Source organism: Acidovorax sp. AC410 (genome assembly GCF_979253235.1).
The window spans coordinates 4,076,364-4,131,784 of record NZ_CEEDCG010000001.1 but is presented as its reverse complement, the minus strand read 5'-3'; the positions used below and the strand labels follow the sequence as shown (position 1 = coordinate 4,131,784).

Genomic DNA, 55,421 nt, shown 5'->3' with positions numbered 1-55,421 from the left:
TGGCCTGGGCCGAGGTGCTGGCGCGGGTGGACCAGACGGGCGCCCCCGATGAGGACTTCGCCGCCGTCTCCCGCGTGTTCAGCGAGCGCGAGGTGGTGGACCTGACGATGGCCATCTGCCTGATGAGCGCCTTCAACCGCCTGGGCGTGGGCATGCGGCTGGTGCCCCGGGCAGCGGCACACGCCCAAGCGGCGACGGCCTGAGCGTTCAGCCCTGCACCAGCGCCATCAGCTGGGCGCAGTGCATGGCCGCCTCGTGCCCGGGCACATTGGCCACCCCCAGCACCAGGCCGGCATGGTGGGGCTGCGGGTCGGCGTACCAGGGCGACAGCGGCACCGGTGCCAGGCCGTGCTGGCGCGCCTGCAGGGCCAGCGCCACGTCGTCCGTGCCGGGCGGCAGGCGCAGCAGCACCGCCAGGCCGGCCGCGCGGCAGGTCACCGGGGCGGCCTGCTGCAAACCGGCCACGATGGCATCGCGCCGACTGGCATACAGCTGCTTCATGCGGCGCAGGTGCCGCAGCAGGTGGCCGCCCTGCAGGAATTCGGCCACGGCCTGCTGCAGCAGCGGCGCGGGGGCCGAGCCGAACAGCGCCGCCGCATCGTCGAAGCGCGCCACCTGCGCGCCCGGCACCACCAGGAAGCCCAGGCGCAGCGATGGGTTGATGGTCTTGCTGAAGGTGCCCATGTGCAGCACGCGCCCGCCAGCGTCCTGCGCGGCGAGGGCGGGCATGGCCCGGCCCTGTGGCAGCTGCAATTCGCCCAGGTAGTCGTCTTCGAGCACCCAGGCACCGGCCTGCGCCGCCCAGCCGAGCAGGGCCTGCCGGCGCTCCTCCGACAGCGTGGCCCCGAGCGGCGCCTGCTGCCCCGGCGTGACCACGGCCAGCACCGCCTGGGGAGCGGCGGCCCTGCCGGCCGCCACGTCCAGGCCTTGTGCATCCACCGGCACGGGCACGCTGGCCACGCCCAGGGCCGCCAGCGTGCGGCGCGTGAGCGGGTAGCCCGGGTCTTCGCACCAGGCCTGGCCTCCTTGCAGGCCCAGCGCCTGCACGGCCAGCGTGGTGGCCGCCGTGTGCCCGCTGGTGACGAACACCTGCGCCGCGCTGCAGGCCATGCCACGCGCCACCGCCAGGTAGGCGGCGACGGCCGTGCGCAGCACCGCCTCGCCGCGCGGGTCGGGGTAGCGCAGCGGGGCATGGGCCGATGCACGCGCCGCGCGCGTGACGGTGCGCGCCCACACCTTGGCCGGGAAGGCATCCTGCGCGGGCACGCCCATCTGGAACACGCCGCTCACGCTGCGCGGGTAGTTGGCCACCGGGTCGCGCAGCACCGCCGCGGACGGGGCCGCGGCCGGCACCGGCGGCGCAAGTGCCCCCTGGCGCGCTACAAAGGTGCCTGCCGCGCCCAGAGCCACGATGAGTTGCGCGTCGATCAAGGCCTCGTAGGCCGCCCGCACGGTGCCGCGCGCCACGCCCAGTTGCGAGGCCAGGTCGCGCCAGGACGGCAGGCGCGCGCCTGGCGCCAGCCGACCCTGCTCAATGGCCGCATGCAGCGCCTTGCGAATCTGCGCGGTGACCGGCTCGCGCGCGCTACGGTTCACCGCCACGTGCAGGGTGGCGGGTGTGGATGCGGGAGAGCCAGGAGCGGAAGATTCCATGGAACAGGGCGGTCGTTCAAAGGCGGCAGCAAAAAGCAGTCCCGTGGATCATGCCCACGATCGCCATCCCGCGCCGCAGCCAGTGAATGTGGCGGAATGCCGACGCCCATGGGCGAGACAGTGGCAAAGCGGCCACGGCCCCTTCACAATCCGCGCACCGCACAGGACGGCCCACAAGGCGTGGTCCCTGGCGTTTTTTCATCGGGCGTCCGCCTGGTTCCTTTTCTTCTCTTCCTTCCATGAAATCTGTTTCGATGCTGCGCCACCTGGCGCTGACGGCGGCGCTGTTGCTGGCCAACGCACCCGCCTGGGCCGAAGACACGCTGGCGCGCATTGCCAGCTCGGGCGAGCTGCGCCTGGGTCACCGCGAAAAGTCGCTGCCTTTCTCGTACAAGGACGCCGCGAGCGGCAAGGTGCAGGGCTACACGGTGGACATCTGCCTGCAGATCTTCGAGGAGATCAAGAAGGAACTGAAACGCCCGGACCTCAAGCTCAAGTACCTGCTGGTGGACGGCAAGAACCGCATCAGCGACGTGAAGGACAACGTGGTGGACCTGGAGTGCGGCGGCACGGCCAACACGGCGGCGCGGCAAAAGGAGATCGCATTCAGCCACCACATCTTCGTGGCGTCCTCGGCCTTCCTGGTGCGCAAGAATTCGGGCATCAAGACGCTGGACGACCTGCAGAACAAGAAGATCGCCGTACAGGGCAAGACCACCAACGAAAACCTGCTCAAGGCCAACGAGCGCACCTTCAACCGCAAGTTCAACTACGTGCCGGTCGATAGCACGCTGGACGCCGTGAACGCGCTGGCCAAGGGCGAGGCCGATGCCGCCTTTGCCGACGACGCAGGCATCTGGATCCCGCTGACGCGCCTGGGCAAGTCCATGGACGACTACCTGTTCCTGGAAAAGCGCCTCTCGGTGGAGCCCTACAGCATCGGCCTGCGCCGCGACGACCCCAGGTTCAAGGAACTGGTGGACCGCGTCACGCGCCGCATGATCCAGGGCGGTGACATGCTGACGCTCTACAAGCGCTGGTTCAGCTCGGACCAGGGCACGCTGCCGATGAGCATCTTCATGAAAGAGGCGCTGCGCAGGCCGAGCGACATCGGCGTCGAGCAGATCGCCTTTTAGAGAGAGTGCCCACGGGGATGCTCTTGCACCCCGGCATCGCGGACTTGATCTGCATCAAGCCCGCGCTCATTTCCTGACATCTGCCCAAACTCCTGTTCGCAAAAGCCTGCAGTCGCTTAGTATTCAAAGGTAATACTTTGTAGCGATGGCATGACGACGACAGATCCCCTTTTGACAACCGATGTGGGCATGGCCGACAGCCCCCACTACCTGCGCGCGCTGACGGACATGGCCGACGAGCGCACGGTGGTGGCGGGTGCCGCCATCTACACCGACAACGGGATCAAGCTGGTGGAAAAGGGCGCGCGCATCGACAGCCGCCTGTACGACCGGCTGGTGCAGCACAAGCTGCGCGAGCCCCTCGACAAGCACCTGAGCATCGAGAACCCTGTCACGGTGGAGGCCCTGGTGGCCGCCGGGCAGGAGCTGGCGGCGCAGGATGTTCTGGTCAATCTGCTGGCCGAGGCCATCGGCTCCGCCGTGCGCCTGCTGGCACCGCTGCGCACGCTGCCGCTTCCCGGGCCCGTTGCCTGCAAGCTCACGGTGATGCGCGACAAGCGGCCCGAGCTGTTCCAGCATGGCCTGCGCATGATGATGGTGGCCGTGTTCCTGGGCCTCAAAACCGGCATGCCCGAGCGCGACTGCGCCACGCTGGCCGCAGCCGCCCTGCTGCACGACCTGGGCGTGCTGCACATGGACCCGGCCTGGAACGACCCCGATTTCAAGGCGGTGGGCGTGCAACGCAAGCACCTGGTGGCGCACCCGATCACGGCCATGCTCATGGTGCGCGACACCAACGCCTATCCCAAGGCGGCCGAGACTGCCGTGCTGGAGCACCACGAGCGCATGGACGGCAGCGGCTACCCGCGCGGGCTGGCGGGCGCCGACATCTCGCCCATGGGCCGCATCCTGCTGCTGGCAGAGGTGGTGGCCGGCTTCTACGAAAAATACGAGGACATGCCGGCGCAGCGCCTGTCGCTGGTGCTGCGGCTCAACCACCGCAAGTTCCCCTCGGCCCTGGTGGTACACATCCTGCCGCTGCTGCAGGAGGAGGTGGCACGCGAGTCGGCACTGATGCCCCTGGGCGACGATGCCCCCCGCCAGGCCGAGCTGCTGGCCGAGGCCTTCATCAAATGGGACGAGCTCAAGACCGCCCTGCCCCCACCCGTGCTCAAGGCCATGGCCCCCAGCAGCGCGTTCGCATTTGCCGACGCGCGGTTGATGGCACTGCAGAAGGCCTTGGTGGAAGCCGGCTCGCACCCGCAGCACCAGGCGGAACTGATGACCCAGCTCCAAGGCGACGCCATCGGCCTGGCAGAGGTGGCCCTGGTGGGGCGCGAGGCGCTGTTTCAGCTGCAGAGCGTGCTCAATGCCTGCCACCGCCGCTGGCCCGAACTGGAGAAGCGCGCCACGCCCGGCGATGCGGCCGTGGCCAACTGGTGTGATTGGGCGGTGGAGCGGCTGTAACCCTGGCGGCCAACGCATCCCCGTCAAAAAACATAGCTGCCCGTCCTTTGTGACAGGCGAGCTACCGCCCCTACAACAACCCCCTCTGTGCCGGCACCCCGCCAGGGCATGGGACAATCGCCCCCCATGACACCGCAGCAGTACGTACAACAAAAAGCCGTCGCCTCGGGCAGCAGCTTCTACTACGCCTTCCTGTTCCTGCCGGCGCCCCGGCGCGCGGCCATCACGGCGTTCTATGCGTTTTGCCGTGAAGTGGACGACGTGGTGGACGAAGTGAGCGACCCGGGCGTGGCCCGCACCAAGCTGGCCTGGTGGCAGGCCGAGGTGGCCAAGGCCTATGCCGGCCAGCCCACCCACCCGGTGATGCAGGCGCTGATGCCGCACACGGCCGACTATGGCATCGAGCAGCGCCACCTGCAGGCCGTGATCGACGGCTGCCAGATGGACCTGGAGCAGACCCGCTACCTGGACTTTGCCGGCCTGGCCCAATACTGCCACCTGGTGGCGGGCATCGTGGGCGAGGTCACGGCGCGCATCTTCGGCCAGACGGACGAGCGCACCACGCAGTACGCCCACACCCTGGGCCGCGCCTTCCAGCTGACCAACATCATCCGCGACGTGGGCGAAGACGCGATGATGGGGCGCATCTACCTGCCGGTGTCGGAGCTGCAGCAGTTCGACGTGAAGGCGCACGAAATCCTGAAACGCCAGTACTCGGACCGCTTCACCGCGCTGATGAAGTTCCAGGCCGAGCGCGCGCACCGCACCTACGACGAGGCCCTGGCCCTGCTGCCCGACGCCGACCGCCGCGCACAGAAGCCCGGCCTGATGATGGCCAGCATCTACCGCACGCTGCTGCGCGAGATCGAGCACGACAACTTCCAGGTGCTGCACCAGCGCATTCGCCTCACGCCACTGCGCAAGTTCTGGCTGGCGTGGAAGGTGCAGGCGCTGGGGCGCATGTAGTCCACCGCCACGGGAAACCCGCCATGAACCGGTCTGTGCCCCCCTCGTCCTTCCAGCGTCTGGCGGCTGCCGCCTTGCTGGCGTTCGCCCTGGGCGCCACCGCCCTGCCCGCGCCTGCGCACGCCTTCTGGGGCCTGCTGGGCAAGGCCGCCAGCGGGGCCGGCAAGGCAGCCGGTGGCACTGCGGGCAAGGCCGCCGGGGCTGCGGGTGCGGCCGGGGCCGCCGGGGTGGCGGGCGAGGCAGCCACCGCAGCCGGTACGGCCGGCAAGGCGGCGGCTGCCGGGGCGGGTGCCGCCACGCTGGCCGATGATGCAGCCCGGGCCGGAGGCAAGGCGGCAGGCACTGCCGACGCCGCAGGCGGCGCGGCCCATGGGTTCAGCGCCGTCAACGCCGCGCTGCCGCCCGAAGTAGCCATGTACCTGGCCAAGCCCGCCGCCAGCCTGACAGGCAGCGACACGGCGGCCATGATGGGCCTGTACCAGCGCATGGTGGCGCAGGCGGGCAAGACCGGCGATTTCAGCGTGATCGAGCGCATGCCCCAGGTACATGGGGCCAAAACGCTGCCGCAGCCCACCCATCCCGTGCCGCTGCCGGTCAAGGCCGGCGCCACGGCACAGCCAGCACCGGCCGCAGCGGCCTCCTCGCCATCGGCGGCCGCCGAGATGAGCCTGGCCGGGCTGCGCCTGCTGGCGCATGCCGCATCGGCCGGCCACCGCGCAGCGCAGAAGGAATTGCGCGATCGCTGCACCGACCCCGCCGTGCTGCGCACCGCACCGGCCGATGTGCAGGCCGCCTGCAAGGCAGCGGCGACCCGCTCCACGGCCGCCCCCGCCAAGCCCCGGCCTGCGGCCACATGAAGGTCGCCGTCATAGGCGCCGGCTGGGCCGGCATGGCCGCGGCCATCGCCCACGCGCAGGCAGGCCACGCCGTCACCGTGCTGGAGGCCGCGCGCAGCGTGGGCGGCCGCGCCCGCGCCGTGCAGGCCACCCTGCCCGACGGCACGCCCGCCACGCTGGACAATGGCCAGCACATCCTCATCGGCGCCTACACCGAAAGCCTGCGCCTGATGCGCCTGGTGGGCGTGGATGCGGGTGCTGCCCTGCTGCGCCTGCCGCTCACGCTGCAGTTCCCCGACGGCACGGGCCTGGCCCTGCCCGACCTGGCCCCACCCCTGGACGCCTTGCTGGGCATCGCGCGTGCGCGCGGCTGGCGATGGCGCGACAGGCTGGCACTGCTGCGTGCGGCCAGCGGCTGGCAACTGGGTGGCTTTCGCTGCGCGCCACACACCTCGGTGGCGCAGCTGTGCGCCGGCTTGCCCCAGCGGCTGATGGCCGAGTTCATCGACCCGCTGTGCGTTTCGGCGCTGAACACCCCGGCGGCCGAGGCCAGCGGCCAGGTGTTTCTGCGCGTGCTGCAGGACAGCCTGTTCAGCGGCCGGGGTGGCTCGAACCTGCTGCTGCCGCGCGTGAACCTGGGGGCCCTGTTCCCCGAAGCCGCAGCACACTGGCTGGCAGCGCAGCACGGCGGTGCGGTGCATGCCGGGCAGCGCGTGCAGGGCATCGCACGGCTGGCCGATGGCCGCTGGGAAATGCAGGGAACGGATTTCCCGGGCCCCTACGAGCATGTCACGCTGGCCTGTCCGCCCTGGGAGGCCAGCCGCCTCATCGCCAGTACCACCGACATGCCGGCGGCGCACGATGCCGCACGGCAGCAGTGGTGTGCCGCAGCCGATGCGCTGCGCTTCGAAGCCATTACCACCGTGTACGCGCATGGCGCAGGGGCGCGCCTGGCCCAGCCCATGCTGGCGCTGCGCAATACGGCAGATCACCCCGCGCAGTTCGTGTTCGACCGCGGGCAGCTCGACGGCCTGCGCGGTGTGCTGGCCTTCGTGGTGAGCGCCAGCACCGGCGAGCGCGCGGTGGTCACCGGGCAGGTGCTGCAGCAAGCCGCCGCCCAGTTGGGCCTGCCCGCGCTGCAGCCCCTGCAAACCGTGGTCGAAAAGCGCGCCACCTTTGCCTGCACACCCGGCCTCGTGCGCCCCGGCATGCAGGTGGCGCCGGGCCTGGTGGCCTGCGGCGACTATGTGGACGGACCCTACCCCGCCACACTGGAAGGCGCCGTGCTGTGCGGCACGGCAGCGGCTGCACTGGCCCGCTGAACACCGGCTGCGGGTAAACCCCGAGACTGCAACGGCCTCAAAAGCACAGCATGGGCGCCGACTGACAGCATTCCGAAAGCCGGCCCGCGCCACCATCGGTGCAGGCCATTTTTTTCTTTCGGGCCCCCTTGCTTTCTGACGGAGACAAACCACCATGCATTCCCCCTACGACCCGATTCTGTCCCTCCACGCCACGCGCCGCCAGCTCCTGGCTGCCGGAGGCGCGCTGGGCCTGTCCGGCCTGCTGCCGGGCCTGGCCCAGGCGCAGGCCGCCTGGCCCTCCAAATCCATCCGCTTCGTGGTGCCCTTCGCGCCCGGTGGCAGCTCCGAAATCGTGGCACGCTCCACGGCGGCCGAACTCTCCAAGACGCTGGGCCAGAGCGTGTTCGTGGACAACAAGCCCGGCGCGGCAGGCAACATCGCCATGTCCGAAGTGGCGCGTGCGGAAGACCAGCACACCCTGATCCTGGGCCACATCGGCACGCTGGCGGTGAACCCGTACATCTTCGACAAGCTGCCCTACGACCCCAACAAGGACTTCAAGCCCGTGAGCCTGCTGGCCAAGGTGCCCAGCCTGTACGTGGTACACCCCGACGTGCCGGCGAAGAACCTGCGCGAGTTCGTGGCCTACGTCAAATCCAAGCCCGGCAAGCTGAGCTACGGCTCGGCCGGCAACGGCAGCGCCGGCCACCTGGCGTTCGAGTACCTCAAGATGACGGCCGACATGTTCATGCTGCACGTGCCCTACCGCGGCACCGGCCCGATGATGACCGACCTGATCTCGGGCCGCGTGGACGCCTCGGCCGTGGGCGCGGCGGCCATCCTGCCGTTCATCAAGGCCGGCAAGGTGCGCTGCATCGCCACGGGTTCGGCCAAGCGCCTGCCGCAACTGCCCGACGTGGGCACGGTGGCCGAACAGGGCTTCCCGGGCTTCGAGATGACGCAGTGGTACGGCATGCTGGCCCCGGCCAACCTGGCACCGGCCCACTTCGACAAGCTGGCCGCCGAAACCGCCAAGGCGGTGAAGGCGCCGGGCTCGCTGGAGCGCCTGAACGCCGACGCCGCCGAGGCCATTGGCGACACCCCCGCGCAGTTTGCGCAGTTCATCGCAGCCGAACAGGCGCGCTGGAAGAAGGTGTTGCTGCGCGCCAAGGTGAAACCGGACTGAGGTCCGCGCTGAGATGGCGACGCGCGGGTAGCATCCATCCCACCACCATGCGCATCCTCCTGGCCGAAGACGAACACACCCTGGGCACCTGGCTGAGCCGGGCGCTGGAGCACGCGGGCATCCAGGTGGAATGGGTGACCGACGGCCGCCTGGCCGACCGCGCGCTGCAGCAGCGCGACCATGACGCCCTGGTACTGGACCTGGGCCTGCCCGGCCTGGACGGCCACGCCGTGCTGCAGCGCCTGCGCGCGCGCGACCAGCGCCTGCCGGCGCTGATCCTGACCGCCCGCGACTCGCTCGACGAGCGCGTGCGCTCACTCAACGCCGGGGCCGACGACTTCCTGGCCAAGCCCTTCGAGCTGGCCGAGCTGGAGGCCCGCCTGCACGCCCTGGTGCGCCGCGCGCGCGGCACCGAGCACCCGCGCCTGGCCTGCGGCCCGCTGGTGTATGACGGGGCGCGCAAGCAGTTCGTGCTGCACGGCGAGCCGCTGGCCTTGTCGCCGCGGGAGCAGGCGGTGCTCAAGGTGCTGGTGCAGCGCAGTGGGGAGCCGTTTTCCAAGCAGCAGATTCTGGAGCGGGTGTTTTCGGATGAGGAGGATGTGCATCCTGAAGCCGTCGAGGTGTTTGTGCATCGGCTTCGCAAGAGGTTGGATGGGAGTGGGGTGAGGATCACGACCTTGCGGGGGTTGGGGTATGCGTTGGAGCAGGAGTGATGCCTGTACTCGTCGTTTTTCACTGCTGGAAATCGCTTTGGTGACCGGTGGTTGCTTCGGTTGTTTTGGTTCAGGGCGGAGGCCGGGTCTCGGCCCGGCGGCCGAGGTACTTGTTCTTTGCTTCGCCAAAGAAAAGTACCCCAAAGAAAGGCGACCCCGCTGCCCGTGTCCCCCTCGCCGGGGGCGAGGGGGCAGCCTGCGATGCTCGGTCCTGGGGTGCACCGCGGAACTCGCTGCGTTCTCCCTGCGGGTGACCTCCGCTCAAACAACCGCGGTGAGTCAGTTCACGATGCGCGTGTCCTTCGGCACGCGCTCACCCCAGGCCCTGCGCTTCTCGGCACGGTCAGAAGGGGGTGGGAACGGGCTCCATACGGGCCATTGCTTCGCTCGGCCCCAACTGCCTCGCTGCGCTTGGCCTGGGCAGAGCGATCGCGCCCAGCCCGTCGGCAGCGTGCAGCGCGTAACCGACCCCAGGCGCAGCTGCGCAGCAGCAGCCGTGTTTGTCCCCGCTCCCCACCCCTGCTGGCTGCGCCGAGAAGCGCAGGAGCTGGGGTGGGCGTGTGTGCCGAAGGACACACACGCTTCGTCGTCTGGCTCGTCGCTGCTGTCTGAGCGGAGTTCGAAGAACGCAGCGAGTTCAGCGACGCCCACCCCAGATCCGAGCATCGCAGGTTGCCCCCGTTCGCCCGACAGGGCGAATGGGGGACGCAGACTGGGGGTCGCCTTCTCTTTGGTGACTTTCTCTTGGCGACGCAAGAGAAAGTTACTGCGCCGCCGGGCGCACATCCCGGCTCCCGCCCTAAAAAGAAGCACAGAGCGACCACTCGCAGAGCCATCCTTCCATCCGTCAGCAGACAACTGAGATGGCTCAAGCAACACCGTCCAGCACAGCCCCCAGCAGTCCCTGGGCCAGGCTGCGCCGCACCAGCCTCTGGCGCCTCCTGGCTCTCCTCCTCCTCCCCGTCCTCGCCCTCGTCACCTGCGTGGAGCTGTGGATGACAAGGCACGACGCCCTCGAAGCCGCCAACGCCGCCTACGACCGTTCATTGCTGGGCGCCCTCAAGTCCATAGACGCCAACATCTCCACGGCGTCAGGCGGCCTCTCGGCAGAGCTCCCTTACACCATGCTCGAATTCTTCGAGCTCACGGCCAGCGGCCACGTGTACTTCCGCGTGGCCTCGTCCGACGGCCTGGTGGAGCTGGGCAACGCCGACCTGCCACTGCCCCCGGGCCCACTGGAGCCCGGCGTACCGCGCTTCTACGACGCCACCTACTTCGGTGAATCGGTGCGGCTGGCCGCCTACCGGCGCAAGGTCGATGCCAGCGACACTGCCGTACCGGCCACGGCCGACGGGCAACCCGGCAGTGTGCTCGTGCAGGTGGCCGAAAGCACGCAGTCGCGCCAGGAGTTCACGCGCCGCTTCGTGCAACGCGCCGCGCTGCGCGATGGCCTGGTGCTGGCCCTCATGGTGCTGGGGGCCGCTGCCACGCTGGCCATGGCGCTGCGCCCGCTGTCGCGCCTGGCGCGCGGCGTGCAGGAGCGCAGCCCCGACGACATGACCCCGATTGCCGACACCGACCTGCCCGCCGACATCCGCCCCCTGGTCGCGGCGGTGAACGAACAGATGGCGCGCACCCAGGCGCTGGTGGCGCAGCAGCGGCAGTTCCTCGACGATGCCTCGCACCAGTTGCGCACGCACCTGACCACGCTGCAGATGCAGATCGACTACGCCCGCCGCGAGCCCGACCCCGCGCAGGTGCAGGACGCGCTGGCCGCCATCGGCGGCGAGATTGCGCGCGCCACGCGCAGCACGCAGCAGTTGCTGGCACTGGGCCGCAGCGACACGGCGGCTGTCGAATTCGCGCCGTTCGACCTGGCCGCGCTGCTGCGCACCGTGGCGCTGGAGCTGCTGCCCCCGGCACGCGCCAAGCAGATCGACTTTGGCATCCACACACCCACGCCAGAGTTCATGGCCGTGGCCGACAGCGGCCTGCTGCGCGAGGCGCTGACCAACCTGGCCGCCAACGCCATTGCCTACACACCCGCGCACGGCACCATCACCCTGTCGGCCGCTGGCGACGCCCTGGGCTGGAGCGTGAACGTGGAGGACAACGGCCCCGGCATGGCGCCCGAGGAGCGTGCTGCGCTGGGCCAGCGCTACCGGCGCGGCTCGCAGGCGGCGGCCGGGGGCTCGGGCCTGGGCCTGGCCATCGCGCGCTCCATCGCCGAGCGGCACCGCGGCGCGCTGCGGCTGGAGGCACGGCCCAGTGGCCCGGGCCTGCTGGCGATACTCTGGTGGCCCAAGCCATGATGGTCTCCATGCCCTCCCCTGCCAACGCCCTGCACGCCTGCGCGCCCTCGCGCCGCCATGTGCTGGCGGCCCTGCTCGGCGGCATGGCCACCGGCGCACACACCACCGCGCAGGCCTCCGATGCCAGCACCGAGCCCGGCGAATGCGTGGCCCCTTCCAAGCCCGGTGGTGGCTTCGGGCTCACCTGCGGGCTGGCGGCCGAGGCCATCCAGGCCGTGCGCCCGGGCCGCACCCCGCTGCCCACCCGCTTTCTGCCAGGCGGCATTGGTGCCGTGGCCTTCGACCAGGTGGCCACGGGGCGCCTGGGCGGGCCGGGCACGCTGGTGGCGTTTTCCAGCGGCTCGCTGCTCAACATCGCGCAGGGCCGCTTCGGCCCGCACCCGGTCAGCACCGTGCGCTTCATCGCCACGTTGGGCACCGACTACGGTGTGATCGCCGTACACCGCGATGCCCGGTACCAGAACCTGGCGCAGGTGACAGCGGCGCTGCAGCGCGACTCGGCGCGCGTGGTCTTCGGCGCGGGCGGCACCATCGGCAGCCAGGACTGGATCAAGGCCGCGCAGCTGGTGCGCGCGGCGGGGCAGGACCACAAGAAGATGCGCTTTGTCGCCTTCGAGGGCGGGGGCGAGGCGCTCAAGGCCCTGAAGGGTGGGCACCTGGACATCTTCACCGGCGACGCGGCCGAAGCCATGCAGGCTGCGGCGCAGGGCCTGCCGCTGCGCATCCTGGCCGTGCTGGCGCCGCAGCGCCTGCAGGGCCAGCTCGCCGGCCTGCCCACCGCACGCGAGCAGGGCATCGACCTCACCTGGCCCACCGTGCGCGGCCTGTACATGGCCGCCAGCACCCCCGATGCCGCCGTGCGCGCCTGGACCAGCGCCTTCGAGCAGGCCCTGGCCGCACCGGGCTATGCGGCCCTGTGCAGCCGCTACGGCCTGTACCCCTTTGCGCTCACCGGGGCGGCGCTGGACAACTTCGTGCAGCGCAGCCTGCAGGACTACCGGCGCATGGCCCAGGACCTGGGGCTGCGCACCTGGCCCCGTTGATCCGTTGATCCTTTGACAGAGCTGGCGGCGTCTTGTCGTCCCACCCGTACGGGCTGCAACGCAGCCTGGCCAAAACCGCTTCGCTGAATTCTCTTTTACCTGCTCTTATTCGTCCTCCGCCTGACTGTCATCACGCAGCCGGCGATCCAGCTTGCCACGCAGCGACTCGGTGTCTTTCAGGAACTGGTCTACGGGCACGGCGGGGGCCACGCGCAGGCCTGGCGGGAACAGGCTGCTCATGTACAGCCGGTTCGACAGGCGCATGTTGTTCAGCCACTGCGCACCCAGCCACGACGGCAATCCCAATGCCACCAGCGCAGCCAGCGTCCAGGCCAGACCCACGCGGCGGCGCGGCAGCACCGTTGACAGGTGGGCATACAACGCCCCCGCCAGCGGCAGCACCACCAGCACATTGGCAAAACGCGAAAAAGATTCCAACGAGAAACTGAACGCCACAAAGTTCACCACCAGGTGCACAGCATCCACCGCCAGGGCGGCAGTGCAGGCGATGCGCACATGGCGCCAGAACCGAAGCTGGCCGCCGAACACCTTGCCGGCCACCGCCCATACGCCCGACCAGACGCCCAGGCTGGCCAGCAGGCCAAGCACCGTGCCAGGAACAGACTTCAGATACTGCGACGCGTCGCGGGCCTCCAGCCACGCGGACCCCAATGCCGCAGCCAGCACCAGCACCACGAGCGCTGCCGTGGTGGCCACCGTGCTCCACGGAAACTGGGGCAGCGCCTGTTCGTCGGCGATGGGTGCATCGGCCAGGCGCAGCGCGACGTGGGTGTGGCCCAGGTCGATGGGAGTGCCGCCCGGCCAGTCGAAGCGCTCGCCCTGGGCGTAGTGCTTGCGCTGCAGGCGCGCGCCATTGCGGGTGTGCAGGACCTCCACCTGTACCGCGCGCAGGGCATCGTCCAGGCGGTCAATGCGCAGGTGCGCCGGCGCGACGAACGGATCGTCCAGCACCAGGTCACAGTCCAGGCCCCTGCCCACCGTCACGGGCCAGCGGGTGATGGCGGCGCGTGCCAGCAGTGCGCCGTGGCGGTCAAAGGCTTCGATGAGGCCGAGGGTGGGCATCATGGTGCGGCCTCCCAGCGAAACGCCTTGAGGTAGCGGTTGGCCAGCTTCATGCCGTTGTCAAAAGCGATGCCTTGCACATCCAGGCGGCCCAGGATGCCTTGCGTGGGCTGGTTGACCGAGGCTGTCAGCACAGTCATGTTGTACAGGCCGGGCAGCTTGCGGTAGGCCGACATGCAGACCACCGCCCGCAGCGGCAGGCTGCCGGAGTCCACAAAACGTTCGCTGCATTCAACGGCGGTCTGGTGGCGGTTGCCACGCGTCTGGAAGCGCTCGTTGGCAAAGCTTTGCGAGAACACCCGGGCAAACCGCGCCGCGCCCAGGGTGGGGGCGTTGTAGGCCTCATAGGCCAGGCGCACGGTGCCGGTGCTGTAGTCGCCGGCCACGACATCGCTGTCGGCCTGGCACTGCGTACGTTCCAGGTTCAAACCCGGAAAGTTCGGGTCGCGCCCCGATCCCCAGCACCGCGCCAGCGCGTCATCGGGCACCGGCACCCGGTAGTTGCCGTGGCGTTGCTCACGAAAGGGAGCTTTCAGAAACCGCTCGGTCAGCACCTGCTGGTGCCCTGTCAGTTGCCTTGTCATCTCCGCGTACGCGGGCTGCGTGATGGGCTCTGCGCTGGCCGCGCGCTGCACCAGCACCTGCGCAAACTCGGCGGGGATCAGGAAGCTGACCTGCTCGCCATCGAGCCGCTTGGCCACGTTGACGCCCAGCACCCGCCCCGAATCGTCCACCGAGGGGCCGCCGCTCATGCCGGGGTTGAGCGTGCCGCCAAAGAAAATCCGCGGATAGAAGCTGCGCCGCACCAGCCCGTTGTAGGTGCCCTCTGTGACTGCAAAGCCGATATCCAGCGGGTTGCCCAGCGAGTAGATGCGCTCGCCCTGTGCCAGGGCCTCTGCGGCGGGCCGAAAGCTCAGCACCGGCGCCGCTGCGGTGCGGGCCTTGGCGCGCAGCACCGCCAGGTCGCGCTGCACGTCGAACACCAGCAGCTCGACCTCCCCCTCCTGCCCCTCCATCGTGACGTACACGCCGCGGTAACGCTCGGGCTCCAGCGCCAACTGGCTGGCCACATGGAAGTTGGTGACGATCAGGCCGTCCGCAGAGACAAAGAACCCTGAGCCGATCGACGCCTGGGTGTCGGCATTGCGCAGCAGCGTGCGGATCTGCACCAGCTTGTCGCGCGACAGCTCATAGATGCGCCGGGCATCGCGGGACAGGGGTGCAGCGGGCACAGCAGCGGCACCGGCCGCCGCCGCCGCCGCTGTCGCCGATACGGCCGATGCGGCCGCACTGCTGTCCACCGGCTCGACACCCGCTGCCGCGGGCGGCATCGCTCTGGATGCCGGTGCCGCAGGCAATGCCGCGCCTGTGGCGCGACTGGCGGGCGCGGTGGCGGTCGCAGCCACGGCCGTGGGGGCAGTCGCAGGGTGGGGTGCATTCTGGGCGTGGGCCACAGCACAGGCCAGCACAAGAAGGGGTACTGCGGCAAGCCGCAACGGCCAGGTCAAAAGGAAAGGCATCGCGGTATTCTATGAACGCTCTGCACCGCACCCACGCGGTACGGGCAGTTCAGGGTTGCGGCCCATCCAGGCTAACATCGATGGGGCTTTTTGACTGCCCTTACTAGTGTTCTGTCCCGCAAATAGATGCCAAAAATAAAACCGATGGATTTCGCGCCAGGGCAAGGCGCAAACCGCAGCGATAGCCGTAGCTATCGCGAGGATTTGCAACGCCGCCCTGGTGTGAAAGACGCGGTTTTATTGGCATTTATTTGCGGGACAGGACACTAGGTGCTCCCCAGCGCACCCAGCAACCTGGCGCTCACCTCGGCGGCATCGGGCGCGTCGAACTGCATGTTGTGCTGGTCCGTCAGCGGGCCGTGACCCGGCTCCATGCCTCCGGCAGCGTCGTAGCCCATGGCCTTGAACTTCCAGGTCCCACCCACTTTTTTGAGCGAGCCCACATGTGCGCCAGTGGCCGTGTGCACGGCCACCACGGCGGCGTTGACGGGCAGCAACTGCAAGGGGCCCGCCACGGGGCCGGGCGGCACGTGGAAGAAGGTGGGTTTGAAGGCAGGCGGCTGGGGCGGACTCAGGGACATGGGGTGTTTGTATCTCAAAACGCGTACCTCCCACCTGCAACCCGGGATGCCGCGCTTCAGCCGCAGATACCAGGCGCGTCCTGCCCGGCGGCATCGGCGCAGGGCCTGGGGCTGCGCGCCTGACCGCAATGGCCGATTGCCAGTTCTGGCTGTTGGTTGACAGAACGGTCGCTGCAATCACCCATTTGTGTGAACTACTGCGCACTTACCAAATAGTAAAAGTCTGCAACCGCGCGCCAAAGCGCCGATGCGTGTGGATACTGGCGTCTCCACAAAAACCGGCTCAACGACGAAGGGAGGCCAGGGCCCACAACAGGCCCCGGCTGGATCGCTCGTGATGTGCCCGACCACCATGACATCCTGGATCGCCACCCTGTGCCTGGCTGCGGCCTCGGCACTCACTGCCACGGCCGCCAGCGCCGCCACGTTCACCATTCCCGATGCGGGCGTGTCCTTCAACGCGCCGGAGGGGTTTACGCAGCTGACGGCGGAAGAGATAGGCACCAAGTACCCCTCCAACCGCGGCCCCGCCTTCGTGGTGGGCAACGCCCGGCGCACCACCACCATCGCCTTCGACCTCAAGCCCCAGGGCCTGCCCAAGGACAAGCTGCCGCAGGTCAAGGCCACATTCGAAACCCTGTTCGACCGCATCATCCCCGGCATCGACTGGAAGGAAAAGAAGCTCCTGGACATGCAGGGCCAGCAGTGGATCTACTTCGAGATGACCTCGCGCGCCATCGACACCGACATCTACAACATCATGATGGTCACCCCCCACCGGGGCAAGATGCTGGTCTTCAACTTCAACTCCACCAAGAGCGAGTTCCCTTTGGTGGAGAAGGAGCTGAGGAAGAGTGTGCAGACGATTGCGGTGGCGGGGGAATAGCCAACGCCCGATCCTGAAGGCGTGCCGAGCAGGCGGGCGTTTCTCCTACCCACGGCGACGACATATCCCGGCATAGTCGATCCTCCATCGGTCCACCGCTACCCAGGAGAGCGACCATGACGACGACGAGCAATGCCGAAACCGCCTTGAAGCCAGCAGCGCAGCTGGCTGAAAAAGCAAGGACCCCCTTCCCTGGCGCATCCGCCGAATACGAAAGCGCCCGCAAGGCCCTGCTGGCCGAGGAAATCGAATTTCGCCGCCACATGACGCGCCTGGTCGCGCAGCGCCAGTCCTTGCCTCCCGGTCCGGTGATCACCAAGGACTACCGCTTCAAGGACGAGCAGGGCTTCGATGCCAGCCTCATCGACCTGTTCGGCGACAAGGACACCCTGGTCACCTACTTCTGGATGTACGGCCCGCAGCGCCAGCGCCCCTGCCCCATGTGCACCAACTGGCTCGGCTCGGTGGAGGGCAACGCGGCCGACATCAAGCAGCGCGTGGCCCTCAAGATCCTGGGCCGCTCGCCCGTGGAACGCCAGTACGCCTTTGCCCAGGAGCGCGGCTGGCGCGACCTGAACTTCGTGCAGACGGTTGGGGACGACTACGCCAAGGACCTGGGCATCCTGATGGACGATGGCAGCGAGTACCCGGCGCTGGTTGTATTTCAACGCGATGGGGACCAGGTGCGCCTGTTCTGGGCCAGCGAAATGACCCGGGAGATGGCCGACCCGGGCCAGGACCCGCGCGATGCGCCGGACATTGCGGCGCTATGGTCGATTCTGGACCTGACGCCCGGGGGGCGGCCTGCGGACTGGTATCCGAAGTTGAAATATTGAGCGGGGTGGCTTGCCCGGGCGCTCAGTTTTTCCCGATCCCGGGAGGCGACGCGGTCAGCGCCCTGCGCTCACGCCACGCCTGCTGCACGAACGGGTCCGTCACCGCATAGGTGCCATGCCCCTTGCGCACGATGAGGTTGGCGTCGCGCAGTTCTTCCGACACACGCTGCACCTGGTCGGCGGTGACCTCGCGGCCCACGGTCGCTGTGTATTCGGCCAGGGCGTCGGTGGTGAACAGGCCGCTGGCATCGCCTTCCACGCGCGCCACGCGGTCAAAGATCGCGCCGGCGAGCACGCCCAGGTCTTCGAGCTTGCGCAGTTCCACGTCGGCCGCTGCGCCCTTGAGGGTGGAGGCGATCACCGGCAGCAGGCGGTCGGCCTCGGTGGGGTCTTCGCGCTGCAATTGGCGCAGGGCGCGGATCAGCTCTTCGGGCCGGCGGCCGAGCAGGTTGAAGGCGGCCGTGGCCACGGGCAGGCTGGGCAGCACGGGCGCGCCCTCCTCGGCAATGCCCCGCAGCACATAGGCCACGTAGTCGCCGTCGAGCGTGGGGTATTCGACCGAGGTGGCGCCGGCAAAGGCGTGCTTGCCCTGCAGCGTCATGCCCACCACCTGGGCGCGGTGCGAGCCCGTGCCGATGAAGAGGAAATGCCCCGGGGTGTCCGGCCGCGGGTTGATGGCATCGCGCGCGGCCTTGATGGCCAGCAGCATCTGCGCGCCATCGTCGCCGGCCAGGGCCTGCTGCACCTCGTCCACGATCAGGACCAGGTCGGTGCGTGCCAACTCGATCACCTCCGTGAGCGCCTGCGCCAGCGTGACCCCGCCCTTGGCCCCCACCTCGTTGAGCTGAAAGCCGAACTTGAAGCCGGCCGCCCCCACGTCCACGCCCTTGAGCCGCGCCAGGCGGCCCAGCACGCCCGAAGCAGGCGTCTGCAGGTCGGCCAGCGCACGCCGGATGGCCGCATGTACCAGGGTGGCCGGGTCGGCCTTGGTGTCGGCCCACAGGTCGACATAGATGACGATGGCGCCTTTGGCCTCCAGCGCGGGGATCAGGTCCTGGCGCAGGAAGGTGGTCTTGCCGGTGCGCCGCAGGCCCGACAGGAACAGGCCCGAGCGCAGCCCCTGGTCGAGCAGGCCGGGCTCCAGCAGCTGTTTGGCCATCTGCTCGGCCAGTGCGGGGCGGTGAAACAGGTCCATTTAGTTTATTTTAGTCAAATCCGATAATTAGTACAAATGACTAAATAAACCAAAACCAAGATATCGCCACAACGGCGACCCGATCACACCGCCTGCACTACCCGCCACACCGGCAACTCCGCCCCTGGCACCGGCTCGGGCACGATGCCATTGGCCACCACGCCGTCATCGCTCTCGGCCTCGCAGGCCACCACCGCAATGGCGCCGTAGCGCTGGCTGGTGGTCACCACACGCCAGCCTTCGGGCAGGGCCCGCTGGGTGCGCTGGTGGCTGGCCGTCCAGTGGGTGCTGGCCTGGGCTTCGAGGATGGCCGGGCCGGGCTCGGCCACGGGCTGCTGCATCACGGGCACCTCCACCTCCAGCACGGTTCCGGCCGCCACGGGCGTGGCCTGCAGGCCGTGGCCCTGCAGCCAGTCGGCCACGGCCTGGGGCATGGCATAGGCCCAGGGGCGCTGCACGGTGGCCGTGGGCACGAAGTGGGCGTAGTGCGGCACCTGCACGCTGACGGGGTCGCCCGTCAGGGTGTAGGGCTCGCGGGTGAGCACTTCCACCGTGGTGCCGGGGATCGCCTCCAGCGCGTAGCGGATGGCGATTTGCTGCGGCGGCTCGGCGCAGGCGGCAAGCAGGTCGACGATCTCCGGGCCGTTGGCGGCGGCATAGACCAGGGCTTCGCGCAGCACGGCGTAGGTCACCTCCACGCGCTCCTGGTAGCTGATGTACGAATACGCCTCCAGCAGCACGTCCAGCCGGTTGGTCAGGCCGCGGTAGTTGCAGCCGAAGCGCGGGTGGTGGGTGTAGGTGATCCAGCCCTGGCCCTGGCCGCCCTCGTCGCGCACAAAGTTGCCGTACCAGAAGGTGTCCAGGCCCTCGGTGCGCTTCACCGCGGCCTGCACAGCGGGCATCATGCGATCGCGCATGTAGGCCACGGGCTCGGCACGGCCCGTGTGCTCGGTGTGGGGAATGTCGTAGGTCAGCGCAAAGCGGTGGATGGAGCCATTGGTGGCATGGCAGTCCAGCGTGAGGTGCGGGTTCCAGGGCTGGCACACGCGCTGCTGTAGCAGGCGCATTTCGGGCGCCTGCTGGCGCATGTAGTCGCGGTTGAGGTTCACGCCCGCCGCGTTGGTGCGCGTGCCCACCAGGGCCGGGCCGTCCTGCCCGCGCAGGTGGGCGATATCCAGGGGGCGATTGTCGGCGCTCATGCGGTCGTTGCCATCGGGGTTGAACAGCGGCACCACCACCAGCACGGTGCGCGCGAGCAACTCGTCGCCATGGTCGCCGCGCAGCAGGTTGCGCACCAGCATGAGCACGCCCTCCTTGCCCTCCACCTCGCCGGCATGGATGCCGCAGATGATCAGCACCACGGGCAGGCCGCTGGCCTGCGCGGCCTCAGGCGTGTGGTGGCCCTGGGCCGACAGCACCAGCAGCGGCAGTTGCCGCCCTTCGGGCGAGGTGCCGAAGTCGCTGATGTGCAGGCGCGGATCGCCCAGCGCCGCCAGGCCCTGCACATAGGCCATCACGTCAGCGTGGGTGGATGTCTCGGTATAGGCGCTGGTTTCGGCGCGGGTGAGCAGTGGGGTGGTCGCGGATGAAGACATGGCCCGGATGTTAGAGCCAGTTGTGCCAGGCGCGCCATCACCACTTTGTCGCAAACGGTCTCACCGCTCCAGCCACCACTGGATCAAGACCTTGGCGATGAAACCGATGAAGCCCACGCCCAGCCCCAGGAACAGCACGAAAGTGCCGAAGCGCCCGGCCTTGGACTCCCAGGCCAGTTGGCCGATGATGAACAGCATGTAGGCGATGAAGGCGCCTATGCCCCAGGTGAGGAAGAAGCCCGAGATCTGCGCCTCGGTGAAGCCGAAGATCATGGCCGCTCCATCGTGTCGGCAGCATCGCGCTCCCGCAGGCCCGAGGCATCCACCAGGTCGCGGTAGGCGTGCCAGCTGGCATGGCCCAGCATGGGCAGCACCGCGATCAGCCCGAGCAGCAGCGATGCCAGGCCCAGCAAGGTGAAGCCCAGGATCAGCGCCGCCCACAGGGCCATGGGCAAGGGGTTGGCCAGCACCGCCTGCCAGCCCGTGAGCACGGCCTGGCGCAGCGTGGCGCGCCGGTCCAGCAGCAGCGGCATGGCCACCACGCTGGAGGCAAAGATGGGCGCGGCCAGCAGGCTGCCCAGCGCCAGCCACAGCGCGAACAGGCGGCTGTCGGGCGCGAGCACCACGTGGTGCATGAAATCCAGTGGTGTGAGGATGGGCACGGGCGCCAGCAGCGTGATCAGCGCCGCCGAGGTGACGACCCAGCCGGTGGCCGCCAGCGCCAGCAGCAGGCCGAACTGCACCAGGCACCAGTAGCCGTGGCCACCCCACCTGGCGGGGTGGCTGCGCTGCCAGTCGAGCCAGGTGCGGCGCACCAGGGCCAGGTTGGCGGACTCGCCACGCTCCAGCGCCCGGCTCAGCGCATACAGGCTGGTGGCCAGCACCGGCGCCACCACCAGAAACCCCGACAGCGCCCCGGCCAGCAGCCAGAAGCGGTGGTGCGCCACGGCCAGCAGAGCGCCGCCGAACAGCGCCACCGCCAGGCCGTGTGCAAAGCTGAGCCAGCCGGTGCGCACCATGTCGCGCCAGGCCAGTGCCAGCCAGGCCAGCGGCTGCATCAGACCGATGGTGCGCACGGGCGGCAGGAACGGACGGGGCTTTGGGCGCATGGTGGCCCGAGTCTCGCGTGCAGCCGCAAGCCGCGTCTTGATCTGCGACAAGGAAATGCAGGGGCGCCAGCGCACGCCGGCCAGCCGCGTTCAGGACATGAGAGCCACAGGTCTGCACCCGCCTGGCGGCGGATCAGCGGGAGAGCCTGAGCGGCGCCTTGACGACCGCAGTCCGTCCGGTCCGCTCCTTTGCCAAACCAATCGTCAACCCGTCCGCGTCTTCATGGACCGTGTCGACTCTCAGTACATCATCGCCCGTGGCAAGGTATTCGTCCTTGATCACCACGGTGCCTGACCAGCTCTGTTGAAAATCCGGCAGCCTTCTCTTCTCGAGGCCCAGGTAGTAGATGCCGTTGCTCGAAGTCCCGGAGAACAGATAGACATGGCTCCCTGCACACAGGGCGTTGTGGTGCTGGCGCGAGCCTGGATAGAAGGCTTTGTCGCCGACCATGAAGGGCCACCCTGTACCCACAGCTGCCTGGCCGGCTACGCCGTCACCATTCCAGCCGACGTTGTCCGGGCAGTTCCTGTTGCCACTCCAGAGGCGCCGCGCACCCGCCGCATCGCCCTGGGAGATAGCGCCCCTGGTCGGCTTCGGGCTGCCCGAACTGGTTGAACCCAAGCCATCGGTGTTGCTCACAATGACCGCGTTCGCCCGGTTGTCCGCAGGTCGAGTCGGGCGGGCGCCCTGCCCCTGGACATGGGCAGACCCCACATGCACCCCAAGGGCCTCGGCCACCAGCTTCCGGGGTTGCTGGCCTTCGCCAGGGAAGGCGGAGTAATCGGGGCAATACCTCGGGCCCGCCGCCTCCTGCTCCCAGACCTGGTCGAACACCGTTCGCCCCGTTGCCTGCTCCACCAGCTTCGCGCCGATCTGGCGCCGGCCTTGCACCGTGAAAACCGAAACGGACAGGATGGCAGCCGCGGGCCCCGATGCGGGAACAGAGGTCAGTATCTGGTCCTCCCCCACCTGGGCGTAGGAGTAGTCCCTGCCGGCAACGCGCACGACGGGAAGGCCCCATTGCAAAAGACTGGTGGGCCGATCGAATGGAGACGCGTCCACGGCAGACGACAGGCGCTTGAGCCGTTCGAGTGCAGGCGCGTCTGCGGCCTGCATGTCCCCAGGGAGTCTGACCTCCACCGGCCCGAGGGCGTGGCCCAGTGGCTGCAGCACGGCGGGCTCGCCGGCACCGCAAACGGGACCCCGCTTGAACACCAGGCCGGACAAACGCTCCCGCTCGGCGCTGCTGGCATGCTGGCGGTCCCGGACCGCCAGGTATCCCGCGGCCGCCAGCACGGCGATGCACAGGGCAAAGCCTATCGGGCGGGCCCACTCGTCCGCCCCCTCGGGGTCGCCAGCGTCGATGCGGGCCTCCACCCGGCCCGTCCCTGCTGCGGCGACCAGCACACACAGGGCAGCAATCCACAGCACGACGCCCCAACCATAGGCATACACCGTCGTCGCACCGCCTCCTTCGTCCGACCAGTAGTTGGACAGGCGGAAGGTGTCCAGCGAGAGCAACAGCGCAAGAAAGGCCAGGCCCGTCGCCCGCTGGTTGTTTCGCAGGCGGATGAAGGCCCAAAGGAACAGTGGGTTGGCGAACCATGCCAAGTTGCCGATGAGCAGCGACGTCCAGCCCATGGCCAGGACCGCCACACCCAGCGTCCTCTCGTCCTTGGCGTAAAAGGCAAGGCCTGTCAGCACCAGGGACGCAAGCCAGAGAGACAGCGCGGCAAACGACAGCGTTTTTTCGGAGGGCTGGGGCCGACGGGTGGGCGACGTCGACACAGCAAACCCTGATGCCTCCTCCGTCATCCCTGGACCTACGCCTTCGAAGACAGGTCTGCGGATCGATCGGCCAGCGCGGGGATGGCGGCCAGCATCTCACGAATGGCCGTGAGGCTGGCCACCGTGGCATGCGGCGGCTCGCCATGCTTGTCATGGGCCCAGGGGTTATTCGGCGTGTTGAGCCAGATGGCCTGCATGCCGGCAGCAAGGGCCCCCTGCACGTCCAGCGCGGCATCGTCGCCCACGTGCAGCACCTCGTGCGGCTGCACGTTGGCGGCACTGGCGGCGGCGTGGAAGATGCGCGCATCGGGCTTGGCGATGCCGAAGGCGGTGGCGCTGATGCTGGCCTTGAAGTAGTGGCCGATGCCGATGCGATGCACGTCGGCGTTGCCATTGGACAAAGCCACCACCGGGTAGCGCGCGGCCAGAAAGGCCAGCGTGTCGTGCGCGTCGGCGAACAGCTCCACGCGCTGGCGCTCGGCAAAGAACAGGTCGAACGCGGGTTCGGCCAGGGTGGGCTCATCGCCCGCCTGGGTGAGTGCCAGGCGGATGGACTCGCGGCGCAGCGCGCTCAGGTCGTGCAGCAGGTCGGGCCGGAGGCTCACCATCTGGTTGCGAATGGCACGCAGCGCCTGCGTGTCGGAAAACAGCGCGGCCGTGGCCGGTGCGTGGTCGGCGAGCCACTGCAGCAGCACGGCTTCTGCGCGCTCGATGGTGGGCCAGATGGGCCACAGCGTGTCGTCCAGATCGATGCTGATGGCGCGGATGCGGGAAATATCCAAGGAGAGAGCAGGCATGGCAAACCACCCAAAAGATTCACGGCCCGGAAGCCCGGGCTGCGGCCAATCGGCCGCCGCGAAGGATAACGCAGCATCCGGCAAGCGGCGCCGCGCAGCACGCCAAACCCTTACCGATCGCCAGCCCCACGCACCGCGGCCACGGACGATCCCCGCACCACCAGCTTGCCGGGCAGCAGCCGCTCCCGGGCGGGCGCCTGCAGGCCCTGCATGCGTTCGATGAGGCATTGCGCCGCACACCTGCCGATGGCATGGGTGGGCTGCGCCACCGTGGTCAGGCCCGGCCCGATCAAGGGTGCCCATTCGGGGTCGTCGAAGCCGGCAAAGCCGATATCGTTGCCAAAGGCCCAGCCCAGCCGCAACATGGCGGCCGCCACCCGCAACGTGACCACGGAATTGCCCGCCACGACAGCGCCGCGCGCCCTGCCCCCGGCCCTTTGCCGAAGCGCCCGCAGGGCGGCATCCAGCACCTCGTCCGACGCATCGACCAGTTCCAGCACCGCGCCCTGCACGCCGCCCCCGCGCTCGCGGATGCACTGAGAAAACGCGGCCGCCCGCTCCAGGCGCGAACTCACGCCCGCCAGGGGCTGGGTAACGTACAGCAGCTCGCTCCAGCCCCCATCGATCAGGTGCGTGCAGGCGGCGCGCATGGCGCCGGGGTTGTCCAGCGATACGAAGTCGGCCTCCAGGCCCGCATGCCTGCGGTCCACCAGCACGGCAGGCCGGCCGTGCAAAGAGCTGAGCTCGGCATGGCCCTCGTCCTGCCCCTGGGTGTTGAGGATGAAGCCATCCACCTGGTAGCTCGCCAGGGCGTCGATGGCCCTGCGCTCGCGCTGGCGGTCATTGCCCAGGTTGAACAGCATCACCAGGTAGCCGGCCTCCTGGCACGCCTCTTCGGCACCGCGCAGCACGGCCACCGAGAAGGGATTCGTGATGTCGGCCACCACCAGACCGATCAGGCGCGAGCGCCCGTGGCTGAGCGCCTGGGCCATGGGGCTGGGCACATAGCCGAGCTGGGCGATGGCGGCCTCGACCCGGGCCGCGATATCGGGGCTGAGCAGGCGCTCGCGGTGGTTGAAGAAGCGCGAGACGGTGGCCTTGGACACGCCAGCCGCGGCCGCCACATCGGCAATGGTGGCCCGGTCACGGCCAGCCGTATCGACCGGTGCGGCGGCAGGCGCCTTGGCGGAGGGTGCGCGCGGCTTGCTGTTCATGCGCAGATTGTCCCGTACACCGCGGTGGGCTTTTCGCCGGCCAGCGCCTGCAGCAGGTTCGTCGTCGCCAGCCGGGCCATCGCATGGCGCGTGCCATGCGTGGCCGACCCGATGTGCGGCAGCGGCGTCACGCGCGGGTGGGTGCGCAGCGGCGAAGCCAGCGGCAAGGGTTCGGTGGCAAACACATCGAGCCCCGCAGCGCGCAGCGCGCCATGGTCGAGCGCCGCCAGCAGGTCGTCTTCGACCACCGTGGCGCCGCGCCCGCCGTTGATGAAGATGGCGCCGGGCTTCATGGCCGCAAAGGCCCGCGCATCGACCAGGCCGCGCGTGCTGTCCGACAGCGGCAGCAGGGCCACCACGATGTCCGCGCGCGCCAGCAGGCCATCGAGCGGCACATGCTCGGCCCGGCCCAGCAGCGCGGGTGCCTGCAGCGCCAGGTCCACAGGGCGGCGCGCGTGGTACAGCACCGGCATGCCAAAGCCCAGTGCGGCCCGGCGCGCCACGGCCTGGCCGATGCGGCCAAAGCCCAGCAGGCCCAGCGTCTTGCCATGCACGTCGTGGCCGAACAGGTCTTCGCCGATGTTGCGGTCCCAGCGGCCCTCGCGCACCAGCTGCGACAGCTCCACCACCCGGCGGCAGGTGGCCATGAGCAACGCAAACACCGCGTCGGCCACAGTCTCGTCGAGCACACCCGGCGTATGGCACAGAAGGATGCCCCGCGATTGCAAGGCCTGCAGCGGGTAGTTGTCCACCCCCACCGAGATGCTGGAGATGGCCTGCAGCTGCGGCGCACGCGCCAGCAGCTCGGCGCTGATGGGAAAGCTGGCGCCGATGAGGCCATGGGCCTCGGCCAGAGCGGCATCGAACGCGGCGCGCCGCGCCGGCTGGCGCGGGTCGGCCACGGTCACCTCATGCACCGCCTGCAAGCGGGCCAACTGGTCCGGCGGCAAGTCGCGGAACACCAGCACGTTCTTGCGGCTCATAGGCCGGCCTGCTCCAGCTCCTGGCGCGTGGGCAGCCCTTCGGTATCGCCCAGCACCTGAACGGCCCGGGCGCCGATCCAGGCGCCGCGGCGCACCGCATCGGGCACGCTGCGGCCGGCCAGCAGCGCGCTGATGACACCCACGGCAAAGCCGTCGCCCGCACCCACGGTGTCCACCACCTCGGCCACGGGAAAGCCAGCCACGTGCCCTGTGCCCGCCACATCGCTGTCGAAGTAGGCGCCCTGCTCGCCGAGCTTGACGACCACCAGTTTGGCTCCGCGCGCACGGTAAAAGCGCGCCACGCCCTCCGGGGTGGTCTCGCCCGTGAGGAACACGCCCTCCTCCATACCCGGCAGCACCCAGTCGGCAGAGCGCGAAAGCTCGTTGATCTGGTGCCGCATCACCTCGGGCGAGGACCACAGCGTGGGCCGCAGGTTGGGGTCGAACGAGATCGTGCGGCCCGCAGCGCGCATCACCTGCAGCGTGCGCTGTGCGGCCTGCAGGCTGGTTTCAGAGATCGCCGCGAACACGCCCGTGGCATGCAGGTGGCGCGCACTGCGCAGCCAGGGTTCGTCCACATCGGCCGGGCCCATCTGGCTCGCTGCCGAGCCCTTGCGGTGGTATTCGACCTTCGGGTCGCGCCCATCGGTCACGCGCTCCTTGAACTGGAAACCCGTGCGCTGCGTGGCATCACAGGTTACGTGCGAGCAGTCGATGCCCTCGGCCTGCATGGTGGCCAGCAGCGAGCGGCCCATGGAGTCGGTGCCCAGGCGGCTCGCCCAGCCCACCTTCAGGCCCAGGCGCGCCAGGCCGATGGCCACATTCGTCTCGGCACCCGCCGTGCGCTTGTGGAAGCCCGTGGCGTGTTCCAGCGGCCCGGGCTCGTTGGCCACCAGCAGCAGCATGGCTTCGCCGAACAGCGCCACGTCGAAGGTGGTGTCTGTTGCTGCGCTCATGCCTGCCTCCGTGCATCGCGGATCACGGCCAGTTGCGCGCGCGTCACGGCCACCAGGTCGTCCCCGACCAGCGGGTACTCGATGGCGTGCGGCACATCCGCAGGCAGCGCCCGCAGGATGGCGCGCCAGGGCGCGATGGAATCGGCCAGGGGCACCGCCACCCATTTGCCGGGCAGGCGCTGCACGCCCTTGCAGTGTACGTAGCGCACGCGGTGGGCCAGGGCCTGTGCGGCCTGCAGCGGGCACTCGCCCTGCCAGTGCCAGTTGCCCATGTCAAAGGTCATGCCCAGGTCCAGCCCCGCGCGCTCCTGCGCCACGAAGAAGGCCTCCATGGCCGCCAGCGTGCCGGCCGTGGCGGTCTGGTCGTTCTCGATCACGAGTTCGACCGGCGCCTGTGCCAGCAGGTCCTTGAGGCGCACCAGTGAGCCGTGCGAGTCGGCGCCAAAGCCGCCTATCGCCATTTTCAAGCGTGGCGCCTTGAGGCTGCCCGCAGCGGACAGCCCCCGCGCCAGCGCGGCCTCGTCCAGCGCGCCATCCCGCGCCCACAACCCTTCGGGGCTGGAGTACACCGCTGCCTTGCCCGCCAGCGCGGGCAGCTCGGCTGCGGCGTCGCGCAGCATTTCGCCGCGCACCTCGACGCCGTCGGCACCGGCCTCGCGGGCCAGTTCGGTACACCACAGCTGCCCGTGGCGCCCCACTTCGGCCGCGCCGAAGGAAGAAAGGGAAAGAAGTACCTTCATTGGCTGCATTTCATGTTTCATGCCCGCGCGCCCAGAGGCGCTGCGGCGCAGTGCGTTCACCCACCGCAGCTCAATGCGCGTTGTGGGAAGAGAGTATCTGGCCCAGGAACTGGCGGGTCTTCTCGTGCCGGGGCTGGCCAAAGAACTCGGCGGGCGGCGCCTGCTCAAGAATCTTGCCGTCGGCCATGAAGATCACCCGGTCGGCCACGCTGCGCGCAAAGCCCATCTCGTGGGTCACGCAGAGCATGGTCATGCCGTCCTCGGCCAGGCCGATCATGGTGTCCAGCACTTCCTTGACCATCTCCGGGTCCAGGGCAGAAGTGGGCTCGTCGAACAGCATCACCTTGGGGGCCATGCACAGCGCGCGCGCAATGGCCACGCGCTGCTGCTGGCCGCCCGACAGCTGGCTGGGGTGCTTGTGCGCCTGCTCGGGAATGCGCACCCGCGTGAGGTACTTCATCGCCACCTCCTCGGCCTCGGCCCGGCCCATCCCGCGTGAGCGCATCGGCGCCAGCGTGCAGTTTTCCAAGATGGTCAGGTGCGGGAACAGGTTGAACTGCTGGAACACCATGCCCACCTCGGCACGCACGGCATCCACGTTCTTGCCACCGGCCGTGAGGTCGATGCCGTCCACCTCGATGCGGCCCTTCTGCACCGCCTCCAGGCGGTTGATGCAGCGGATCAGGGTGGACTTGCCCGAACCGGACGGGCCGCAGATCACGATGCGCTCGCCGGCGCGCACCGACAGGTCGATGTCGGTCAGCACCTGAAAGCTGTCGAACCATTTGTTGACCCCCTCCATGCGGATGATCGGCGGTGCGCCGGGGGTGGTCGTGACTGCGTCCGTCATGGCGAAAATCTCCCTGTCCTTGTTCTTATTGCAATTTGGGCAGGTCGGATTCGAGCCACTTGCGATACAGCTTGTTGAGCTCGCCATTGGCCGTGTTGCGCGCCACGAACTCGTCCATGGACTTGTGCAGCTCGTCCTGGCCAGGCCGCATGGCAATGCCCATGGCCTGTTGCAGCAGGTTGAACTTGTTCTCGAAGGTGTTGGCGGGCACGCGTTTGGCGATCTGGGCCGCCACGGTGACCGAGCAGCCGATGGCGTCCACCTGGCCCGAGATCAGCGCCTGCATGGCCGATGCGTCGTCGTCGAAGCGGCGGATCTCGGTGCCCTCGGGCGCGGCCTTGGTGACAGCCACGTCCTGCGTGCTGGCGCGGGCCACACCCACGCGCACGCCCTTGAGGTCGGCCGCGCTCTTGATGGTGCTGCCGGTCTTGCCGTACAGCACGATGGTGGCGGCCGCATAGGGCTGCGAGAACTGCACCTGCTTGGCGCGCTCGGGCGTGATGGCCAGGGATGCCACCAGCACATCGACCTTGTTCGTCAGCAGAAAGGGAATGCGGTTGGGGCCGGTGACGGGCACGATGTTGACCTTGACGCCCAGGTCCTTGGCCAGCAATTTGGCGACGTCGGCGTCATAGCCATCGGGCTGGTTCTGCGCGTTGGTCGTGCCATAGGGCGGAAAGTCCACCAGCATGCCGATGGTGATCTCGCCCTTTTTCTTGATGTCGGCAGTGCTCTGCGCCGAGGCGAGCGGGGCGAAGGCGGTGAGCACGGCGCCCAGGCCCAGGGCGGCCAGGGCAGCGGTGGTGGTGCGGCGATAGTGCGAAAAGGTCATCTCATGTCTCCGGTGTGGTTGGTATGGAATGCACGCTTGGGAAAAGAGGAATTCATCGCGCCAGCACCCGGGCGCGCTTGCGCTCCATGCGGGCAGCCAGCAGCGACAGCGGCCAGCAGATAACGAAGTACAGCGCCGCCACGGTGGTGAACACGTGCAAGGGCTGGAAGGTGGCGTTGTTGATGATCTGGCCCGCCCGCGTGATTTCGGTGAAACCGATGATGGCGGCCAGCGACGTGCCCTTGATGATCTGCACCACATAGCCCACGGTCGGCGGCAGCGCGATCTTGAAGGCCTGGGGCAGCACCACGAAGCGCATGCGCGAGAGGTAGTTGAGGTTCAGCGCCTGCGCGGCCTCCCACTGGCCGCGCGGAATGGCTTCGATACAGCCGCGCCAGATCTCGCCCAGGAAGGCGGCGCTGTTGAGCACCAGCGCAATGCCGGCGGCCAGCCAGGGGTTGATGTCCAGGCCCAGCACCGGGGCACCGAAGAAGATCAGGAACAGCTGCAGCAAGAGCGGCGTGCCCTGGAACACCTGGATGAACAGGGTGGAGGCCCAGCGCGCGGCGGTGTTCTCGGACGTGCGCGCCAGCGCGACCACCAGGCCCAGCAGCGAGCCGCCCACGAAGGCCATGGCCGACAGCGCCAGCGTCCACTGGGCAGCCTGCACGATGAACCAGAATTCTGAAACTCCAAAGGTGCGCATGGACTGTCCTCAGCGACGGTCGGGGTAATTGAGCAGGCGCTGGTAGACCAGCTTGAACAGCCCGGAGAACGACACGGCGAGCAGCAGGTAGATGGCCGCCACGACGATGTAGATCTCGAAACTGCGGAAGGTCTGCGACTGCAGGTTGGCGGCCACCGAGGTCAGGTCGTCGGCCGATATCACCGAGACCACGGCCGAGCTCAGCATCAGCAGGATGAACTGGCTGGTGAGCGCCGGGTAGATCGCCTTGAGCGCCGGCTTGAGCACGACGAACCGGAAGATCTCCCAGGGCTTGAGGTTCAGCGCCCGCCCGGCCTCGATCTGCCCCTTGGGGATGGACTCGATGCCCGCCCGCACGATCTCTGCCGCGTAGGCCCCCAGGTTCACCACCATCGCGGTCAATGCCGCCGTATAGGGCGACCAGCGCAGGCCGATGGACGGCAGGGCAAAGAAAAAGAAGAACAGCTGCACGATGAACGGCGTGTTGCGGATCAACTCGATGTAGGCATTGACCACGAAGCGCAGCCACACGGGCCCCGAGGTCTTGCCCCAGGCGCAGGCGATGGCCACCACCAGCCCCAGCACCGTGGCGGTGAGCGAGAGTTGCACGGTGATCCAGGTGCCCTTGAGCAGCAGGGGCCAGGCGGCAAAAACGGATTCGAACTGGAATTGGTAATTCACAGCGCAAGTCTATGAAACCGGTTTCAGACATGCACGAGGGATTTCCCGAAGACCGGCCAAAACCTTGGCGGGTGCCTGGGCCACAATGCCGCATGCGTTTTCAACCCGAACCCCCTTTCACCCACGGCCAGCCCGAACGCACCGCCATCCTGCTGTGCAACCTGGGCACACCCGACGAGGCCATGGCCCCGGCCGTGCGCCGTTACCTGGGGCAGTTCCTGTCGGACCACCGCGTGGTGGAGATCCCCAAACTGGCATGGCTGCCCATCCTGCACGGCATCATCCTGCGCACCCGCCCCGCCAAGTCGGCCGCCAAGTACGCCAGCGTGTGGACGCCCGAGGGCTCGCCCCTGGCGGTGTGGACAGCGAAACAGGCCACGCTGCTGCGCGGCTGGCTGGGCGAGGCCGGCCACCAGGTGCTGGTGCGCCACGCCATGCGCTACGGCAACCCGTCCATCGCCAGCCAGCTCGATGCCCTCAAGGCCGAGGGCGCCACGCGCATCCTCATCCTGCCGCTGTACCCGCAGTATTCGGGCACCACCACGGCCAGCGTGTTCGACGCGGTGTACACCTGGGCAGCACGCACACGCCATGTGCCCGAGCTGCGCTTCGTGAACCGCTACCACGACCACCCCGGCTACATCGACGCCCTGGCCCGCAGCATCGAGGCGCACTGGAAGGTGAATGGCCAGCCCGACAAGCTGGTGATGAGCTTCCACGGCGTGCCCGAGCGCACACGCACGCTGGGCGACCCCTACCACTGCGAGAGCCTGAAAACCGGCCGCCTGCTCGCCGAGCGCCTGGGCCTGCGCCGCGAGCGCTACGTGCTCACCTTCCAGTCGCGCTTTGGCAAAGCCAAGTGGCTCGAGCCCTACACCCAGCCCACGGTGGAAGCCCTGGGCAAGGCCGGCACGCGCCGGGTGGACGTGGTCTGCCCCGGCTTCACCAGCGACTGCCTGGAGACGCTGGAAGAGATCAACATGGAGGTGCGCGAGGCCTTCCTGCACGCGGGAGGCCAGGAGTTCCACTACATTCCCTGCCTGAACGACAGCAGCCACTGGATCACCGCACTGAGCCGCGTGGCCCAGCAGCACCTGGCGGGCTGGCCCACGCAGGTGGAGGATGCCGCCACGCAGGCCGATGCGCGCGAGCGCGCACTGGCGGGCGGAGCGCCCACAGGCCCCACCCCAGCAGGTCGTTGACCGGCACGGGCCCCGCCCGCCCCCCTCTCCCCCATTCACCCCGCACTGCTCCCCTGAATTGTTTTCCATGCCCGCATCCGCCCGCGCCCTGTCTGCACACCAATTGCGGCTGACCATCGCCCCCGCCACGCTGGGCTTTTCGAGCACCGCCGAACTCGCCGGCCAGCCCCTGCCCTGGATCGGCCAGGAGCGCGCCGAGGCCGCCGCCCGCTTCGGCCTGGCCATGCAGCAGCCCGACTACCACCTCTTCGTGCTCGGCGACGTGGGCAGCGGCCGCGCCTCGCTGCTGCACCAGGCCATGCTGGCCGAGGCCGCGCGGCGCCCCGTGCCGCCGGACCTGTGCTACCTGCACGACTTCGACGCACCGGAGCGCCCGCGCGCACTGCGCCTGCCGGCGGGCCAGGGGCGCCTGCTGCGCCAGGCCCTGGCCGACATGGGCACGCGCCTGGAAGCCGAGGTGCCGCAGCACCTGGCCAACCCCTCCTTCCTGGCCGATGCCGCGCGCGTGGAGCAGCGCTGGCAGGCGCAGGAGAACGAAGCCCTGGCCGCGCTCGACGCCTTTGCGCTGGCGCGCCAGCTGCGCCTGGTGCGCAACAACGGGCAAATGACCATCACCCCCCTGGGCCCGCGCGGCCAGCCGCTCAGCGAGGCCGAGGCGCGCGTGCTGCCGCCCGAGCGCCGCACCGCCATCGCGCGCGACGAGGATGCGCTGCGCGCCGAGATCGACCGCTTCGCCCAGGCCATGCACCCGCTGGAGCGTGAACGCGACGCCGCGCTGGCCGCCCTGCGCCGCGCCGTGGTGCAGCCGCTGGTGCAGCAGACGCTGCACGGCGCCCGCCAGATCGCCCCCCAGGCCCCACGCCTTGCCCAGTGGCTGGACCAGGTGGAACGCGCCCTGCTGGACAGCATCGACCTGCTGGAGCCCTACTACGGCGACAACGAGGCCGATGCCGAGGCCGAACGCAAGGACGACCTGGACGCCCTGCTCGCCCGCTGCCGCGTGAACCTGGCGGTGGACAACGGCGGTCGCAGCGGCGCCCCCGTGATCGTCGAGGACAACCCGCAGCAGCGCAGCCTGATGGGCAGCATCGACCACGGCGCCAATGCCGACGATGCCGACCCCGGCCAGGCCGACGTATCGGCCATCCACGCCGGCAGCCTGCTGCGCGCGCATGGCGGCTTCATCCTGCTGCACCTGCAGGACCTCGCCGCCGAGGAAGGCCTGTGGCCGCGCGTGCGCCGCTTCCTGCGCAGCCGCCGGCTGCAGATCAGCGACGATGCGGGCGGCAGCGGCGCAGGCCCCGGCGGCGGCGGCGCGCCGGCCGGCCTGCAGCCCGAACCGGTCGATGTGGACGTGAAGATCGTGCTCGTCGGCTCGGTGGATGAGTACTACGCCCTGCAGGACAACGACCCCGAGGCCGCACGCCGCTTTCGCGTGAAGGTGGACTTTGCCGACCGCTTCATCGCCACACCGGCCACGCACCAGGCCACCGCCATCTTCGTGGCGCAGTGCTGTGTGCAACGCGGCCTGGCCCATTTCGGCCCCGAGGCCGTGGCCCTGCTGATCGAGCAGAGCCACCGCGAGGCCGACGACCAGGGCCGCCAGAGCGCCCGCTTCGCCCAGGCCGAGGCGCTGGTGATCGAGAGCGCCGCCCAGTGCCGCATGCGCAACCCTGCCGACGCCACAGCCCTGGTGCAGGCCATTGATGTGCAGGCCGCCCTGGCCGCACAGCGCCTGCGCCACAACCAGACCGAAGAAGAGCTGCACCAGACCCTGGCCGAGGGCGAATGCCTCATCACCCTGCAGGGCCAGGCCGTGGGCCAGGTCAACGCCCTGTCGCAGATCGACCTCACGGACTACCGCTTCGGCTTTCCGGTGCGCATCACGGCGCGCAGCTTCGCGGGGCAGGAGGGGCTGCTCAACATCGACCGCGAGGTCCACATGTCCGGCCCCATCCACGACAAGGGCGTGCTCATCCTGCACGGCTACCTCACGGCCCTGTTCAGCCATGTGGCGCCGCTGGCGCTCAATGCCTCCATCGTGTTCGAGCAGGAGTACAGCGGCGTGGAGGGCGACTCGGCCTCCTGCGCCGAACTGTACGCACTGCTGTCCAGCCTGTCGGGCCTGCCGCTGCGCCAGGGCATCGCGGTGACCGGTGCGCTCAACCAGCACGGCGAGGTGCTGCCCGTGGGCGGCATCAACGAAAAGATCGAAGGCTGGTTCCAGGCCTGCGCCGCCGCCGGGCTCGACGGCACGCAGGGCGTGCTCATCCCGGCACGCAACCAGCGCCACCTGATGCTGTCGCGCCCCATCCTCGATGCGGTGGAGCGCGGCCTGTTCCACGTCTACACCGTGCAGCACGTGAGCGAGGGCATCGCCCTGCTGACGGGCGAGGCATCGGGCATGGGGCCAGGTGCGGAGCTGGCAACAGATGCCGCCGACGATGTAACCCAGACCGTGCTCAGCCGCGCCGAGCAGGCCCTGCGCGCCTACCGGCGTGCGTGCCAGAGTGCAGGGCACACGCGGGTGGGGCGCGCGGGGCGCAGGCCGCGGCGCGACTGAGGCCAGGCCCTGCCAGGCGCATCCGTGTCCACCGTGTGACAAAGGGCCAACCGGAGTCACCAACGTGACGCTCCAGCCGGGTCCTGCAGTGTTTTCCCCGACCCATTGTGGTGCATGCGCGCTCGATACTGGCTGCGCCGCCGGTCCATTGCGCGCACCCTGCGTGCAGCGATGGAAGGGCGCAGCACTACAACAGGAGACACGCCGATGCACCCCTTCTCCACGCCCCTCGCGCCTCCCCTCACGCGCCGCAGGGTGCTGTCATCAGCAGCGGCCACCGCTGTCGCCCTGCCCGGCTGGGCACTGGCACAGCAGACCGAGCCCTGGCGCATCGGCCAGACGGCCGCGCTCACGGGGCCGCTGGCGTTCCCCTTCGTGGAGATGAACAAGGGCATTGCCGCAGCCTTCCAGGAGGTCAACGAGCGCGGTGGCATCGACGGGCGGCGCCTGCAGTTCACCAGCGCCGACGATGGCGGCGACCCGGCCAAGGCGGGGGCCAACGCGAAGAAGCTGCTGGAAGAGGACAAGGTCTTCGCCCTGCTGTCCTGCGGCGGCACCACCAGCGTGATGGGCGCGCTGCCCGTGGCCATGGCGGCCAAGGTGCCGGTCATCGCGCCGGCCACAGGGTCGGACGCGCTGCGGCCGTTCAACCCCCTGGTGTTCCATGCGCGTGCCAGCTATTCGCAGGAGCTCCACAAGATCGTGCAGCAGCTGGGCTCCACGGGCTTCACCAAATGTGCGGTGGCCTATATCGACAACCCGTTCGGCAAGGCCACGCTGGCGGCCTTCGATGCGGCGGCCAAGGTGCACAACAACAAGGACTGGAAGGCCTTCCTCCTGCCCGAAACGCCCGACGGCGTGGCGCGCACGGTCGACGAGATCACGGCCTGGCAGCCCACGGCCCTGATCTCGCTGGCGGTGGGGGCCGTGGGCATACCGTTCTACCAGTCGCTGCGCCAGCGCGTGAAGGCGCCCGCGTTCTCGATCTCGTTCCTGGGTTCGCGTCCCCTGCTGGCGGCGCTGGGTGAATCGGCGCGCGGCATCACCGTGGCGCAGGTGGCGCCCAACCCCGACAACGTGGCCAAGCCCATCGTCAAGGCCTACCGCGATGCGCTCAAGGCCAGCGCGGCCGGCGCCGAGCCGGGCTATTCGTCTCTGGAGGGCTACCTGAGCGCGCGCCTGATGATCGAGGCCCTGCGCCGCGCCGGCCGGACTGCATCGCGCGAGAAGCTCATGGAGGCGCTGCACACCATGCGCCCCTACGACATGGGCGGCTTCGAGTTGCGCTACGGCCCGCAGGACCACAGCGGCACGGACTTCGTGGAGCTGTCATATTTCAATGGGGAGCGGTTCCGGCGCTGAGTCACCCGGCTTTCGCACTTGCCGTGAACACGGCCAACTGGTCCGCAAACGCGCGCTGGTAGGCAGGCCGCGCCTCGCCGCGTGCGATATACGCCAGCAGACTGGGCTGCTCCTGGAGCAGTGGCGACGGATCGCCCAGGCGGCGCAACACGGTCACCATCAGCAGGTCGCCGGCGCTGAAGGTGCCACCGTCCAGCCAGTCGGCCTCACCCAGGCGCTGCGCCAGCTCGGCCAGGCGCACGCGCACCCGGTCTTCGAGCATGGACTGGCGCTGGGCGTACCAGGGTTTGTCATGCTCAAGGATCTTCGCGGCCCCCCATTCGACGATGGGCGGCTCGACCGTGTTGAGCGCGGCGAACATCCACATGATGGCGCGCGAGCGCGCGTGGGCCTCGGCCGGCAGCAGGCCCGCATGGGTCTCGGCGATGTGCAGCACGATGGCGCCGGTCTCGAACAGCGCCAGGCCCTCTTGCTCATAGGTGGGTATCTGCCCGAATGGATGGAGGACCCGGTGCGCGGGCGCCTTCATCGCTGCAAAGGAGACAAGGCGCACGCCGTAGGGCTGCCCCACCTCCTCCAGTGCCCAGCGCACGCGCATGTCGCGCGCCAGGCCCCGGCCGCGGTCGGGCGAACGTTCGAAGGCGGTGATGGTGGGTTGCATCGGAGCGCTCCTGCAGAGGGACCGGGACCATTGTTCCACCCACGCGATGGCCCAGCCGTGTTGTCCACGTAGGACATCCTCTCTAGTTGGGCCCGGAACTGCCGAATTGGGCGTTTGCCTGGGTAGGATGGGGCATCGTTCATTCAGTTACACCCCATCACCACCATGCCTGCGATCGGTCTCCCCTGGCCACCCAATCTCCAAATCGACGGATCGACCTACCTGGTCCGGCCGCTGGCGCTGGCTGCGCCCTCGAACGTGCCGGAGCGGGTCTTCATCTTCGAGGAGGACGGCTCGCCCGTGCTGACCGTTCGCCGTGAGTGGGCCAGCTACCCTGAAGCGCTCTACACCGCAGAACAGAAGCTCAGGGAGCATTTGGCGCCAACGCCGATCAATGTGTTTGGCGGCTGACGGGCGCGCCCGTCGCGAAGACAGCGGGGAGGCCTCGAGGCACTGACCCTGCTGCCGCGCAGCGCTTTTCAGCGCTGCCATGTGAAAGCTATTCGTCCTCTACTGATTCGCGCATGATCCCACGCGCCACACAGCACTGGTGCAGCTCGCTGGTGGCCAGCATGCCCTGCTGCAGCGGGTAGGTGACACGTGCCACCAGGCACTCGTCGCCTGGCTGAGAGAGAATTTCCCCCGACCGGCCTGCGCCCAGCGCCGTCCAGAACTGCAGTACCCCGATGGCATCCGTGTTGGCGTGGGCGAATCTTCCGTGGGCCACCTTGCGAGCGCGGGTGAATTTGAAGGTTTCGGATTGGGTACGCATCGGCTTTACAGGGCAGAGAAACAGCGAGGACAAAAAGCCTTCGCATGGTGTACCGCCCGTGCCGAACTCTGTGTAGGCGAACACCGCAAATATCCACCGCGGGGTGGCCTTACCAGGGCAACTGCTGCCCGCCGTAGGCGTAAAAGCCGCCCGTGCATTCGGGCGTGAGCCCATCGATCACCAGCAGCATGTCGGCCGCCGCGTCCGCCGCCGGCCGGCCGATCTCGGCGCCGCGAAACGGGGCCGACAGGGCAGAGTCCACCGTGCCCGGGTGCAGCGCCACCAGCACGGCCTGCGGGTTGCCGCGCTGCACTTCGATGGCGGCGGTCTTGAGGAACATGTTCAGCGCCGCCTTCGAGGCGCGGTAGCTGTACCAGCCGCCCAGGCGGTTGTCGCCAATGCTGCCCACCTTGGCCGACAACACCGCCAGCACGCTGCGGTCCTTGGCCAGCAGCGGCGCAAAGTGCGCCATGACCAGCGCCGGGCCCATGGCATTGGTGCGCAGGCAGGTCTGCATCTGCGCATAGTGGAGCTGGCCCAGGCGCTTTTCGGGCATGCCTTCGGGGCCGTGCAGCATGCCGGTAGCGACGATGATGAGGTGAAACGGACCCTGCGGTGCCAGCGCTGCCGCCGCCTCGGACACCGTGGCTTCGTGCTCGAAATCGATGGGAGGTAGCGTGCTGCGGCCCAGCCCGGTCACCAGCGCACAGCGCGGGTCGGCCTGCAGGTGCTGCACGAAGGCACTGCCGATACCACCCGAGGCACCCAGGACGAGGGCGCGAAAGCCCTGCGGGAACGAACGCAGGTGGTCTGTCAGCATGTCAAAGGGAGGCCCATACCCCCATCATGCACCAGGGCCAAGCCATCGTTCTCAGGGCCATTGCAGCCGGGTAGGTGCCCGGTACTGCGAGCGCGGCAGCGCGCTGGCCGCAGGCCCACCCGCCGTGCGCACCAGCGCAGGCTCTGCAGACCCCGGGTCCTGCACGCCATGCACAAAGAAGCGGTCCACCAGCGCGTATTGCTCGGGCACGTTCAGGGCCGGTGCATGGCCGCAGCCGGGCACCTCGATCACACGCGCCTGGCCGCGCGCTCCAGGACCGCGCGTGAGCATCTCGATGGTCGTCTCGCGCAGCACCAGGTCGGAGTCTTCACCACGCAGGCACAGCACGGGGATGTCGAGCGCGTCGTAGTGGTCCCAGATCAGGTAGTCGTTGGCGTGGTGCGTGAACTGCTGCACCATGGCCGGGTCGTAGTGCGGGGTCACCCGGCCGTCGGGCAGGCGGCGGGTGCTGGTCTCGGTCAGGCGGCGCCACTGCGCATCGCTGAGCCAGCCATAGGGCTGGTAGACCTGGCGGAAGAAGGCCTCCAGCTCGGCCACGGTATCGAACGCGGGCGGCTGGCCCGCATAGGCCTTGATGCGCCCGAGCGCATCGTCGGCCAGGCGCGGCGCGTTGTCGTTGAGCAGCAGGCTGCGGATGCGGCCCTTGAGCCCCGGCTCGAACAGGCCGGACGCACACACCGTGCCGATGGCCCCGCCCATGGAAGTGCCCACCCAGTGCGCCTGCTCGATGCCCAGTGCGTCGAACAGCCCGGCCGCGATGCGGGCATAGAAGCGCAGTTGGTACTCCTGGGCCGGCTCGCGCGCCCACTGGCTCAGGCCCCGGCCGATGGTGTCCGGGCAGATCACGCGAAAGCGCGGCGCCAGGTGGGCGGCCAGGTCGTCCATGTCGCGGCCGGTGCGGGCCAGGCCGTGCCAGGCCACCACCACCGGTGCATCGGGCGCGCCCCATTCGGTGTAGTGGATTTCATAGCCGGCGCAGGTGGCATAGCGCGATAACGGGGTCATGGTGGACAACCTTGTGAGTCAGTGGATTGGGGGAGCGGACGGTGGTCCGCCCTACTTCATTAATCGGCCGTTGCTGCCGATGACGGTGACTTCTACATACCGCGAGCCGATGCGGTTGGTGGGGGAATAGCCCAGGCTGATGCCGCCCAGGTCGTAGTTCTGCAGCGATTCAAGCGCCTTGACCACCTTGGCGCGCGTGGGCGCGGGGCCGGCGCGGCGCAAGGCCTCGACCAGCACCTTGGCACCCAGGAACTGCTCAAAGCTGGTGTAGTTGACCTCGGCCTCGGGCGCATACTTCTTGAGCAGGGCCTGGTACTCGCGCACCACGGGCAGTTGCGGGCGGAAGGGGTAGGGCACCACCTGGCTGATGCCCAGGCCGTGCGCGTTCTTGAGGCCGGCGAGCTTCACGAGCTCGGTCGGGTCCACCACCGAGATGTTGTACAGCTGCGCGCCGCCGCCCTGCTCGCGGTAGCGCTGGATGAAGGCGGCCGCGGGCTTGTTGATGGCGATCATGATCACGGCATGCACGTCGGCGGCCTTGATGGCCTTGACGGCATCGTCCACCTTGTCGGTGTTGCGCTCATAGCCGGCCGAGACGACGAGTTTCAGGTTGCGCCGCGCCAGCGCCGCCTCCACGCCCGCCAGGCCGGCCTGGCCGAAACCGTCGTCCTGGTACATCACGGCCACGCGGTTCATGCCCAGCGTGGTCAGCTGCTGCACCATGTGCTCGGCCTCGTCGCCATAGCCCGCGCGCACATGAAAGATCCAGGGGTTGAACGGGCTGCGCAGCGACTCGCCCCCCGTGTAGGGCGCCACCAGCGCAGCGCCGCCCTGCTCCAGCACGCCGTCCGTCAGCAACTGCGTGACGTTGGCCGTGCCGGCAAAGCCGTAGAGCGCCACCACCTCGGGTTTTGCCAGCATCTCGCGCGTCAGGCGCACGGTGTCGGGCACCTTGTAGCCGTCGTCCACCACCCACTGGCGGATGGTGGCGCCATGCACGCCGCCCTGGGCGTTGATGGCGTCGAAGTAGATCTTGCCGCCCAGCACCATCTGCGTGCCCGTGCTGGCCAGCACGCCCGACAGCGGCGCCACCTGGCCCACCACCAGCTCGGAGGCGCGCACGGGCACTGCCATCAGCGCCAGCAGCCCCGTCAGTCCGAGTATCCCCAGGGCCGCGCGCATGCAGCGGCCCCATGTGTTCCATGTGTTCATGTCCGTCCTTTGTGCCACTGGGTGCGGCAACGCGCCCGGCAGCTTTGTTGTTGTAGGGTCGTTATTCGGGGATCGCAATGGCTCCGGCTGCCGTCACGGCGATGGCGTTGCCCGCGGTGGGCACGTCGGCCAGCGGCGGCACGTTGGCGGCGGTGATGGCCGGGGCGCTGCCGGGTGTGCCGCCACGCGGCACGGTGCGTACCACCTGGCTGGCGGGCAACGCCTTGCCGGTGGCCAGGTGCTCGTACACGGCGTCGAGCGCGCGGTTCAGGTACACATGCAGCGGCACATAGCGCGTGTCGTAGCCGGGCAGCACCGTGGGCAGGCCGATGAAACTGTCGAAGTGCTGGGCGTTGGCCACCTCCACATAGCTCAGCTTGCTGGCCGCGCCCTCCACGCGCTTGTTGAGCGCGGTGTAGGGGCGCGAGGTGTGGCTCACGGGGAGCAGCGCATCGGCGCGGCCGTGCACGATGATGGCCGGCTTGCCGCGCAGGTTGCCATTGCGGCGCGTTTCATCGACACCGGCCTGCAGCTTGCGCGCCGCAGCATCGCTGCCGGTGACCAGGTTGCGCAGGCACACGGCACCCTCGGTGTTCCAGTCGAAAGCGCCGCTGTCGGCCACCGACAGGAAGTCACGCGCCGGCCCCTGCTTGGCGCGGTTGTTGATGAGCTGCACGCCGCCCGCTGGTGGCACGCCGTTGCCGGTGGCGAACATGCCAGCCAGCGCGGCGGGGGGCGCCAGCGGGGTGACGGCACCGGCGGTCGTGGCCCCTGCATAGCTGAAGCCGCACAGGTGGTCCTGCACGCTGGCGCGCGAGAGCGAGTTGGCAAAAGTCACCGCGACCGCAGGCGCGACCTCGAAGGCCGCGAGCGAGGCATGCAGGTCGTTGGACTCGGGCTCCCAGCCGTAGGCGCGCAGCTTCTGCAGCGACTCCTCGGCCTGGGCCGCCGTGCTGTCGGCCGTGAGCAGGCCGCGCGCGCGCAGGGCCGCACAGCGCCCCGGTGCGATGGGCAGGGCCGCACCGGCAAAGCCAGCGGCGAAGGCCGCGGCATACGGGCTGGCGCTGACCGAGGGCGCGAGCGATGCGCAGGCCTGGTACAGGTTGGCCTGCGTGGTGTAGTCGATCAGCGGGCGGCCCGTGACGGCGATGGCGGTGCCGCCGCGCTGCACGGTGACACCTGGGTTGGCCGGCAGTTCCACCGCAGGCTCGGACACGGCCACGCCGCTGATCAGGCCCTGGGTATCGAGCTCGGCCGCCGCGATGGCCGCCCCGCCGCCGTTGGAAATGCTGGACGCGATGACGATGGTGTTGCCCGGCGTGAGCGACTTGATGCGCTGGCCCGAGACGGTGAGCGAGCCGTAGCGCTCGTTGAGCACGTAGTAGCCGAACTCCACCGCCTGCAGCGTGGTCGTGCCCCAGTCCTTCTCGGCGTTCTGGCCCGAGTGCGCGTGCTTGAAGGCAAAGCGGTTGGGCGTGGCGGCGTTGAAGGCCGCCAGTTGCGCGGGGGCCAGGTTGGCGTTGAAGGCCGCGTTCTTGCCGGCCGCTGCGGCCGTGGTGCGCGTGCCGTCGATCAGCGGCACGGTGTCGTTCTGCAGGTCGTGCGGGGCGGCGCCCGTGCCCTTGTCGGAGTACGCCACGGCGCAGCCGCGCTTGAGGCCCCATTCGCCGGTGGAGATGCCGCCGTAGACGCCGCGCGAGCCCGAGGCGGTGGCCGTGATCATGCAGGGCCGTGCGGGGTTGAAGCTGTCGGGCACCTGCACCATCAGGGTCACGTTCTGGCGGCCGCTGCCGTCGTCGGCATAGGCGATGTACTCGGTGCCGGGCACCTTGCCCTCGCCCGTGGCCACACGGCCCTGGGCGTCCACGTTGGGACCATACAGCGTGCCGTAGCCACCGGCGGCCGTCATGTCGAGCATGGCGCGGTAGTTGTTGTAGATGGCGGCGCGGCGCAGTTCGGCACCGGTGGGCTTGAGTGCATCGGCATAGGCGGGTGGCGTGGCCGAAGCCAGGCCGCTCGCACCCAGGCCGGCGGTCAGCAGGTCGTTGCTGCTGCCGTCGTAGCGGGACTCGGTGATGGTGCCAAGGTAGGCGGGCCGCGTGTTCACCCCGCCCGTGCTGTCACTGCCCCCACCGCCACCGCAGGCTGCGAGCACTGCGGCGGACACGGCCATCATCGCGGTTCTTTGCGTCGTCTTTTTCTTCAGGCATTTCATTGCGTTTGTCTCCGAGTTGTGTTTTTCTGAACTTCTGGAACGCAGCTTCACCCCGGCCAGGTTGCGGGCCTGGCCCTCACGCCACCTTGCGCGCTGCTGCCGCGCGCAGGCGCCCCACCACACCGGTGGGGAAGTAGTACACCGACAAGACGAAAAGCACGCCCAGCCACAGCAGCCAGCGGTCCGGCGAGAGCAGTGCCGACAGCCAGGGCAGGCCCGAGGCGGCCTCGCTGCCCAGGCGCAGCAGATCCTGCAGGTAGCTTTGCGCCACCAGGAACAGCACGGCGCCGATGGCCGAGCCGTAGATGGTGCCCATGCCACCGATGACGACGATGAGCAGGCAGTCCATCATGATTTCGAACGACAGCGAGGTGTCCGGCCCGTTGTAGCGCAGCCAGAGCGCGAGCATGGCGCCCGCGCAGCAGGCGAACAGGGCCGACAGCACGCTCGACGTGGTGCGGTACACCACCACGCGGTAGCCGATGGCCTCGGCGCGGAACTCGTTCTCACGGATCGCCTGCAGCACACGGCCGAAGGGCGAGTTCACGATGCGCAGCAGCGCCAGCACCAGTGCCACGGCCACCACGAACAGCAGGTAGTAGCACAGCAACCGCCCGTCGAGCGTGACACCCAGGAAGGGCTCATCGAAGGGCTCGAAGCTGGGCGACAGGATCTCGGGCACCTTGAAGGTCAGGCCGTCCTCACCGCCCGTGATGTCCGACAGCTGCGAGGCCAGCGTCTGGAACGCTGCCGCCACGGCCAGCGTGATCATGGCAAAGAAGATGGCGCGCACGCGCAGCGAAAAGAGCCCCACTGCGAGCGACAGCAGCAGCGAGAGCACCAGGGCCCCACCCAGGCCCACTGCCAGCGCCGACCAGGTGGGCCCCATGCGCGTGGTGGCCACCGCGATGCCATAGGCCCCGATGCCGAAGAACATGGTGTGCGCAAAGCTCACGATGCCGGTGTAGCCCAAGAGCAGATCGAAGCTGGCGACCAGCACCACGAAGATCAGCACCTTGGCCGCCACAGAGAGGGCCTTGACGCCAGGGAACAGGAAGGGCGCGAACGCCAGCCCGAGGAAGATGGCCACGAGGATCACCGCCAGCACCTTGCTGCGCGGGTAGTCGCCGGAGAGAAGTCGGTTCAGCATGTCTTTGGGCTCCTCTTCAGCGGTTGGCGACCGGATAGACGCCCTGTGGACGCCACAGCAGGATCGCGACCATGAGGGCGATGTTGGAGAACAGCGCCACCTTGGGCACCAGGAAGCCGGTGTAGTTGGCCATCAGCCCCACCAGCAGCGCGCCGATGAGCGCACCGCCCGTGGACCCCAGGCCGCCGATGATGATCACGATGAAGATCAGCACGTTGACCTGCGCGCCCATCTGCGGCACCACGTTCTGCTGGTACAGGCCCCACATCACCCCGCCCAGGCCGGCCAGGGCCGAGCCCACGACGAACACGCCGATGAACAGGCGGCGGATGCGGTAGCCCAGCGACTCGACCATCTCGCGGTCCTGCACGCCGGCGCGGATGAGCAGGCCGACCTTGGTGCGCGACAGCGTCCAGGCCAGCACAGCAAAGACCAGGAGGCCCACGGCCACCGCCACCAGGCGGTACTTTTCGATGGCCGCATCGCCGATCAGCAGCGCGCCGCGCATGCCCTGGGGCAGCGGCAGCGGGATTTGCTGCGGGCCCCAGATGACCTTGATCAGCTCTTCGCCGATGATCATGCCGCCCATGGTGATGAGGATCTGCTTCAAGTGCTGGCCATACACGGGTCGCACGATGAAGCGCTCGAACGCCAGGCCCACGGCGCCCGCCACGGCCATGGCCACCAGCATGGCCGGCAGCACCGCCACCATGTTGCGCCACAGCTGGTCGGAGCCGGTCCAGTCGCCCATGGCACCCAGCACGCTGGTGGCCACGAAGGCACCGAGCGCGATGAACACACCGTGGCCGAAGTTGAGCACGTCCATCAGGCCGAACACCAGCGTCAGGCCCGAGGCGATGATGAAGATGATCATGCCCATGGCCAGGCCCGCCACGGTGAGCGTGAGCCAGGTGCTGGGCGAGCCGATGAAGGGCAGCACCAGCAGCGCCAGGGCCGGCACCAGGGCCAGCGGCTTCCAGTCGAAGTCGCGCAGCATGGCCTTGGTGGCCGCGGCGGAAGTGGTGGTCGTTGTCGTTGCGGTGCTCATAGTGCCAACCCCAGCAGCGATCGCTGCAATGCCTCGTCTGCGGCCAGTGCGGCCATGCTGCCCGCATGCACCACCTGGCCGTTGTCCATCACGGCCACGGTGTCACCGAGCCGCTTGGCGAAATTGATGTTCTGCTCGACCAGCAGGATGGTCACGCCGCTCTTCTTGAGCTGATCGAACGCCTCGATCATGTTGTTGATGATGGCCGGCGCCAGGCCCTTGCTGGGCTCGTCCACGATCAGCAGGTCGCGCGGCTCGACGATGGCGCGGCTCACGGCCACCATCTGCTTTTGCCCGCCCGAGAGCTTGCCGGCAGGGTGGTTCCAGAACTTCTCCACCGCAGGGAAGAGCTTGAAGATCCATTCCAGCCGCGCGCTGTCCATCTGCGCGGCGTTCTTGGCGTTGCGCGCGGCCAGCAGCATGTTCTCCTTGACCGTGAGGTCGGCGAAAATGCCCATGTTCTCGGGCACGTAGGCGATGTTCATGCCCGCGATCTGCGGGGTGTTGAGCGCCGTGATGTCGCGGCCTGCGAAGTGGATGCTGCCCTGCGACGCATGCCACAGGCCCATGATGGTGCGCAGCGTGGTGGTCTTGCCGGCGCCGTTGCGGCCCAGCAGCATGGTGAGCTGGCCCTTGGGCACCGCCAGATCCACACCGTGCAGAATGTGGTACGCCCCGATGTGGGTGTGTACGCCCTTGAGTTCGAGCAGATTGTTGGTAGTGGTGGTCATGCAGTGGCCTCCTTGGTCACACCCAGGTAGGCTTCCTGCACCACGGGCGAGGCGATCACCTCGGCCGGTGCGCCGTCGGCCACCAGGGTGCCGTTGGTCAGCACGATGATGCGGTCGGCCAGCTCGCGCACCACGTCCATCTTGTGCTCCACCAGCAGGATGATCTTGGTCTTGTCCTTCTTGAGTTCGCGGATCAGGTTCAGGATCACGGGCGCCTCGTCGTGGCTCATGCCAGCCGTGGGCTCGTCGAACATGTAGACCTGCGGCTCCAGCGCCATGAGCAGTGCCACTTCGAGCTTGCGCTGGTCGCCGTGCGGCAGGCTGGCCACGGGCGTGTCCTGCCGGTCCAGCATGGCCACCGCCTGCAGGATGGCGCGCGCGCGCTCCGTCAGGTCGCGGTGGTCGCTCCAGATGCTCCACAGGTTCAGCCCCCGGCGGTGCTTGCCCTCTTGCGTGGCCTGCACGGCCAGGCGCACGTTCTCCAGCACGCTGAGGTTGGGGAACAGGTTGGTGAGCTGAAAGGCACGGCCCAGGCCCGCATGCGTGCGCGCCGAGACCGACTGGCCCGTGAGGTCTTGCCCGCCCAGGGTCACGCTGCCCGCGCTGGCGCGCAGCTGCCCCGAGATGAGGTTGAAGTACGTGGTCTTGCCCGCGCCGTTGGGGCCCACGATGGCGGTCAGCGTGCCCGGCTCGAAGGAGCAGGTCACGGCGTTGACCGCCACGTGGCCGCCGAAGCGGATGGTCAAGTCCTTGGTGGCCAAGGTGCTCATGGGAGGTGCTTCACTTTCACGGTCGTCGTCTTTCAGGGATGCCGGGCGCCCTGCCCTTTGCGGTGCCAGGACGCGCGGCGTTCAGCGCATTGTCAAGGGCAGGTGCCGATGACGTAGTAGTTGGGGCTGGTCTGCTTGAGGGTGGTGGTCACGAACACGTTCCACAGGCCCATGTTCTGGTTGGAGCCCTTGGCATAGGTGTAGCCACCCGTCTGCGTGGCGCGGCCGGCCTGCACATGTGCATAGTTGCTCGCCGTGGTGCAGGTGGCGCCGCCGCCAGGGGCCGCCAGCGTAGTGCCCGAAGCGGCTGCCGATGCGGCACCCTCGGCCCCGTTGCCATCGGCGGCGCGCACCGTCCAGCTGTAGCTGGTGGAGGCGGCCAGGCCGGTGTCGGTATAGCTCGTGGCGCTCACCGGCAGGGCGTTGACCTTGTTGGCATTGCGGTACACGTTGTAGCTGGCCGCGCCCGAGACAGCACCCCAGCCCACCACCATGGAGCTGGCCGTGGCGCCCGAGGTGTTCACGCCCGTGGGGGCGGGCAGCGCGGGGTTGGTGGGCGGGTTGGTGGTGCCGCCGCCGCTTGCGACCTGGTCCACCATGGCCTTGATGGCGGCCATCTGCGGGCCGGACTTCTTGGCGTAGTTGGCGTTGTCGTAGCCCCACCAGTCAAAGCAGCTGTTGGTGGCCGCCAGGCTGGTCTGCGGGTAAAGCATGACGATGTTGTTGGTGTCGGCCCAGCGGTTGTAGCCGGTGTTGCGCACGTACTGCTGCTGCACGTCGCTCACGTTCTGCTTGCAGCCGTGCAGCACCACATGCAGTCGGCAGGTGGCGCTGCCGCCGGCCTGGCAGGCTTGCGGGATGTAGGCCCAGCCGGTGGTGGCCATGCCATGGTTGGTGATGAACTGGTTCTGGTTGAACTCGACGTAGTTGCCTGCGGGCAGCGTGGCGTTGTTGCGCGCGTTGAGCGTGCCGTACAGGTGCTGCAGCATGGCGCCGGCCAGGTCGAAGTTGCAGTCGCTGATATAGGGGGCGCCCTTGGTCGAGCAGCCGTTGCCGTAATCGTCCGTGATCATCGCGTGCTCGGCCGCAATGTCCTTCTTGTAGACCACGTTGGCGGCCGGCACGAAGCTGTTGTAGTAGGTGCGCAGCGCGTCCATGGATCCGGTCTTGACCACGCTGTCGAGCGTGCCCGAGAACAGGTAGACCTTGGACGCCTGCAGGTTGGCCACGGGGTCGATCAGGCCCTGGCTGGCCCAGGTGTTGGTGGTGTTCACCAGCGTGCTGGTGGGGATGCTGGCGGGGGTGACCATGCAGCGCCCGGTGGCGTTGACGATGGAGCCTTCGGCACAGTAGAACGGCCCGCCCGCGACCACACCGGCGCCCTTGGCAAAGGTGGCCGAGTAGGCCACGTGCAACTGCACGGCCATGAAGCCGCCAGCCGACAGGCCCGACACGGTGGTTTGCGTCTTGTCGATCTTGAGTGCGGGGAGATTGACGGCAGCAGATGCACTGCCGGTTGCGCACAGCGCGATGGCAGCACCTGCTGCGGCCGCCCGGATGAAATTGAAAGCCATGTTGTCTTGTCTCCAAATAATTTTGAGAAAAACCGACCCAGCCCCCGTGTCAACCCGGGGGTTCATGCATCAATTCACTGGAAAAAAAGGGGCGGCCGCCCCCGCGGGATGAACCCTGGAGTGCGGCACCTGCGTACCGCGCGCTCCAGGCCACGCAAACCGTATCCGGTTGCGCTTATCGCTTGTTGCGAATCGGCACGTTCATTTCTTCAGGCTTGATCTCGCGCACCAGCTCGGGCACGCCCCAGGCGAAGGCCGGGTCCACCTTGATCTTGAAGTGGTACATGCTCTGCATGGCCTGGTGGTCTTCCTTGCGGAAGGTCATCTTGCCCTTGGGCGTCTCGAAGCTCATGCCCTCCATGGTCTTGATGAGCTTGTTGGTGTTGGTGTCGCCACCCGTGGCCTTGAGGGCCGTGACCAGCGCCATGGCCGAGCTGAAGCCACCGGCGGTGAAGAAGTCCGGCGGGGTCTTGAACTCCTTGTAGTGCGCGGCCACCAGGGCTTCGTTCACCGGGTTCTTGGGGATGCCGAAGTAGTAGTAGGTGGCGCCTTCCATGCCCGGGAAGTTCTTGTACGCAGCCATGGCCGGCAGAATGTTGCCGCCCGTGGCGATCTCGATGCCGTAGCGCTTGAGGTCCATGTCGGCGATCTTGAAGGGGTTGCCCGCGCCGGCCCAGATGATGAAGATGACCTTGCGGCCGGGCACGTCCTTGAGCTTGTCGATCAGGCGCTGGGCACCGGCGGTGAAGTCGGTGGTGGTCGTGGGCAGGTACTCCTCGTGGGCCAGCTTGGCGTTCTTGAGCGCGTCCTTGAAGGCCTTCACTCCGTCGCGGCCAAAGGCATAGTCCTGCGCCAGCGTGGCCACGGTCACGCCGGCCTTGTCGATGGCCACGGCGTTGGAGATGGCGTCCTGGCTGCTGTTGCGGCCGGTGCGAAAGATGTACTTGTTCCACTTGTCGCCCGTGATGGCGTCGGCCACGGCGGGCTCCACCAGCAGGATCTTCTTGTACTCTTCGGCCACGGGCAGCAGGGCCAGCGCCACGCCCGACGAGGTGGGGCCGACGGCGATGTCGGCCTTGTCGTCGGAGTAGGCCGATGCCAGCAGGCTCTTGCCCAGGTCGGGCTTGCCCTGGTCGTCCTTCTCGATCACGACGAGCTTCTTGCCATTGACGGTCATGCTGCCGCCGGTGGCGTAGTTCAGGCCCATCAGCAGGCCGGTCTGGGTCTGCTTGCCGTAGGCCTCGAGCGGGCCGGTCTTGCTGTAGATGTGGGCGATGCGGATCTCGCCGGACTGGGCGAACGCGGGTGCGGAAAGCGTGGCGGCTGCGGTAACGGCGGCGGTGGCGAGTGCGACCAGGGTGCGACGGTGCATGGCGATGTCTCCTTTGTAGTGATGCCTGAACATTGCACAGTTCGTGCCAATGCACAAGCCGTTGATTTCTATGAAACTTTTGCTGACACCTCGCATGAGATGTCCAAATTCAATACAGTCATTTTGTCTGAATTTCAGACAATTGCCTGAAATTTATTCAGGGTTTTCCAGACGTCCATAGAGCGTGGCACGTGAGATGCCCAGCTGCCGCGCGGTGGCCAGCTTGTTGCCGCCATGGGCCTTCATGGCGGCGTGGATGGCGCGCTGCTCGAGCTCGGCCACCTGCTCGGCCAGGGGGCGAAGGTAGCGCGATGCGTCCTCGGCCTCGACCACCACGGCGGTGGTGTCCTGCACCGGCGCCGCGGGCTCCACGCCCGCCTCGCGCAGGATGCGCTCGAGCTGCGCGGCGTCGATGGACTGGCCTTCGCTGCGCATCACGGCCTGCTCGATCACGTTGCGCAGCTCGCGGATGTTGCCGCGCCAGGGCTGGCCGGCCAGCAGGGCCATGGCATCGGGCAGCAGCTCGGGCGGCGGCGTGCCATTGCGCAGCGCCAGGTCGTCGCCCAGCGACTCGACCAGCGCCGGGATGTCGCTGCGCCGCGCACGCAGCGGCGGCACGCGCACGGGCAGCACGTGCAGGCGGTAGAACAGGTCTTCTCGAAAGCGCCCTTCGCGCACCTGGGCCGCCAGGTCACGCGAGGTGGCCGCCAGGATGCGCACGTTGAACGGCACCAGCTTGTTGGAGCCCAGGGGCTCGATCTCGCCCTCCTGCAGCGCACGCAGCAGCTTGGCCTGCAGGCTCTGCGGCATGTCACCGATCTCGTCGAGGAACAGCGTGCCACCATCGGCCAGCTTGAACTTGCCATCGCGCCCCTTGGCCGATGCGCCGGTGTAGGCACCGGGCGCCACGCCAAAGAACTCGGCCTCCAGCAGCGTATCGGGCACGGCGGCGATGTTCACGCTCACGAAGGGGCCGCTGGCGCGGCTCGACGCGGCGTGGATGGCATGGGCCAGCAGTTCCTTGCCGGTGCCCGTCTCGCCCAGCAGCAGCACCGGGCTGCTGGACTGCGCGGCACGCCGCGCCTGGCGCTTGACCTCGGCCGCGGCCGGGCTCGACCCGATGAAGCTGGCAAAGGTGTATTTGGAGCGCCGCTCGCCGTCGCCCGCCACCGCCAGGCTGCGCCGGCGCTGGCTGGCCAGTTCGCGCCGCGCATCGTCGAGGTCGCGCTGCAGCAGCGCGAACTTGCTGATCAGCGGCTGCAGCGTGGTCTCAGGGTGGTCGAAGAGCACGATGCCGATGGCACCGATGACGCTGCCCGCATCGTCGCGCAGCGGGATGCGGCTGACCACGAAGGTGCCCGCCTTGTTGGTGAGCAGATCGATCAGCACCGGGTTGCCCGTCTCCAGCACGCGGCGCATGCCGGTGTTGGGGATCACCTCCTCCACCATGCGGCCCACGAACTGGTCCACCGACGAGAAACCCAGATCGGGCAAAAAGCGCTGGTAGCCTTCGTTGACCCAGACGATGCGCCCGCTCAGGTCCACCAGGAACATGCCCTGGCTGACGCTGGAGAACAGGTGGAACATGGACCGCGCTGCCAGTTCGAGAATGCCCTGGGCATCCAGCGGCAGTGCGGGGGCGTCGTCGGTAAGCGGGGGCATGTGCGGATGGTAGCGCGTGCCACCGCGCCATCCGACGCCACACCCCTGGGCGCACGGTCATTCGGGCAGGGTCGCGGCCTCCGCGGCCTGCAGGCCGCTGACCGCGCGCATGCCGCGCGCCATGCGCAGCACCACCACGGGCTGGGCCTTCTCTGCAGGGCCGGCACCCAGCGGTTGGTCCACCAGGATGCAGGGCTTGCCGGTGCGCCGGCAATGGTCCTGCACGCGCCAGTACTCGTCGTGGCTGATGCAGCCGGTCTGGCAGATCACGAGGTCGGCGGCCGCCAGGCTGGAATCGAGGGCGGGCGATGCCGGGGCCAGGGCCTCGGGGGCGGCCTGCGCCTGTTGCTCCACCTGTGCCGCAGCCACGGCCTGCAGGCGCCAGCGCAGGCACTCGCGCGAGAGGCTGGTGATGCGCTCGGCCAGCGCCGCGATGTGGCGCGCCATGTCGCGCCGGCGCTTCAAGCCTGGCTGCGCGGCCTGCAGTTGCTGCAGATCGTCCTGCGCCACGGCCAGCCGCGTATCGCGCACCACCACGGCCGCGCGCAGACGCACCACCTCGGCCCGCAACTGCTCAAGCTCGCTCGCCTGCCGGGCCAGCGCGTCGCTGCAACGCGTCTGCGCTTCCCCCAGCTGGCGGCACAGCACCAGGAACTCTTCGGACAGGGTATGCATGCACCATCCTCGATAATAAGAATGATTCGCATTTTATGGTATGATTTGCCCGTCTGAGCAAGCTACCTGGTGGGGGATATTCGAGGAGGAGAGTCCTCGGTATCTGGCTTGCGAAGTTTGCTGGGCGGGCAAGGTCGGGGCGTACCCAGGACCATCCAGGTACGCCAGGGCCTGCCCGCCACCCCTGCAAACCATGGACGACAGCAGCCCCGCCGCCGTGCACAGGATCATCCGCTGGCCTGCCCTGCCGAGCGCAGGGCGATGCAGTTGCCCTCCAGATCCCCGACTTCCGCGACGCATCCAAAGCTGCCGACCTCGGTCACGGGGTACAGCACCACGCCCCCTGCCTCCACAGCCCGGGACAGCGCGGCATGGATGTCCGGCACATTGAAATAGATGCGGGCGCCCGCGCGGCCGGGCACGTAGCTCTCCCCTCGGGCCAGCGCACCGCTCGCGCCGCCGCCCTCCTCGGCATGGGGAAAGAACGCCATCTCGTTGCCGTCCACGCTCGCCTGTTCGAACTCGCACCCCAAGAGAGCCCGATAAAAGCCCATGGCCCGCGCCAGGTCGTGCACCGGGATCTCGAAGTAGGACACGGGATTCATCAGGCGGCTCCATCGTTGCGCTCAAAGCAGGCAGCGGACCGCGCCTGCGCAGGCGCCGGCGGCAAAGGCCCCACGCTGCGAGCATAGCGCCCTGGTGATTGGGGCCTCGGGCCTGCGGGATCAGGGGTTGCTGCGGTTGATGAAGTTGTCGGGGCCACGGCCACCCAGCTTGGGCAGCAGCCTGCTGGGGGCGTGGGGAAACTCCGGCGGCTTGCGCGCCACGATGAAGAGCCGGATGTCCTTGCCCCGGGTGCCGTGCCGTTCCATGGAAAGGATGTCCAGGCCCTGGCGGGCCATGGCCGCATGCAGGCCCTCCCCCTCGAAGCTCAGCACGTGGGGTGCCTTGCCGATGGCACGCATCAGCGGTAGCGCGAGCCAGGGAATGAGCGGGTTCATCTCGGCGATGCAGGGCGTCTTCGAGATCAACAGGCCGCCGGGCCGCAGCGCCTGCACCGCCTGTTGCAGCGTGTGGTCGAGATCGCTCACCAGGTGCAGCATGCTGAAGGCCAGCACCACGTCGTAGGCGCCTTGCCCCAGGCCCGGCGCGTCGGCGTCGGCCACCGCGAAGCTCAGTTGCGGCACCGGCTGGGCCGCCAGCTTGCCCTGGGCAATGGCGATCATGCCGGCCGAGACGTCGGTTGCCAGCAGGCGCCGGGTGAAGGGTGCCAGGCGCAGCGCGGTGGTCCCCGTGCCACAGCCGATCTCCAGCACCTCCTTGTCGGTCGACAGCAGGGCCTGCACCCGCTGCAGCGTGGCCTCGTAGCCCGGCATGTCGGCAATCGGATCGGCCGCGTACTTGGGCGCGATGCGGTCCCAGAACAAGGCCTTGCGGGCCATGGCAGCACTGGCCTGGGGGAGTGGCGACGCGTCGGCGGGTGCTGCGGTGGTGGTGGTCGGCATGGAGTGGGAGGTAGTCTGTGCTAGGTCAGCAACGGATGCTATCCATGCACCGTCCCCCAGGGAACTGCCAGAATTCGCAGTAGCCATATACATTTATGCATGGATAAACTCGACTGGAACCAGCTCCGGGCGTTTCTGGAAACCGCCGAAACCGGCTCGCTCTCGGCCGCCGCGCGCAAGCTCGGCCTGACCCAGCCTACCCTGAGCCGCCAGGTCGCTGCCATCGAGCAGCGCATGGGCGTGACCCTGTTCGAGCGCGTGGGCAAGGCCATGGCACTCACCACCACCGGGCTGGACCTGCTGGAGCACGCGCGTGCCATGGGCGCAGCCGCCGACGCCCTGGGCTTGGCAGCCACCGGCCGCTCGCAGGCCGTGGGCGGTGTGGTGTCGGTTTCGGCCACGGATGCCGTGGCCTCGTACCTGCTGCCTCCGCTGGTGCGGCGCCTGCGCGAACAGGAGCCAGGCATCCTCATCGAGGTGATCCCGTCCAATGCGTTCAGCGATCTGCTGCGCCGCGAGGCCGACATCGCCATCCGCCATGCCAAGCCCGAGCAGCCGGAGCTGATCGCCCGCCTGATCCGCGATGCATCGGCCTGCTTCTATGCGTCCGAGGACTGGGTGCAGATCCATGGCCACCCGCGCAGCGCCGAGGATGCGGCCCACCTGCCCTTCGTGGGCTCGGACCGCTCGGGCCAGTACCTGGGCTACCTGCGCCAGCACGGCCTGCCCCTGAGCGAAGCCAATTTCAGCTGCTACGCCGACCACACGGTGGCCCACTGGGCGCTGGTGCGCCAGGGCATGGGCATCGGCGCCATGATGGAAGAGATCGCCCACGCCACCCCGGGCATCGTGCGCGTGCTCGACGACGTGCCGCCCGTGATCTTCCCGATCTGGCTGGTCACCCACCGCGAACTGCGCACGGCGCGCAGGATAAGGGTGGTCTTCGAGGCGCTGGCGCAGGGCCTGGCATAGGGCGCTAAGCCCGCGCCCTGGCGCTGGTGCCTGGTACGCCCGTGGCCCAAAACGCCAGCGCAAACAGCAACCCAAGAACCAGATCCACTCCCGCAGCCATGGCCATGGCCGCATCGGCGCGCCCCTGCAGGCACAGCACCAGCGCGGGAACACCAAAGGCCAGCTTCTCGGCCACGGCGGGCAGCATGAAGAGGCGGTAGCGCACCACGTCGCTCGCAATCAGCAAGAAGGCGAGTTGCCACGCCAGCGCCACGCCCACGAAGCCGTAGTGCGTGAGTGCGGCCGCAGCGTGGCTGCCGGCCTGCGGGCCCATGAAATACTGGGGCACGAGCGCGATCAGCCCATACGCACCCGCCCCCAGAAACAGCCGGCGGGCCATGCGCAGGGCGCGGCCCTGGTGGATGAGCAGGCCCGCCTGCACGACGGCACCGGCCGGCGCATCATGCCGTGGCATCGCCATGCCCCTGCAGGCGCCACATCTCGAACACCTGCTCGCGCGCGATCAACCCGCCACGCATGGTGAAGTGGTGCACGATGCGCAGCGCCACGCGCGAGCCGATGGGCAGGGGCGCATTGTCCATACCGGGGCCCACCAGGTGCATATGCACCAGCATGTCGTCGACCACGCGATGCTGCGTGGCAAAGCGGTCCAGCGGGGTGATGCGCACATCGGCCATGGCGGGCCACATCGCCAGGTAATTGGCGCGCACGGCGTCGCGCCCCTCGAAGCGCAGGCCGCGCCCCGGGATCTCGAGAACGATGTCATCGGTATAGAGGCCGAGGATCGAGTCGACGTCGCGCGCCTCGCCCTGGATGTGCCGGTCGACGACGTCCAGATTGTGTTCGATGGTGTTCATGGGTTTCTTTGGATTCACTCGGTGGATTGCAGATGCACATTCGCATTTAGACAGAATGTCTGTCAATGATAGACAGTCATTCTGTCTTTTGCAATACACTGCGTGCCATGACGACGAACCGACCATTGACCGAGAGCAACGCCAGCCTGGGTGCCCTGCTGCGCCAGCCCTACGAGCAGATGTCCACTTGGCTGTACGCCGAGTTGGCCCGGCGCGGCCACGACGACGTGCGACCTGCCTACAGCGCCGTGCTGCGCAACCTGCCGGCCGAAGGGGCGCGCGTGAGCGAGTTGGCCCAGCGCG

Annotated in this window: 54 protein-coding genes (2 of these 54 cut by a window edge); 18 read left to right on the top strand and 36 right to left on the bottom strand. The window is 68.5% G+C overall.

From position 1 onward, the window contains the following. Positions 1 to 203 carry the 3' portion of a carboxymuconolactone decarboxylase family protein gene (locus AC0IZS_RS19175; RefSeq protein WP_471637063.1) on the top strand. The gene continues 268 nt to the left of window position 1, outside the view, so only the last 203 of its 471 coding nucleotides appear in the window; its start codon lies beyond the left edge, outside the window; the stop codon is at positions 201 to 203. A 4-nt stretch (positions 204 to 207) separates the two neighbouring features. Here the strand turns inward: AC0IZS_RS19175 and pdxR are convergent, their stop codons facing one another. Next, complete coding sequence (gene pdxR / locus AC0IZS_RS19170; protein WP_471637062.1) at positions 208 to 1,653, bottom strand: MocR-like pyridoxine biosynthesis transcription factor PdxR; 1,446 nt, start codon at positions 1,651 to 1,653, stop codon at positions 208 to 210. A 239-nt stretch (positions 1,654 to 1,892) separates the two neighbouring features. Between pdxR and AC0IZS_RS19165 the strand changes: the two genes are divergently transcribed. The 9 genes from AC0IZS_RS19165 to AC0IZS_RS19125 all read left to right on the top strand — a co-directional run bounded on the left by AC0IZS_RS19165 (position 1,893) and on the right by AC0IZS_RS19125 (position 12,616). Continuing rightward, positions 1,893 to 2,789 carry an amino acid ABC transporter substrate-binding protein gene (locus AC0IZS_RS19165; protein WP_471637061.1) on the top strand — a complete coding sequence of 299 codons (897 nt, stop codon included), beginning with the start codon at positions 1,893 to 1,895 and terminating at the stop codon, positions 2,787 to 2,789. Between the two features lie 189 nt (positions 2,790 to 2,978). Beyond that, positions 2,979 to 4,256 carry an HD-GYP domain-containing protein gene (locus AC0IZS_RS19160; protein ID WP_471637060.1) on the top strand — a complete coding sequence of 426 codons (1,278 nt, stop codon included), beginning with the start codon at positions 2,979 to 2,981 and terminating at the stop codon, positions 4,254 to 4,256. Positions 4,257 to 4,382: 126 nt separating this feature from the next. Further along, entirely contained in the window at positions 4,383 to 5,222 is an 840-nt protein-coding gene (gene hpnD, locus AC0IZS_RS19155) for a presqualene diphosphate synthase HpnD (protein ID WP_471637059.1), read from the top strand. Between the two features lie 23 nt (positions 5,223 to 5,245). Next, positions 5,246 to 6,079, top strand: a complete 834-nt coding sequence (locus AC0IZS_RS19150; protein WP_471637058.1) for a hypothetical protein — start codon at positions 5,246 to 5,248, stop codon at positions 6,077 to 6,079. Next, a complete protein-coding gene (hpnE, locus tag AC0IZS_RS19145) occupies positions 6,076 to 7,380 on the top strand; it encodes a hydroxysqualene dehydroxylase HpnE (protein WP_471637057.1) in 1,305 nt (434 codons plus the stop codon). The genes AC0IZS_RS19150 and hpnE overlap by 4 nt, the downstream gene beginning before the upstream one ends. Positions 7,381 to 7,534: 154 nt before the next feature. Then, complete coding sequence (locus tag AC0IZS_RS19140) at positions 7,535 to 8,548, top strand: Bug family tripartite tricarboxylate transporter substrate binding protein (RefSeq protein ID WP_471637056.1); 1,014 nt, start codon at positions 7,535 to 7,537, stop codon at positions 8,546 to 8,548. 47 nt (positions 8,549 to 8,595) lie between these two features. Then, complete coding sequence (locus AC0IZS_RS19135) at positions 8,596 to 9,261, top strand: response regulator (RefSeq protein ID WP_471637055.1); 666 nt, start codon at positions 8,596 to 8,598, stop codon at positions 9,259 to 9,261. A gap of 863 nt (positions 9,262 to 10,124) precedes the next feature. Continuing rightward, complete coding sequence (locus AC0IZS_RS19130) at positions 10,125 to 11,573, top strand: sensor histidine kinase (protein WP_471637054.1); 1,449 nt, start codon at positions 10,125 to 10,127, stop codon at positions 11,571 to 11,573. Between the two features lie 8 nt (positions 11,574 to 11,581). After that, positions 11,582 to 12,616: a Bug family tripartite tricarboxylate transporter substrate binding protein gene (locus AC0IZS_RS19125; protein WP_471637053.1), complete on the top strand. Its 1,035-nt coding sequence runs from the start codon at positions 11,582 to 11,584 to the stop codon at positions 12,614 to 12,616. A 105-nt stretch (positions 12,617 to 12,721) separates the two neighbouring features. Here AC0IZS_RS19125 and AC0IZS_RS19120 read toward each other — a convergent pair whose 3' ends face one another. The 3 genes from AC0IZS_RS19120 to AC0IZS_RS19110 form a co-directional block, all read right to left on the bottom strand. Beyond that, positions 12,722 to 13,702, bottom strand: a complete 981-nt coding sequence (locus tag AC0IZS_RS19120; RefSeq protein WP_471637052.1) for an FHA domain-containing protein — start codon at positions 13,700 to 13,702, stop codon at positions 12,722 to 12,724. After that, positions 13,699 to 15,105: a S1 family peptidase gene (locus AC0IZS_RS19115; protein WP_471637051.1), complete on the bottom strand. Its 1,407-nt coding sequence runs from the start codon at positions 15,103 to 15,105 to the stop codon at positions 13,699 to 13,701. The genes AC0IZS_RS19120 and AC0IZS_RS19115 overlap by 4 nt, the downstream gene beginning before the upstream one ends. 380 nt (positions 15,106 to 15,485) lie before the next feature. Further along, a complete protein-coding gene (locus AC0IZS_RS19110; protein ID WP_471637050.1) occupies positions 15,486 to 15,800 on the bottom strand; it encodes a hypothetical protein in 315 nt (104 codons plus the stop codon). Between the two features lie 352 nt (positions 15,801 to 16,152). Here AC0IZS_RS19110 and AC0IZS_RS19105 point away from each other — a divergent pair, with 352 nt between their 5' ends. Together AC0IZS_RS19105 and AC0IZS_RS19100 are read left to right on the top strand one after the other, a co-directional pair. After that, the gene (locus AC0IZS_RS19105; protein ID WP_471637049.1) at positions 16,153 to 16,686 is read left to right on the top strand and encodes a hypothetical protein; all 534 of its coding nucleotides are present in this window, start codon (positions 16,153 to 16,155) and stop codon (positions 16,684 to 16,686) included. 116 nt (positions 16,687 to 16,802) lie between these two features. After that, complete coding sequence (locus AC0IZS_RS19100; RefSeq protein ID WP_471637048.1) at positions 16,803 to 17,522, top strand: DUF899 family protein; 720 nt, start codon at positions 16,803 to 16,805, stop codon at positions 17,520 to 17,522. 22 nt (positions 17,523 to 17,544) lie between these two features. Here AC0IZS_RS19100 and AC0IZS_RS19095 read toward each other — a convergent pair whose 3' ends face one another. The 14 genes from AC0IZS_RS19095 to AC0IZS_RS19030 form a co-directional block, all read right to left on the bottom strand. Next, positions 17,545 to 18,717 (bottom strand): P-loop NTPase family protein, encoded by a 1,173-nt coding sequence (locus AC0IZS_RS19095; protein ID WP_471637047.1) that lies wholly within the window; start codon positions 18,715 to 18,717, stop codon positions 17,545 to 17,547. 83 nt (positions 18,718 to 18,800) lie between these two features. Continuing rightward, positions 18,801 to 20,312, bottom strand: a complete 1,512-nt coding sequence (locus AC0IZS_RS19090; protein WP_471637046.1) for a M14 family metallopeptidase — start codon at positions 20,310 to 20,312, stop codon at positions 18,801 to 18,803. 60 nt (positions 20,313 to 20,372) lie between these two features. Beyond that, a complete protein-coding gene (locus AC0IZS_RS19085) occupies positions 20,373 to 20,585 on the bottom strand; it encodes a DUF2788 domain-containing protein (protein WP_471637045.1) in 213 nt (70 codons plus the stop codon). Further along, positions 20,582 to 21,421 (bottom strand): DUF2189 domain-containing protein, encoded by an 840-nt coding sequence (locus AC0IZS_RS19080; RefSeq protein WP_471637044.1) that lies wholly within the window; start codon positions 21,419 to 21,421, stop codon positions 20,582 to 20,584. The genes AC0IZS_RS19085 and AC0IZS_RS19080 overlap by 4 nt, the downstream gene beginning before the upstream one ends. Positions 21,422 to 21,554: 133 nt before the next feature. Next, positions 21,555 to 23,237, bottom strand: a complete 1,683-nt coding sequence (locus AC0IZS_RS19075; protein WP_471637043.1) for a hypothetical protein — start codon at positions 23,235 to 23,237, stop codon at positions 21,555 to 21,557. Positions 23,238 to 23,245: 8 nt separating this feature from the next. Continuing rightward, positions 23,246 to 24,007, bottom strand: coding sequence for an HAD family hydrolase (locus AC0IZS_RS19070; protein ID WP_471637042.1), 762 nt, complete (start codon positions 24,005 to 24,007; stop codon positions 23,246 to 23,248). Positions 24,008 to 24,117: 110 nt separating this feature from the next. Next, a complete protein-coding gene (locus AC0IZS_RS19065; RefSeq protein WP_471637041.1) occupies positions 24,118 to 25,221 on the bottom strand; it encodes a LacI family DNA-binding transcriptional regulator in 1,104 nt (367 codons plus the stop codon). Further along, positions 25,218 to 26,204, bottom strand: a complete 987-nt coding sequence (locus tag AC0IZS_RS19060) for a 2-hydroxyacid dehydrogenase (protein WP_471637040.1) — start codon at positions 26,202 to 26,204, stop codon at positions 25,218 to 25,220. The genes AC0IZS_RS19065 and AC0IZS_RS19060 overlap by 4 nt, the downstream gene beginning before the upstream one ends. Continuing rightward, positions 26,201 to 27,160, bottom strand: a complete 960-nt coding sequence (locus AC0IZS_RS19055; protein ID WP_471637039.1) for a sugar kinase — start codon at positions 27,158 to 27,160, stop codon at positions 26,201 to 26,203. The genes AC0IZS_RS19060 and AC0IZS_RS19055 overlap by 4 nt, the downstream gene beginning before the upstream one ends. Next, a complete protein-coding gene (locus AC0IZS_RS19050; protein ID WP_471637038.1) occupies positions 27,157 to 27,900 on the bottom strand; it encodes a sugar phosphate isomerase/epimerase family protein in 744 nt (247 codons plus the stop codon). Before AC0IZS_RS19050 ends, AC0IZS_RS19055 begins: the two co-directional genes overlap by 4 nt. A 70-nt stretch (positions 27,901 to 27,970) precedes the next feature. After that, on the bottom strand, positions 27,971 to 28,750 hold the full coding sequence (locus AC0IZS_RS19045; protein ID WP_471637037.1) for an amino acid ABC transporter ATP-binding protein: 780 nt from the start codon (positions 28,748 to 28,750) through the stop codon (positions 27,971 to 27,973). A gap of 25 nt (positions 28,751 to 28,775) precedes the next feature. Then, positions 28,776 to 29,582, bottom strand: a complete 807-nt coding sequence (locus tag AC0IZS_RS19040) for a transporter substrate-binding domain-containing protein (protein ID WP_471637036.1) — start codon at positions 29,580 to 29,582, stop codon at positions 28,776 to 28,778. A 52-nt stretch (positions 29,583 to 29,634) separates the two neighbouring features. Then, positions 29,635 to 30,288, bottom strand: coding sequence for an amino acid ABC transporter permease (locus tag AC0IZS_RS19035; RefSeq protein ID WP_471637035.1), 654 nt, complete (start codon positions 30,286 to 30,288; stop codon positions 29,635 to 29,637). A 9-nt stretch (positions 30,289 to 30,297) separates the two neighbouring features. Next, a complete protein-coding gene (locus AC0IZS_RS19030) occupies positions 30,298 to 30,969 on the bottom strand; it encodes an amino acid ABC transporter permease (RefSeq protein ID WP_471637034.1) in 672 nt (223 codons plus the stop codon). 92 nt (positions 30,970 to 31,061) lie between these two features. On the opposite strand from AC0IZS_RS19030, the gene hemH reads away from it, so the two are divergent. From hemH to AC0IZS_RS19015, 3 genes are all read left to right on the top strand, one after another. Next, positions 31,062 to 32,171 carry a ferrochelatase gene (gene hemH / locus AC0IZS_RS19025; RefSeq protein ID WP_471637033.1) on the top strand — a complete coding sequence of 370 codons (1,110 nt, stop codon included), beginning with the start codon at positions 31,062 to 31,064 and terminating at the stop codon, positions 32,169 to 32,171. A 67-nt stretch (positions 32,172 to 32,238) separates the two neighbouring features. Further along, on the top strand, positions 32,239 to 34,734 hold the full coding sequence (locus AC0IZS_RS19020) for an AAA family ATPase (RefSeq protein WP_471637032.1): 2,496 nt from the start codon (positions 32,239 to 32,241) through the stop codon (positions 34,732 to 34,734). Positions 34,735 to 34,941: 207 nt separating this feature from the next. Next, entirely contained in the window at positions 34,942 to 36,096 is a 1,155-nt protein-coding gene (locus AC0IZS_RS19015) for an ABC transporter substrate-binding protein (RefSeq protein ID WP_471637031.1), read from the top strand. Position 36,097: 1 nt separating this feature from the next. Here the strand turns inward: AC0IZS_RS19015 and AC0IZS_RS19010 are convergent, their stop codons facing one another. Beyond that, positions 36,098 to 36,757, bottom strand: a complete 660-nt coding sequence (locus tag AC0IZS_RS19010; RefSeq protein WP_471637030.1) for a glutathione S-transferase family protein — start codon at positions 36,755 to 36,757, stop codon at positions 36,098 to 36,100. Between the two features lie 165 nt (positions 36,758 to 36,922). Here AC0IZS_RS19010 and AC0IZS_RS19005 point away from each other — a divergent pair, with 165 nt between their 5' ends. Beyond that, on the top strand, positions 36,923 to 37,168 hold the full coding sequence (locus AC0IZS_RS19005) for a hypothetical protein (RefSeq protein ID WP_471637029.1): 246 nt from the start codon (positions 36,923 to 36,925) through the stop codon (positions 37,166 to 37,168). 88 nt (positions 37,169 to 37,256) lie between these two features. On the opposite strand, the gene AC0IZS_RS19000 is transcribed toward AC0IZS_RS19005, so the two are convergent. The 15 genes from AC0IZS_RS19000 to AC0IZS_RS18930 all read right to left on the bottom strand — a co-directional run bounded on the left by AC0IZS_RS19000 (position 37,257) and on the right by AC0IZS_RS18930 (position 53,289). Continuing rightward, positions 37,257 to 37,529 (bottom strand): hypothetical protein, encoded by a 273-nt coding sequence (locus AC0IZS_RS19000; protein ID WP_471637028.1) that lies wholly within the window; start codon positions 37,527 to 37,529, stop codon positions 37,257 to 37,259. Between the two features lie 109 nt (positions 37,530 to 37,638). After that, the gene (locus AC0IZS_RS18995; RefSeq protein WP_471637027.1) at positions 37,639 to 38,349 is read right to left on the bottom strand and encodes an SDR family NAD(P)-dependent oxidoreductase; all 711 of its coding nucleotides are present in this window, start codon (positions 38,347 to 38,349) and stop codon (positions 37,639 to 37,641) included. Between the two features lie 51 nt (positions 38,350 to 38,400). Then, positions 38,401 to 39,375 (bottom strand): alpha/beta fold hydrolase, encoded by a 975-nt coding sequence (locus AC0IZS_RS18990; RefSeq protein WP_471637026.1) that lies wholly within the window; start codon positions 39,373 to 39,375, stop codon positions 38,401 to 38,403. Positions 39,376 to 39,426: 51 nt separating this feature from the next. After that, entirely contained in the window at positions 39,427 to 40,587 is a 1,161-nt protein-coding gene (locus tag AC0IZS_RS18985) for an ABC transporter substrate-binding protein (RefSeq protein WP_471637025.1), read from the bottom strand. A 61-nt stretch (positions 40,588 to 40,648) separates the two neighbouring features. After that, positions 40,649 to 42,802 carry a D-(-)-3-hydroxybutyrate oligomer hydrolase gene (locus AC0IZS_RS18980; RefSeq protein ID WP_471637024.1) on the bottom strand — a complete coding sequence of 718 codons (2,154 nt, stop codon included), beginning with the start codon at positions 42,800 to 42,802 and terminating at the stop codon, positions 40,649 to 40,651. A gap of 76 nt (positions 42,803 to 42,878) precedes the next feature. Next, positions 42,879 to 43,952, bottom strand: coding sequence for a branched-chain amino acid ABC transporter permease (locus AC0IZS_RS18975; RefSeq protein ID WP_471637023.1), 1,074 nt, complete (start codon positions 43,950 to 43,952; stop codon positions 42,879 to 42,881). Between the two features lie 16 nt (positions 43,953 to 43,968). Next, complete coding sequence (locus tag AC0IZS_RS18970; protein ID WP_057201018.1) at positions 43,969 to 44,949, bottom strand: branched-chain amino acid ABC transporter permease; 981 nt, start codon at positions 44,947 to 44,949, stop codon at positions 43,969 to 43,971. 47 nt (positions 44,950 to 44,996) lie between these two features. After that, positions 44,997 to 45,731: an ABC transporter ATP-binding protein gene (locus AC0IZS_RS18965; RefSeq protein ID WP_471637022.1), complete on the bottom strand. Its 735-nt coding sequence runs from the start codon at positions 45,729 to 45,731 to the stop codon at positions 44,997 to 44,999. After that, on the bottom strand, positions 45,728 to 46,501 hold the full coding sequence (locus AC0IZS_RS18960; RefSeq protein ID WP_471637021.1) for an ABC transporter ATP-binding protein: 774 nt from the start codon (positions 46,499 to 46,501) through the stop codon (positions 45,728 to 45,730). Before AC0IZS_RS18960 ends, AC0IZS_RS18965 begins: the two co-directional genes overlap by 4 nt. 92 nt (positions 46,502 to 46,593) lie before the next feature. Next, on the bottom strand, positions 46,594 to 48,075 hold the full coding sequence (locus AC0IZS_RS18955; protein WP_471637020.1) for an extracellular catalytic domain type 2 short-chain-length polyhydroxyalkanoate depolymerase: 1,482 nt from the start codon (positions 48,073 to 48,075) through the stop codon (positions 46,594 to 46,596). 175 nt (positions 48,076 to 48,250) lie between these two features. Beyond that, positions 48,251 to 49,447 (bottom strand): substrate-binding domain-containing protein, encoded by a 1,197-nt coding sequence (locus AC0IZS_RS18950; protein WP_471637019.1) that lies wholly within the window; start codon positions 49,445 to 49,447, stop codon positions 48,251 to 48,253. 153 nt (positions 49,448 to 49,600) lie between these two features. Next, positions 49,601 to 51,109, bottom strand: a complete 1,509-nt coding sequence (locus AC0IZS_RS18945) for a sigma-54 interaction domain-containing protein (RefSeq protein ID WP_471637018.1) — start codon at positions 51,107 to 51,109, stop codon at positions 49,601 to 49,603. Positions 51,110 to 51,166: 57 nt separating this feature from the next. Then, the gene (locus AC0IZS_RS18940; RefSeq protein ID WP_471637017.1) at positions 51,167 to 51,784 is read right to left on the bottom strand and encodes a DUF2325 domain-containing protein; all 618 of its coding nucleotides are present in this window, start codon (positions 51,782 to 51,784) and stop codon (positions 51,167 to 51,169) included. 227 nt (positions 51,785 to 52,011) lie between these two features. Further along, the gene (locus tag AC0IZS_RS18935) at positions 52,012 to 52,389 is read right to left on the bottom strand and encodes a VOC family protein (protein ID WP_471637016.1); all 378 of its coding nucleotides are present in this window, start codon (positions 52,387 to 52,389) and stop codon (positions 52,012 to 52,014) included. A gap of 120 nt (positions 52,390 to 52,509) precedes the next feature. Continuing rightward, complete coding sequence (locus AC0IZS_RS18930; RefSeq protein ID WP_471637015.1) at positions 52,510 to 53,289, bottom strand: class I SAM-dependent methyltransferase; 780 nt, start codon at positions 53,287 to 53,289, stop codon at positions 52,510 to 52,512. 99 nt (positions 53,290 to 53,388) lie between these two features. Between AC0IZS_RS18930 and AC0IZS_RS18925 the strand changes: the two genes are divergently transcribed. Next, on the top strand, positions 53,389 to 54,261 hold the full coding sequence (locus AC0IZS_RS18925; protein ID WP_471637014.1) for a LysR family transcriptional regulator: 873 nt from the start codon (positions 53,389 to 53,391) through the stop codon (positions 54,259 to 54,261). Between the two features lie 4 nt (positions 54,262 to 54,265). Here the strand turns inward: AC0IZS_RS18925 and AC0IZS_RS18920 are convergent, their stop codons facing one another. Further along, a complete protein-coding gene (locus AC0IZS_RS18920; RefSeq protein WP_471637013.1) occupies positions 54,266 to 54,715 on the bottom strand; it encodes a hypothetical protein in 450 nt (149 codons plus the stop codon). Further along, on the bottom strand, positions 54,702 to 55,118 hold the full coding sequence (locus AC0IZS_RS18915; protein WP_471637012.1) for a nuclear transport factor 2 family protein: 417 nt from the start codon (positions 55,116 to 55,118) through the stop codon (positions 54,702 to 54,704). The genes AC0IZS_RS18920 and AC0IZS_RS18915 overlap by 14 nt, the downstream gene beginning before the upstream one ends. Before the next feature lie 107 nt (positions 55,119 to 55,225). Here AC0IZS_RS18915 and AC0IZS_RS18910 point away from each other — a divergent pair, with 107 nt between their 5' ends. Next, positions 55,226 to 55,421: the 5' portion of a MarR family winged helix-turn-helix transcriptional regulator gene (locus AC0IZS_RS18910; protein WP_471637011.1), read on the top strand. The gene runs 296 nt beyond the window's last position; only the first 196 of its 492 coding nucleotides appear in the window; its start codon is at positions 55,226 to 55,228; the stop codon falls past the right edge of the window.

Bases quoted from the DNA above. Each gene is read 5' to 3' on its own strand.
- AC0IZS_RS19065 (WP_471637041.1), bottom strand. From the start codon at position 25,221: ATGAACAGCAAGCCGCGCGCACCCTCCGCCAAGGCGCCTGCCGCCGCA.
- AC0IZS_RS19080 (WP_471637044.1), bottom strand. From the start codon at position 21,421: ATGCGCCCAAAGCCCCGTCCGTTCCTGCCGCCCGTGCGCACCATCGGT.
- AC0IZS_RS19020 (WP_471637032.1), top strand. From the start codon at position 32,239: ATGCCCGCATCCGCCCGCGCCCTGTCTGCACACCAATTGCGGCTGACC.
- AC0IZS_RS18955 (WP_471637020.1), bottom strand. From the start codon at position 48,075: ATGGCTTTCAATTTCATCCGGGCGGCCGCAGCAGGTGCTGCCATCGCG.
- AC0IZS_RS19035 (WP_471637035.1), bottom strand. From the start codon at position 30,288: ATGCGCACCTTTGGAGTTTCAGAATTCTGGTTCATCGTGCAGGCTGCC.
- hemH (WP_471637033.1), top strand. From the start codon at position 31,062: ATGCGTTTTCAACCCGAACCCCCTTTCACCCACGGCCAGCCCGAACGC.
- AC0IZS_RS18995 (WP_471637027.1), bottom strand. From the start codon at position 38,349: ATGCTGACAGACCACCTGCGTTCGTTCCCGCAGGGCTTTCGCGCCCTC.
- AC0IZS_RS19150 (WP_471637058.1), top strand. From the start codon at position 5,246: ATGAACCGGTCTGTGCCCCCCTCGTCCTTCCAGCGTCTGGCGGCTGCC.
- AC0IZS_RS19005 (WP_471637029.1), top strand. From the start codon at position 36,923: ATGCCTGCGATCGGTCTCCCCTGGCCACCCAATCTCCAAATCGACGGA.
- AC0IZS_RS19125 (WP_471637053.1), top strand. From the start codon at position 11,582: ATGCCCTCCCCTGCCAACGCCCTGCACGCCTGCGCGCCCTCGCGCCGC.
- AC0IZS_RS18935 (WP_471637016.1), bottom strand. From the start codon at position 52,389: ATGAATCCCGTGTCCTACTTCGAGATCCCGGTGCACGACCTGGCGCGG.
- AC0IZS_RS19095 (WP_471637047.1), bottom strand. From the start codon at position 18,717: ATGGACCTGTTTCACCGCCCCGCACTGGCCGAGCAGATGGCCAAACAG.
- AC0IZS_RS19075 (WP_471637043.1), bottom strand. From the start codon at position 23,237: ATGACGGAGGAGGCATCAGGGTTTGCTGTGTCGACGTCGCCCACCCGT.
- AC0IZS_RS19090 (WP_471637046.1), bottom strand. From the start codon at position 20,312: ATGTCTTCATCCGCGACCACCCCACTGCTCACCCGCGCCGAAACCAGC.
- AC0IZS_RS19135 (WP_471637055.1), top strand. From the start codon at position 8,596: ATGCGCATCCTCCTGGCCGAAGACGAACACACCCTGGGCACCTGGCTG.
- AC0IZS_RS19085 (WP_471637045.1), bottom strand. From the start codon at position 20,585: ATGATCTTCGGCTTCACCGAGGCGCAGATCTCGGGCTTCTTCCTCACC.
- AC0IZS_RS18970 (WP_057201018.1), bottom strand. From the start codon at position 44,949: ATGCTGCGCGACTTCGACTGGAAGCCGCTGGCCCTGGTGCCGGCCCTG.
- AC0IZS_RS18925 (WP_471637014.1), top strand. From the start codon at position 53,389: ATGGATAAACTCGACTGGAACCAGCTCCGGGCGTTTCTGGAAACCGCC.
- AC0IZS_RS19110 (WP_471637050.1), bottom strand. From the start codon at position 15,800: ATGTCCCTGAGTCCGCCCCAGCCGCCTGCCTTCAAACCCACCTTCTTC.
- AC0IZS_RS18950 (WP_471637019.1), bottom strand. From the start codon at position 49,447: ATGCACCGTCGCACCCTGGTCGCACTCGCCACCGCCGCCGTTACCGCA.
- AC0IZS_RS19010 (WP_471637030.1), bottom strand. From the start codon at position 36,757: ATGCAACCCACCATCACCGCCTTCGAACGTTCGCCCGACCGCGGCCGG.
- AC0IZS_RS19060 (WP_471637040.1), bottom strand. From the start codon at position 26,204: ATGAGCCGCAAGAACGTGCTGGTGTTCCGCGACTTGCCGCCGGACCAG.
- hpnE (WP_471637057.1), top strand. From the start codon at position 6,076: ATGAAGGTCGCCGTCATAGGCGCCGGCTGGGCCGGCATGGCCGCGGCC.
- hpnD (WP_471637059.1), top strand. From the start codon at position 4,383: ATGACACCGCAGCAGTACGTACAACAAAAAGCCGTCGCCTCGGGCAGC.
- AC0IZS_RS18940 (WP_471637017.1), bottom strand. From the start codon at position 51,784: ATGCATACCCTGTCCGAAGAGTTCCTGGTGCTGTGCCGCCAGCTGGGG.
- AC0IZS_RS19165 (WP_471637061.1), top strand. From the start codon at position 1,893: ATGAAATCTGTTTCGATGCTGCGCCACCTGGCGCTGACGGCGGCGCTG.
- AC0IZS_RS18930 (WP_471637015.1), bottom strand. From the start codon at position 53,289: ATGCCGACCACCACCACCGCAGCACCCGCCGACGCGTCGCCACTCCCC.
- AC0IZS_RS19040 (WP_471637036.1), bottom strand. From the start codon at position 29,582: ATGACCTTTTCGCACTATCGCCGCACCACCACCGCTGCCCTGGCCGCC.
- AC0IZS_RS19100 (WP_471637048.1), top strand. From the start codon at position 16,803: ATGACGACGACGAGCAATGCCGAAACCGCCTTGAAGCCAGCAGCGCAG.
- AC0IZS_RS18990 (WP_471637026.1), bottom strand. From the start codon at position 39,375: ATGACCCCGTTATCGCGCTATGCCACCTGCGCCGGCTATGAAATCCAC.
- AC0IZS_RS19160 (WP_471637060.1), top strand. From the start codon at position 2,979: ATGGCCGACAGCCCCCACTACCTGCGCGCGCTGACGGACATGGCCGAC.
- AC0IZS_RS18965 (WP_471637022.1), bottom strand. From the start codon at position 45,731: ATGACCACCACTACCAACAATCTGCTCGAACTCAAGGGCGTACACACC.
- AC0IZS_RS18920 (WP_471637013.1), bottom strand. From the start codon at position 54,715: ATGCCACGGCATGATGCGCCGGCCGGTGCCGTCGTGCAGGCGGGCCTG.
- AC0IZS_RS19000 (WP_471637028.1), bottom strand. From the start codon at position 37,529: ATGCGTACCCAATCCGAAACCTTCAAATTCACCCGCGCTCGCAAGGTG.
- pdxR (WP_471637062.1), bottom strand. From the start codon at position 1,653: ATGGAATCTTCCGCTCCTGGCTCTCCCGCATCCACACCCGCCACCCTG.
- AC0IZS_RS18960 (WP_471637021.1), bottom strand. From the start codon at position 46,501: ATGAGCACCTTGGCCACCAAGGACTTGACCATCCGCTTCGGCGGCCAC.
- AC0IZS_RS18980 (WP_471637024.1), bottom strand. From the start codon at position 42,802: ATGAAATGCCTGAAGAAAAAGACGACGCAAAGAACCGCGATGATGGCC.
- AC0IZS_RS18975 (WP_471637023.1), bottom strand. From the start codon at position 43,952: ATGCTGAACCGACTTCTCTCCGGCGACTACCCGCGCAGCAAGGTGCTG.
- AC0IZS_RS19015 (WP_471637031.1), top strand. From the start codon at position 34,942: ATGCACCCCTTCTCCACGCCCCTCGCGCCTCCCCTCACGCGCCGCAGG.
- AC0IZS_RS19050 (WP_471637038.1), bottom strand. From the start codon at position 27,900: ATGAAGGTACTTCTTTCCCTTTCTTCCTTCGGCGCGGCCGAAGTGGGG.
- AC0IZS_RS18945 (WP_471637018.1), bottom strand. From the start codon at position 51,109: ATGCCCCCGCTTACCGACGACGCCCCCGCACTGCCGCTGGATGCCCAG.
- AC0IZS_RS19105 (WP_471637049.1), top strand. From the start codon at position 16,153: ATGACATCCTGGATCGCCACCCTGTGCCTGGCTGCGGCCTCGGCACTC.
- AC0IZS_RS19140 (WP_471637056.1), top strand. From the start codon at position 7,535: ATGCATTCCCCCTACGACCCGATTCTGTCCCTCCACGCCACGCGCCGC.
- AC0IZS_RS19120 (WP_471637052.1), bottom strand. From the start codon at position 13,702: ATGATGCCCACCCTCGGCCTCATCGAAGCCTTTGACCGCCACGGCGCA.
- AC0IZS_RS19070 (WP_471637042.1), bottom strand. From the start codon at position 24,007: ATGCCTGCTCTCTCCTTGGATATTTCCCGCATCCGCGCCATCAGCATC.
- AC0IZS_RS18915 (WP_471637012.1), bottom strand. From the start codon at position 55,118: ATGAACACCATCGAACACAATCTGGACGTCGTCGACCGGCACATCCAG.
- AC0IZS_RS18985 (WP_471637025.1), bottom strand. From the start codon at position 40,587: ATGAACACATGGAACACATGGGGCCGCTGCATGCGCGCGGCCCTGGGG.
- AC0IZS_RS19055 (WP_471637039.1), bottom strand. From the start codon at position 27,160: ATGAGCGCAGCAACAGACACCACCTTCGACGTGGCGCTGTTCGGCGAA.
- AC0IZS_RS19045 (WP_471637037.1), bottom strand. From the start codon at position 28,750: ATGACGGACGCAGTCACGACCACCCCCGGCGCACCGCCGATCATCCGC.
- AC0IZS_RS19130 (WP_471637054.1), top strand. From the start codon at position 10,125: ATGGCTCAAGCAACACCGTCCAGCACAGCCCCCAGCAGTCCCTGGGCC.